The organism is Pseudomonas pergaminensis, from assembly GCF_024112395.2.
Classification (GTDB): domain Bacteria; phylum Pseudomonadota; class Gammaproteobacteria; order Pseudomonadales; family Pseudomonadaceae; genus Aquipseudomonas; species Aquipseudomonas pergaminensis.
The window spans coordinates 3950488-4005625 of the sequence record NZ_CP078013.2 but is presented as its reverse complement, the minus strand read 5'-3'; the positions used below and the strand labels follow the sequence as shown (position 1 = coordinate 4005625).

Annotated in this window: 58 protein-coding genes and 1 tRNA gene (1 of these 59 cut by a window edge); 25 read left to right on the top strand and 34 right to left on the bottom strand. The window is 60.9% G+C overall.

Features of this window, described 5'->3' with window-relative positions:
- The 12 genes from KUA23_RS18095 to KUA23_RS18040 form a co-directional block, all read right to left on the bottom strand.
- On the bottom strand, positions 1-574 hold the 5' portion of the coding sequence (locus KUA23_RS18095) for a NuoB/complex I 20 kDa subunit family protein (protein WP_012724951.1). 101 nt of this gene lie to the left of the window's left edge; 574 of the gene's 675 nt are visible here — the first part of the coding sequence; the start codon lies at positions 572-574; the stop codon falls past the left edge of the window.
- Between the two features lie 10 nt (positions 575-584).
- Positions 585-998, bottom strand: a complete 414-nt coding sequence (locus KUA23_RS18090) for an NADH-quinone oxidoreductase subunit A (protein WP_003219575.1) — start codon at positions 996-998, stop codon at positions 585-587.
- A gap of 284 nt (positions 999-1282) precedes the next feature.
- Entirely contained in the window at positions 1283-1510 is a 228-nt protein-coding gene (locus KUA23_RS18085; protein WP_252992559.1) for a hypothetical protein, read from the bottom strand.
- Between the two features lie 131 nt (positions 1511-1641).
- Positions 1642-2967: an isocitrate lyase gene (gene aceA / locus KUA23_RS18080; RefSeq protein WP_025858968.1), complete on the bottom strand. Its 1326-nt coding sequence runs from the start codon at positions 2965-2967 to the stop codon at positions 1642-1644.
- Between the two features lie 491 nt (positions 2968-3458).
- Entirely contained in the window at positions 3459-4196 is a 738-nt protein-coding gene (locus KUA23_RS18075; protein ID WP_252992558.1) for a secretin N-terminal domain-containing protein, read from the bottom strand.
- 228 nt (positions 4197-4424) lie between these two features.
- Positions 4425-4847 (bottom strand): GNAT family N-acetyltransferase, encoded by a 423-nt coding sequence (locus KUA23_RS18070; RefSeq protein ID WP_078049035.1) that lies wholly within the window; start codon positions 4845-4847, stop codon positions 4425-4427.
- Complete coding sequence (locus KUA23_RS18065; protein WP_099491829.1) at positions 4840-6006, bottom strand: ribosomal protein uL16 3-hydroxylase; 1167 nt, start codon at positions 6004-6006, stop codon at positions 4840-4842. The genes KUA23_RS18070 and KUA23_RS18065 overlap by 8 nt, the downstream gene beginning before the upstream one ends.
- Positions 6007-6090: 84 nt before the next feature.
- Positions 6091-7461 (bottom strand): adenylosuccinate lyase, encoded by a 1371-nt coding sequence (gene purB / locus KUA23_RS18060; protein ID WP_252992557.1) that lies wholly within the window; start codon positions 7459-7461, stop codon positions 6091-6093.
- A 125-nt stretch (positions 7462-7586) separates the two neighbouring features.
- On the bottom strand, positions 7587-8210 hold the full coding sequence (gene hflD / locus KUA23_RS18055; protein ID WP_028616800.1) for a high frequency lysogenization protein HflD: 624 nt from the start codon (positions 8208-8210) through the stop codon (positions 7587-7589).
- On the bottom strand, positions 8207-9331 hold the full coding sequence (mnmA, locus tag KUA23_RS18050; RefSeq protein WP_252992556.1) for a tRNA 2-thiouridine(34) synthase MnmA: 1125 nt from the start codon (positions 9329-9331) through the stop codon (positions 8207-8209). The genes hflD and mnmA overlap by 4 nt, the downstream gene beginning before the upstream one ends.
- Positions 9332-9390: 59 nt before the next feature.
- Positions 9391-9837, bottom strand: a complete 447-nt coding sequence (locus KUA23_RS18045) for an NUDIX hydrolase (RefSeq protein WP_078049032.1) — start codon at positions 9835-9837, stop codon at positions 9391-9393.
- 222 nt (positions 9838-10059) lie between these two features.
- Positions 10060-12285 (bottom strand): NADP-dependent isocitrate dehydrogenase, encoded by a 2226-nt coding sequence (locus KUA23_RS18040; RefSeq protein ID WP_078049031.1) that lies wholly within the window; start codon positions 12283-12285, stop codon positions 10060-10062.
- A gap of 493 nt (positions 12286-12778) precedes the next feature.
- On the opposite strand from KUA23_RS18040, the gene icd reads away from it, so the two are divergent.
- Entirely contained in the window at positions 12779-14035 is a 1257-nt protein-coding gene (gene icd, locus KUA23_RS18035) for an NADP-dependent isocitrate dehydrogenase (RefSeq protein WP_028616796.1), read from the top strand.
- Positions 14036-14111: 76 nt separating this feature from the next.
- Here the strand turns inward: icd and cspD are convergent, their stop codons facing one another.
- Positions 14112-14378 carry a cold shock domain-containing protein CspD gene (gene cspD / locus KUA23_RS18030; RefSeq protein ID WP_122683844.1) on the bottom strand — a complete coding sequence of 89 codons (267 nt, stop codon included), beginning with the start codon at positions 14376-14378 and terminating at the stop codon, positions 14112-14114.
- A 219-nt stretch (positions 14379-14597) separates the two neighbouring features.
- Here cspD and clpS point away from each other — a divergent pair, with 219 nt between their 5' ends.
- Entirely contained in the window at positions 14598-14966 is a 369-nt protein-coding gene (gene clpS / locus KUA23_RS18025) for an ATP-dependent Clp protease adapter ClpS (protein WP_005789091.1), read from the top strand.
- Positions 14967-14995: 29 nt separating this feature from the next.
- Positions 14996-17266, top strand: coding sequence for an ATP-dependent Clp protease ATP-binding subunit ClpA (gene clpA, locus KUA23_RS18020; RefSeq protein ID WP_252992555.1), 2271 nt, complete (start codon positions 14996-14998; stop codon positions 17264-17266).
- Between the two features lie 197 nt (positions 17267-17463).
- Here the strand turns inward: clpA and infA are convergent, their stop codons facing one another.
- The 3 genes from infA to aat form a co-directional block, all read right to left on the bottom strand.
- Entirely contained in the window at positions 17464-17682 is a 219-nt protein-coding gene (gene infA / locus KUA23_RS18015; RefSeq protein WP_002553999.1) for a translation initiation factor IF-1, read from the bottom strand.
- Positions 17683-17782: 100 nt separating this feature from the next.
- A complete protein-coding gene (locus KUA23_RS18010) occupies positions 17783-18490 on the bottom strand; it encodes an arginyltransferase (protein WP_078049028.1) in 708 nt (235 codons plus the stop codon).
- 55 nt (positions 18491-18545) lie between these two features.
- Complete coding sequence (aat, locus tag KUA23_RS18005; RefSeq protein WP_252992554.1) at positions 18546-19226, bottom strand: leucyl/phenylalanyl-tRNA--protein transferase; 681 nt, start codon at positions 19224-19226, stop codon at positions 18546-18548.
- 497 nt (positions 19227-19723) lie between these two features.
- Here aat and KUA23_RS18000 point away from each other — a divergent pair, with 497 nt between their 5' ends.
- Genes KUA23_RS18000 through cysG form a run of 6 tightly spaced genes read left to right on the top strand, consistent with a single transcriptional unit; the run spans position 19724 to position 27222 of the window.
- Entirely contained in the window at positions 19724-22132 is a 2409-nt protein-coding gene (locus KUA23_RS18000; protein ID WP_099491825.1) for a DNA translocase FtsK, read from the top strand.
- Between the two features lie 54 nt (positions 22133-22186).
- Positions 22187-22810, top strand: a complete 624-nt coding sequence (gene lolA, locus KUA23_RS17995) for an outer membrane lipoprotein periplasmic chaperone LolA (protein ID WP_016975527.1) — start codon at positions 22187-22189, stop codon at positions 22808-22810.
- A gap of 23 nt (positions 22811-22833) precedes the next feature.
- Positions 22834-24156, top strand: a complete 1323-nt coding sequence (locus KUA23_RS17990; protein WP_099491824.1) for a replication-associated recombination protein A — start codon at positions 22834-22836, stop codon at positions 24154-24156.
- Positions 24156-24530, top strand: coding sequence for a fluoride efflux transporter CrcB (crcB, locus tag KUA23_RS17985; protein ID WP_078049024.1), 375 nt, complete (start codon positions 24156-24158; stop codon positions 24528-24530). The genes KUA23_RS17990 and crcB overlap by 1 nt, the downstream gene beginning before the upstream one ends.
- A gap of 16 nt (positions 24531-24546) precedes the next feature.
- Positions 24547-25827, top strand: coding sequence for a serine--tRNA ligase (gene serS, locus KUA23_RS17980; RefSeq protein ID WP_252992553.1), 1281 nt, complete (start codon positions 24547-24549; stop codon positions 25825-25827).
- On the top strand, positions 25828-27222 hold the full coding sequence (cysG, locus tag KUA23_RS17975; protein ID WP_252992552.1) for a siroheme synthase CysG: 1395 nt from the start codon (positions 25828-25830) through the stop codon (positions 27220-27222).
- Positions 27223-27306: 84 nt separating this feature from the next.
- On the opposite strand, the gene KUA23_RS17970 is transcribed toward cysG, so the two are convergent.
- The 6 genes from KUA23_RS17970 to tusD all read right to left on the bottom strand — a co-directional run bounded on the left by KUA23_RS17970 (position 27307) and on the right by tusD (position 30743).
- On the bottom strand, positions 27307-28302 hold the full coding sequence (locus tag KUA23_RS17970; RefSeq protein ID WP_252992551.1) for a glutathione S-transferase family protein: 996 nt from the start codon (positions 28300-28302) through the stop codon (positions 27307-27309).
- A gap of 88 nt (positions 28303-28390) precedes the next feature.
- Positions 28391-29374, bottom strand: coding sequence for a glycosyl transferase family protein (locus tag KUA23_RS17965; protein ID WP_428847463.1), 984 nt, complete (start codon positions 29372-29374; stop codon positions 28391-28393).
- Between the two features lie 14 nt (positions 29375-29388).
- Positions 29389-29724 (bottom strand): TusE/DsrC/DsvC family sulfur relay protein, encoded by a 336-nt coding sequence (locus KUA23_RS17960; protein ID WP_078049019.1) that lies wholly within the window; start codon positions 29722-29724, stop codon positions 29389-29391.
- The gene (gene tusB / locus KUA23_RS17955; protein ID WP_078049018.1) at positions 29721-29999 is read right to left on the bottom strand and encodes a sulfurtransferase complex subunit TusB; all 279 of its coding nucleotides are present in this window, start codon (positions 29997-29999) and stop codon (positions 29721-29723) included. Before tusB ends, KUA23_RS17960 begins: the two co-directional genes overlap by 4 nt.
- Positions 29999-30349 carry a sulfurtransferase complex subunit TusC gene (tusC, locus tag KUA23_RS17950; RefSeq protein WP_078049017.1) on the bottom strand — a complete coding sequence of 117 codons (351 nt, stop codon included), beginning with the start codon at positions 30347-30349 and terminating at the stop codon, positions 29999-30001. Before tusC ends, tusB begins: the two co-directional genes overlap by 1 nt.
- Position 30350: 1 nt before the next feature.
- The gene (tusD, locus tag KUA23_RS17945) at positions 30351-30743 is read right to left on the bottom strand and encodes a sulfurtransferase complex subunit TusD (RefSeq protein ID WP_252992550.1); all 393 of its coding nucleotides are present in this window, start codon (positions 30741-30743) and stop codon (positions 30351-30353) included.
- 157 nt (positions 30744-30900) lie between these two features.
- On the opposite strand from tusD, the gene KUA23_RS17940 reads away from it, so the two are divergent.
- Positions 30901-32082, top strand: coding sequence for a CaiB/BaiF CoA transferase family protein (locus tag KUA23_RS17940; protein ID WP_100490403.1), 1182 nt, complete (start codon positions 30901-30903; stop codon positions 32080-32082).
- A gap of 116 nt (positions 32083-32198) precedes the next feature.
- Here the strand turns inward: KUA23_RS17940 and KUA23_RS17935 are convergent, their stop codons facing one another.
- Together KUA23_RS17935 and KUA23_RS17930 are read right to left on the bottom strand one after the other, a co-directional pair.
- A complete protein-coding gene (locus tag KUA23_RS17935) occupies positions 32199-32693 on the bottom strand; it encodes a SprT family zinc-dependent metalloprotease (RefSeq protein WP_034106983.1) in 495 nt (164 codons plus the stop codon).
- Between the two features lie 128 nt (positions 32694-32821).
- Positions 32822-33424: a Yip1 family protein gene (locus tag KUA23_RS17930; RefSeq protein WP_078049014.1), complete on the bottom strand. Its 603-nt coding sequence runs from the start codon at positions 33422-33424 to the stop codon at positions 32822-32824.
- Positions 33425-33685: 261 nt separating this feature from the next.
- Here KUA23_RS17930 and ttcA point away from each other — a divergent pair, with 261 nt between their 5' ends.
- Complete coding sequence (gene ttcA / locus KUA23_RS17925; RefSeq protein WP_014718888.1) at positions 33686-34510, top strand: tRNA 2-thiocytidine(32) synthetase TtcA; 825 nt, start codon at positions 33686-33688, stop codon at positions 34508-34510.
- 67 nt (positions 34511-34577) lie between these two features.
- Positions 34578-35249 carry a DNA-3-methyladenine glycosylase I gene (locus KUA23_RS17920; RefSeq protein WP_078049013.1) on the top strand — a complete coding sequence of 224 codons (672 nt, stop codon included), beginning with the start codon at positions 34578-34580 and terminating at the stop codon, positions 35247-35249.
- Positions 35250-35338: 89 nt separating this feature from the next.
- Here KUA23_RS17920 and KUA23_RS17915 read toward each other — a convergent pair whose 3' ends face one another.
- From KUA23_RS17915 to arsC, 3 genes are read right to left on the bottom strand one after another with little or no spacing between them, the layout of a single operon-like run.
- Positions 35339-35755, bottom strand: coding sequence for a DUF2069 domain-containing protein (locus KUA23_RS17915; RefSeq protein WP_252992549.1), 417 nt, complete (start codon positions 35753-35755; stop codon positions 35339-35341).
- Positions 35739-36353: an NAD(P)H:quinone oxidoreductase gene (wrbA, locus tag KUA23_RS17910; RefSeq protein ID WP_252992548.1), complete on the bottom strand. Its 615-nt coding sequence runs from the start codon at positions 36351-36353 to the stop codon at positions 35739-35741. The genes KUA23_RS17915 and wrbA overlap by 17 nt, the downstream gene beginning before the upstream one ends.
- Entirely contained in the window at positions 36350-36703 is a 354-nt protein-coding gene (gene arsC, locus KUA23_RS17905) for an arsenate reductase (glutaredoxin) (protein WP_252992547.1), read from the bottom strand. The genes wrbA and arsC overlap by 4 nt, the downstream gene beginning before the upstream one ends.
- Before the next feature lie 115 nt (positions 36704-36818).
- On the opposite strand from arsC, the gene KUA23_RS17900 reads away from it, so the two are divergent.
- Positions 36819-37280, top strand: a complete 462-nt coding sequence (locus KUA23_RS17900; protein ID WP_078049009.1) for a TlpA disulfide reductase family protein — start codon at positions 36819-36821, stop codon at positions 37278-37280.
- Between the two features lie 131 nt (positions 37281-37411).
- On the opposite strand, the gene KUA23_RS17895 is transcribed toward KUA23_RS17900, so the two are convergent.
- The 4 genes from KUA23_RS17895 to KUA23_RS17880 form a co-directional block, all read right to left on the bottom strand.
- Positions 37412-37816: an META domain-containing protein gene (locus KUA23_RS17895; RefSeq protein ID WP_078049008.1), complete on the bottom strand. Its 405-nt coding sequence runs from the start codon at positions 37814-37816 to the stop codon at positions 37412-37414.
- Positions 37813-38253, bottom strand: a complete 441-nt coding sequence (locus KUA23_RS17890; protein WP_252992546.1) for a hypothetical protein — start codon at positions 38251-38253, stop codon at positions 37813-37815. The genes KUA23_RS17895 and KUA23_RS17890 overlap by 4 nt, the downstream gene beginning before the upstream one ends.
- A 71-nt stretch (positions 38254-38324) precedes the next feature.
- Positions 38325-39314, bottom strand: a complete 990-nt coding sequence (locus KUA23_RS17885; RefSeq protein WP_252992545.1) for a 2-hydroxyacid dehydrogenase — start codon at positions 39312-39314, stop codon at positions 38325-38327.
- 107 nt (positions 39315-39421) lie between these two features.
- Positions 39422-42175, bottom strand: coding sequence for a response regulator (locus KUA23_RS17880; protein ID WP_252992544.1), 2754 nt, complete (start codon positions 42173-42175; stop codon positions 39422-39424).
- A 205-nt stretch (positions 42176-42380) separates the two neighbouring features.
- Between KUA23_RS17880 and KUA23_RS17875 the strand changes: the two genes are divergently transcribed.
- Together KUA23_RS17875 and KUA23_RS17870 are read left to right on the top strand one after the other, a co-directional pair.
- Positions 42381-43109: a response regulator transcription factor gene (locus KUA23_RS17875; protein ID WP_346356345.1), complete on the top strand. Its 729-nt coding sequence runs from the start codon at positions 42381-42383 to the stop codon at positions 43107-43109.
- Positions 43096-44466 (top strand): sensor histidine kinase, encoded by a 1371-nt coding sequence (locus KUA23_RS17870; RefSeq protein ID WP_252992543.1) that lies wholly within the window; start codon positions 43096-43098, stop codon positions 44464-44466. Before KUA23_RS17875 ends, KUA23_RS17870 begins: the two co-directional genes overlap by 14 nt.
- Here the strand turns inward: KUA23_RS17870 and KUA23_RS17865 are convergent.
- Entirely contained in the window at positions 44463-44978 is a 516-nt protein-coding gene (locus KUA23_RS17865; RefSeq protein WP_012724913.1) for a DUF2062 domain-containing protein, read from the bottom strand. The genes KUA23_RS17870 and KUA23_RS17865 overlap by 4 nt on opposite strands.
- A 135-nt stretch (positions 44979-45113) precedes the next feature.
- Here KUA23_RS17865 and KUA23_RS17860 point away from each other — a divergent pair, with 135 nt between their 5' ends.
- From KUA23_RS17860 to murB, 8 genes are all read left to right on the top strand, one after another.
- Positions 45114-47339: a DNA internalization-related competence protein ComEC/Rec2 gene (locus KUA23_RS17860; protein ID WP_252992542.1), complete on the top strand. Its 2226-nt coding sequence runs from the start codon at positions 45114-45116 to the stop codon at positions 47337-47339.
- An 83-nt stretch (positions 47340-47422) separates the two neighbouring features.
- Entirely contained in the window at positions 47423-48058 is a 636-nt protein-coding gene (locus tag KUA23_RS17855) for a MotA/TolQ/ExbB proton channel family protein (RefSeq protein ID WP_012724911.1), read from the top strand.
- The gene (locus KUA23_RS17850) at positions 48055-48483 is read left to right on the top strand and encodes an ExbD/TolR family protein (protein ID WP_078049001.1); all 429 of its coding nucleotides are present in this window, start codon (positions 48055-48057) and stop codon (positions 48481-48483) included. The genes KUA23_RS17855 and KUA23_RS17850 overlap by 4 nt, the downstream gene beginning before the upstream one ends.
- Positions 48483-49493, top strand: coding sequence for a tetraacyldisaccharide 4'-kinase (lpxK, locus tag KUA23_RS17845; protein WP_252992541.1), 1011 nt, complete (start codon positions 48483-48485; stop codon positions 49491-49493). The genes KUA23_RS17850 and lpxK overlap by 1 nt, the downstream gene beginning before the upstream one ends.
- A 24-nt stretch (positions 49494-49517) precedes the next feature.
- Positions 49518-49703, top strand: a complete 186-nt coding sequence (locus KUA23_RS17840; protein ID WP_003174668.1) for a Trm112 family protein — start codon at positions 49518-49520, stop codon at positions 49701-49703.
- Positions 49700-50464 (top strand): 3-deoxy-manno-octulosonate cytidylyltransferase, encoded by a 765-nt coding sequence (kdsB, locus tag KUA23_RS17835; protein WP_099491806.1) that lies wholly within the window; start codon positions 49700-49702, stop codon positions 50462-50464. The genes KUA23_RS17840 and kdsB overlap by 4 nt, the downstream gene beginning before the upstream one ends.
- Positions 50464-50928 (top strand): low molecular weight protein-tyrosine-phosphatase, encoded by a 465-nt coding sequence (locus tag KUA23_RS17830; protein ID WP_025858159.1) that lies wholly within the window; start codon positions 50464-50466, stop codon positions 50926-50928. The genes kdsB and KUA23_RS17830 overlap by 1 nt, the downstream gene beginning before the upstream one ends.
- Positions 50925-51944, top strand: a complete 1020-nt coding sequence (murB, locus tag KUA23_RS17825) for a UDP-N-acetylmuramate dehydrogenase (protein ID WP_078048998.1) — start codon at positions 50925-50927, stop codon at positions 51942-51944. Before KUA23_RS17830 ends, murB begins: the two co-directional genes overlap by 4 nt.
- A gap of 76 nt (positions 51945-52020) precedes the next feature.
- On the opposite strand, the gene KUA23_RS17820 is transcribed toward murB, so the two are convergent.
- Positions 52021-52692 (bottom strand): Bax inhibitor-1/YccA family protein, encoded by a 672-nt coding sequence (locus KUA23_RS17820; RefSeq protein ID WP_078048997.1) that lies wholly within the window; start codon positions 52690-52692, stop codon positions 52021-52023.
- A 152-nt stretch (positions 52693-52844) separates the two neighbouring features.
- Here KUA23_RS17820 and KUA23_RS17815 point away from each other — a divergent pair.
- Together KUA23_RS17815 and KUA23_RS17810 are read left to right on the top strand one after the other, a co-directional pair.
- Positions 52845-52935 (top strand) — tRNA-Ser (locus KUA23_RS17815).
- 391 nt (positions 52936-53326) lie between these two features.
- The gene (locus tag KUA23_RS17810) at positions 53327-53824 is read left to right on the top strand and encodes a hypothetical protein (protein ID WP_487250806.1); all 498 of its coding nucleotides are present in this window, start codon (positions 53327-53329) and stop codon (positions 53822-53824) included.
- Positions 53825-54012: 188 nt separating this feature from the next.
- On the opposite strand, the gene KUA23_RS17805 is transcribed toward KUA23_RS17810, so the two are convergent.
- Positions 54013-54879 (bottom strand): GGDEF domain-containing protein, encoded by an 867-nt coding sequence (locus KUA23_RS17805; protein WP_252992540.1) that lies wholly within the window; start codon positions 54877-54879, stop codon positions 54013-54015.
- Positions 54880-55138 lie beyond the last annotated feature (259 nt).

Sequence of the window (55138 nt, the reverse complement as noted above, 5' to 3'; positions counted from 1 at the left end):
CGACGACCCAGGAAAGCGGGCGACGCTCCTTGCCAATCGATTCTTGCAACAGCATCAAGCCTTGCAGGAATGCTTCAGGGCGGGGCGGGCAGCCAGGCACGTAGACGTCCACGGGCAGGAACTTGTCCACCCCTTGAACGACGGAGTAGATGTCGTACATGCCACCGGAGTTGGCGCACGAACCCATGGAGATAACCCACTTTGGCTCGAGCATTTGCTCGTAGAGACGCTGAATGATCGGCGCCATCTTGATAAAGCAGGTTCCGGCGATAACCATGAAATCCGCCTGGCGCGGCGATGCCCGGATAACCTCGGCGCCAAAGCGCGCGATGTCGTGGGGCGCCGTGAAGGCGGTGGTCATTTCCACGTAGCAGCACGAAAGACCGAAGTTGTACGGCCACAGGGAGTTCTTACGTCCCCAGTTGACCGCGCCACTCAGCACGTCTTCCAGCTTGCCCATGTAGATGTTTTTGTGGACTTGATCTTCTAACGGATCGGAAACGGTTTCCCGTTCGCCGATAGGGTACTGATCGTTAGGAGCATCCGGGTCGATCCTGGTGAGATTGTATTGCATCGCCAAAGCCTCATTGTTTCAGCTTCGCTTGCCGCTTACGACGAGCTTCCGGAGCCCAGTCAAGGGCGCCCACTCGGAATAGGTAGACAAGGCCTGCCAACAGAATTGCTATGAAAACGAGGGCTTCGACGAATCCGGTCCAGCCGCTTTCGCGGACGGACACAGACCAGGCAAAGAGAAAGAGGGCTTCGATATCGAAGATCACGAACAGCATCGCGACCAGATAGAATTTGGCTGAGAGCCGCAAGCGGGCGCCACCTGTAGGCAGCATGCCGGACTCGAACGGTTCATTTTTGCTGCGGCCCCAGGCTTTTGACCCGAGGAGGCTGGAAACACCGAGCATGAAGGCGCAAAGGCCGACAACACCGAGGAGGAAAATGGCAAAGCCCCAGTTGTGGGCCATGAGTCCTGTCGCTTCGGTCATGCTGGAAATCCTTAACAGAGAGCAAAGGTCTCTGAGCTCGAAAAAGTAACGATGCAGTGACGATATGTCGCACTGCAATCAATCGCGGTGATTTTATGGCTAAACACCTGGCAAGTAAAATTCCGATAGCGAAATTATTCGATGGAATAAGGACATAGTGCACCTTCTTGGGGCTGCAGCCCTTGCAGTGTGGGCATTAGCGCGCTTTTGAACAATTAAGTTTTGTTTCACAGGTAACGAAGTTTTTATGCGCCAAATGATAATGACTATTGTTTGTGCGGGGTTTAAGCGAATGGTTCTCGTGTGGCGGGGGAAGTTGCCGTTACTTGCTTGAATGCCGCTAGTTGCTGCAACAGATCTTTTAACCGATTTGAATCAGGCAAATACCGCTCTGGATCAATGTTTTGCGCAAAACCTTCAGGATTGACACGGTCGATGTGGGAGCTGGCTTGCCTGCGATAGCGGTGGGTCAGTGGCAGATTTTCAATCTGTTCCACCGCTATCGCAGGCAAGCCAGCTCCCACAGGTGATAGGTGGGGTTTTCAAGCAGGCAAAAAAACGCCCCGAACCAGTCGGGGCGTGATTGTTGTGCGGCACTGAGGTTAGGTCTTCCTTGGGGCCGCAGTGGCCGTGTACGCGGTGTTTAGTGGAACTGCTCTTCTTCGGTCGAACCGGTCAGCGCGGTCACGGACGAGGTGCCGCCCTGGATCACGGTGGTCATGTCGTCGAAGTAGCCGGTGCCCACTTCCTGCTGGTGAGCCACGAAGGTGTAGCCCTTGGCGGCGTCAGCGAACTCTTGCTCTTGCAGCTTCACGTAGGCGGTCATGTCGTTGCGGGCGTAGTCGTGCGCCAGGTTGAACATGCTGTGCCACATGTTGTGAATGCCGGCCAGGGTGATGAACTGGTGCTTGTAGCCCATGGCGGACAGTTCGCGCTGGAACTTGGCGATGGTCGCGTCATCCAGGTTCTTCTTCCAGTTAAAGGAAGGCGAGCAGTTGTAGGACAGCAGTTGGTCCGGGTATTCCTTCTTGATCGCTTCGGCGAAGCGACGGGCTTCGTCCAGGTCTGGCTTGGCGGTTTCGCACCAGATCAAGTCGGCGTATGGCGCGTAGGCCAGGCCGCGAGCGATGGCCTGGTCGAGACCGGCGCGCACTTTATAGAAGCCTTCCTGGGTACGTTCGCCGGTTACGAACGGCTGGTCGTACGGATCGCAGTCCGAGGTCAGCAGGTCGGCGGCGTTGGCGTCGGTACGGGCCAGGATGATGGTCGGCGTGCCGGCAACGTCAGCAGCCAGGCGGGCGGCGGTCAGCTTCTGTACGGCTTCCTGGGTCGGAACCAGTACCTTGCCGCCCATGTGGCCGCATTTCTTCACGGACGCCAGTTGGTCCTCGAAGTGCACGCCAGCAGCGCCCGCTTCGATCATGCTCTTCATCAATTCGTAGGCGTTGAGGACACCGCCGAAACCGGCTTCTGCGTCGGCCACGATAGGCGCGAAGTAGTCGATGTAGCCTTCATCACCCGGGCCTTTACCGGCTTTCCACTGGATCTGGTCGGCACGGCGGAACGAGTTGTTGATGCGCTTGACCACGGTCGGAACCGAATCCACCGGGTACAGCGATTGGTCGGGGTACATGGATTCAGCGGAGTTGTTGTCCGCCGCCACTTGCCAGCCGGACAGGTAGATCGCCTGGATACCGGCTTTCACCTGCTGGACTGCCTGGCCGCCAGTGAGGGCGCCCATGCAGTTGACGAAATCTTTGTCGGGACGGAAGGAAGGCTTGGCACCTTGGGTCACCAGGTTCCACAGCTTCTCGGCGCCGAGTTTTGCAAAGGTGTGCTCAGGTTGGACCGAGCCACGCAGGCGGACGACGTCAGCAGCGGAATAAGCGCGGGTCACGCCTTTCCAGCGTGGGTTTTCAGCCCAGTCTTTCTCAAGGGCTGCAATTTGCTGTTCGCGTGTCAGTGCCATGGAAGTAAACCTCGTCGCGTGTTCTTGTGGTGGAAAAATCCATTTGCCAGCCCTGCATTCAAATGCGTGGGCAGGGCTGCTCGCTGACCAGAAGCTTAGGCGGTCATGTCGGGTCTGGCGGGGAATGCGACGGGATGAACGAGTGGCGGGAGGGTGGAGTAGGTACAGGCGGACCGAGAACAGTCTCCGGGCGTCGTGGGCCCTCGGGTGCTCAACAGCGTGTAGCCGGGTTACCTGGTTAGCTTCCGTCCCTCGGGACAACTTCGTTCCAGTCGCAACCTCGTCAAACACGCCTTGTGGGCGGTACAGACACGAATCGGCTCGGGTGGGTAGCTTGGAGCGGCGATCCGAAGGCCCTTGCCAGGGCCCCTGATTAGCGGGAGCGAGGCCATCATGCCCATGCTTTTTTGGATCGTCAAATGTTTTGTAGTGCTTTTTTTCGAGCACTACATCTTTAGTCTAATACGACTCATCAGTCAGTTTTTGGTGCTTCAGTTCAGGGTGTCGACCTTGACCCGCACAGTCAGGTCATCGCGGCCCTGAGTAGAGTAGCTGCGGGTTGTAGCGGATTTGTCGGCCTGGGTCTCGCGATTGATGCCGGCCAGGGTGATCCATTCGCCCAAGCGTCCGCTGACAGTTGTGTCGGTGCTTTGCACATTCACTACATCGGGACGTTCCTGGCTCATGCGGTCACGGTTGGTACTGATCGCCAGGTGTACGGTCTCACCGGTGACGCTCGCCGTCACGTAGAAGCCTTGGGTTACGTTGCGATACTGGGTCTGGTTTTGCAGGCGGCCGTAGCTGTCCTGTTGGGTAGTGGTCAGCGGTACGCTCTGGCCGACCTGGATCAGCGCGGGCAAACCTTCGCTGGCCTGGATCTGCTGGATACCGCCGTCTCGGCTAGTGGTGCCATAGCTGATGATGCGGGTCTGGCTGTCGCCGCTGTTCTGCTGGTTGTTTTCGTTGGTGTCGACGGTGATCAGCAGGCGTTTGGCGGGAGTGTCCAACTGGGAGAGCAGGGCGCGCAGGTCCTGGATCTTGCCAGGGGCGGCATTCACGATCAGCTGGTTGCCGTAGGCGCTGACGGTACCGTCCTTGCCGATGAAATTCTGCGCCACGGGGAGCAGGTCGGCGCTGGTGCGGTTGCTCAGGTTGACGACTTCGGTGTCGGCCATGGCCGAGACGCTGGCGGTCAGGAGGAGGGCGGTGAGCAGGGTGCGTAGGGACATGTCCGTTATCTCTGCGAGTCAAAGGCTGGATAGTGCCAGTTTGTCGGCCTGGCAGGTCGCAAATTGAATCGTAGACGGCAAAATGCCCTGGCAGTGCAGGGCATTTATGGTGCTGCTGATATCGCTTTCGCAGGCAAGCCAGTTCCCACATTTGACCGCATTCCAGGGAGTGTACTCGGTCAAGTGTGGGAGCTGGCTTGCCTGCGATGCAGGCGACGCGGTGTCGGATCAGTCCCCGCGCACCATATCCACATGCGGAATCCCGACTTCAAGGAATTCGTCACTGACGATCTTGAAGCCCAGCCGCTCATAGAACGGTGCAGCATAAACCTGCGCACTCAGGAACTGCCGGGTCTGGCCACGTTTCTCGGCCACGCCGATCACCGCTTCCATCAGCTTGTCGCCGACCTTCAGCCCGCGCCAGTCCTTGAGGACCGACACGCGTCCGATCTCGCCGCTGGGCAGCAGGCGCGCAGTGCCAATCGGAAAATCGCCTTCGAATGCAAGGAAATGCACCGCGCCGGCGTCATCCGCGTCCCATTCCAACTCCGGTGGAACCGATTGTTCAGCGATAAAGACCGCTTCACGAATGCGCCGAATCTCGGCGATATCCTTTTGCCAGTCCGCGACACTTACGTGAATCCTATTCATCGGCAAATCCCAGGCTTCCTTGCTTGACCAGTTCGCACAGCAAGTCGCGGCCGTCTTCGTCAGCCAGCCAGTCGCCGAGGTTTTCGCTGTGCAGCGCATCGGCCGAGCACACTAGCTTCAGCAGTTCACGCAGCTTGCCGGGCAGGTAACGGCTCTGGCCGCTGGCGAACAGCAGTACGTCGTCGTCGACTTCGGACCAGGCCAGGCGCGCGCTTGGGTTGCGCACCAGGATCGCGCCGTCTTGCAGGCTGCTGAGGAAGTCTTCTTCGCCCAGCTCTTCGCCGGCCACCAGTTCCGGGTAGCGCGGCTCGGTCATGAACTGGCCGAACCAGGTCAGCAGCATGCGCTCGTCGCTCATGTGTTCGGCCAACAGGCTCTTTAGGCGGTCCAGCGCATCGCCCTGGATCTGGTGCGGGTCGCTGACCGGCTGGGCGTCGGCGTCGGTGTAGCGCTCTTCGTCCGTCAGGTACTGGCTGAGGAAGTCGGTGAAGTGGGTCAGCACTTCGGCGGCGCTTGGGGCGCGGAAACCGACGGAGTAGGTCATGCAGTCATCTTCGGCAATGCCGAAGTGCGCCAGCCGCGGTGGCAGGTAGAGCATGTCGCCCGGTTCCAGCACCCATTCGGCGCTTTCTTCGAATTCGGCGAGGATGCGCAGGTCGGCGTGTTGCAGCAGCGGGCTCTCCGAGCTGCACATCTGGCCGATCTTCCAGTTGCGCTTGCCCTGGGCCTGCAGCAGGAACACGTCGTAGTTATCGAAGTGCGGGCCGACGCTACCACCCGGCGCGGCAAAGCTGATCATTACGTCGTCGATGCGCCAGCTTGGCAGGAAGCGGAACTGCTCCAGCAACTCGGCGACTTCTGGCACGAACTGGTCGACCGCTTGCACCAGCAGGGTCCACTCGCGCTCGGGCAGGGTGCTGAACGCATCTTCGGCGAACGGGCCGCGACGCAGTTCCCACGGACGCTCGCCGTGTTCGATCACCAGGCGCGACTCGACTTCTTCTTCCAGCGCCAGGCCGGCCAGTTCGTCGGCGTCGATCGGGCTTTCGAAATCAGGGATGGCCTGGCGGATCAGCAGCGGCTTTTTCTGCCAGTAGTCGCGCAGGAATTCCCGTGCCGTGATGCCGCCCAGAAGTTGAAGAGGGATATCAGGATTCATGTGTAACCTATTGAAAAAAAGCACTTTTCAGACTGGAATAAAAACGCCCGGCGCGGCCGGGCGTCTCAAAGGGTCGAGCGATGATCAGATGCGCTTGGCTTGCTCTACAGCGTTGCCGATGTAGTTGGCCGGGGTGAGCAGTTTCAGCTCGGCCTTGGCCGCGGCTGGCATGTCCAGGCCGTCGATGAAAGTCTGCAGTGCTTCAGGGCTGATGCCCTTGCCGCGCGTCAACTCTTTCAGCTTCTCGTACGGGTTTTCGATGTTGTAGCGACGCATCACGGTCTGGATCGGCTCGGCCAAGACTTCCCAGCACGCGTCCAGGTCAGCGGCGATCTTCTGCTCGTTGAGCTCAAGCTTGCTGATGCCTTTGAGGCTGGCTTCGTACGCGATCACGCTATGGGCAAAGCCCACGCCGAGGTTGCGCAGTACGGTGGAGTCGGTCAGGTCGCGCTGCCAGCGGGAGATCGGCAACTTGCTGGCCAGGTGCTGGAACAGGGCGTTGGCGATGCCGAGGTTGCCTTCGGAGTTTTCGAAGTCGATCGGGTTGACCTTGTGCGGCATGGTCGACGAACCGATTTCACCGGCAATGGTGCGCTGCTTGAAGTAGCCCAGGGAGATGTAGCCCCAGATATCGCGATCGAAGTCGATCAGGATGGTGTTGAAGCGCGCAATGGCGTCGAACAGCTCGGCGATGTAGTCGTGCGGTTCGATCTGCGTGGTGTACGGGTTGAAGCCCAGGCCCAGCTCGTCTTCGATGAAGGCGCGGGCGTTGGCTTCCCAGTCGATCTCAGGGTAGGCCGACAGGTGGGCGTTGTAGTTGCCCACGGCGCCGTTGATCTTGCCCAGCAGCGGTACGGCGGCGACTTGAGCGATCTGGCGCTCCAGGCGGTACACCACGTTGGCCAGTTCTTTGCCCAGGGTCGTCGGCGAAGCCGGTTGGCCGTGGGTGCGCGACAGCATCGGCACGTCGGCAAAACGGATAGCCAGTTCGCGGATGGCGTTGGCGGTCTGGCGCATCAGCGGCAGCATCACATCATCACGGCCTTCGCGCAGCATCAGGGCGTGGGACAGGTTGTTGATGTCCTCGCTGGTGCAGGCAAAGTGGATGAATTCGCTGACCTGGGCCAGTTCCGGCAGCTTGGCCGCTTGCTCTTTGAGCAGGTATTCGATGGCTTTGACGTCGTGGTTGGTGGTGCGCTCGATCTCTTTCACACGCTCGGCGTGCTCCAGGGAGAAGTTTTCCGCCAGGGTGTTGAGCACAGCCTTGGCTTCGGCGGAAAAAGCCGGCACTTCGCTGATGGCGGGGTGAGCGGCCAGGCGCTGGAGCCAACGCACTTCAACCAGTACACGAGCACGGATCAGGCCGTATTCGCTGAAAATAGGGCGCAGGGCCTGGGTTTTGCCGGCGTAGCGGCCGTCTACAGGGGAAACCGCAGTGAGCGAAGAGAGCTGCATGGGGTGTTCTCGGACAGTCGGGCAACGAAATGGGGCGCGTATCATACATGAAAAAATCCGCCGGTCCGTTGCCAACTGACCGGCGTATTACGCGTAACGGCTTGAAAAAGGCCTGCTGGTGCGACTTATTCGTTGCGCATCAACGGGTAAAGCTCTTTGAGCAATTTGCGACGGCTGATCACCAATTGCCAACGATGACCGCCCAACTGGCGCCACAACCGCGCCGAACGAATACCGGCCAGGAGCAGGGCGCGGATTTTCGAGGCGTTGTTCGGTTGCTGTAGGTTGCGCATGTCGCCGTGGACCTGGATCCGCTGGCGCAAGGTGCTCAAGGTGTCCTGGTACAACGCGCCACAGGCTGCGATCACGTTTTCGTGGGCCGGGCCGAAGTGTTCCACTTGGGACTGGATCTGCGGCAGACGCTTGCCGATGACCTCCAGCATGTCGTCACGCTTGGCCAGTTGACGCTCCAGGCCGAGCATCGACAGGGCGTAGCGCAGCGGCTCGCGCTGCAGGGTGCTGGGGTCGCGTTCCAGTGCGCCGATCAGCGCGCGGTAGCCTTCACGCAGCGCGAGGTCGTCGCCCCCGTAGACCTCCAGGGTGTCCTTGGGGTCGCGGATCAGCAGGCTGCCGAGCATGCAGGTCAGGCCCGCCTCGGTGACCTGGCCGGTCTTGGCGATCTTGTCCACCAGCACCGCGGCGAGGAATACCCCGCCGAGTGCCGTCAATTGCTCCTGGGTCGGGCTCATGCCGGGTTGCTCCAGGCTTCGGCCACTTCAATGACGCCGCCGCCCAGGCAGATTTCGCCGTCGTAGAACACCACGGACTGGCCAGGGGTGACCGCGCGTTGCGGGTCATCGAAGGTGGCGCGGTAGCCGGTGGCGGTTTTTTCCAGGGTGCAGGGCTGGTCGCTCTGGCGATAGCGCACTTTGGCGGTCAGGCGACGCGGCGTGCTCAGGTCGATCGGGTTGACCCAATAGATCTCGGAGGCGAGTAGGGCGCCGGAGAACAGCAGCGGATGTTCGTTGCCCTGGCCGACGATCAGCACGTTGTGCTCCAGGTCCTTGACCAGCACGTACCAGGGCTCTTCGCCGGCGTCTTTCAAGCCGCCGATGCCCAGGCCCTGGCGCTGGCCGATGGTGTGGTACATCAGGCCATGGTGGCGGCCGATGACTTCACCTTCAGTGGTCTTTATCTCGCCCGGTTGTGCCGGCAGGTATTGTTTGAGGAAGTCGCTGAAGCGGCGCTCGCCGATAAAGCAGATCCCGGTGGAATCCTTCTTCTTGGCGGTGGCCAGGCCGTGTTGCTCGGCGATCCTGCGCACTTCGGGTTTTTCCAGCTCGCCCACTGGGAACAGGGTCTTGGCGATCTGTTCACCGCCGACGGCGTGCAGGAAGTAGCTCTGGTCCTTGTTCGGGTCCAGGCCCTTGAGCAGCTCGGTGCGGCCATCGATATCGCGGCGGCGCACGTAGTGGCCAGTGGCGATCAGGTCGGCGCCGAGCATCATGGCGTAGTCGAGGAACGCCTTGAACTTGATCTCGCGGTTGCACAGGATATCCGGGTTCGGCGTGCGGCCGGCCTTGTATTCGGCCAGGAAGTGCTCGAACACGTTGTCCCAGTACTCGGCGGCGAAGTTGGCGGTGTGCAGCTTGATGCCAATCTTGTCGCACACGGCCTGGGCGTCTGCCAGGTCGTCCATCGCGGTGCAATATTCCGTTCCATCGTCTTCTTCCCAGTTCTTCATGAACAGGCCTTCCACCTCATAACCCTGCTCCATGAGCAGAACGGCGGAAACGGAAGAATCCACGCCGCCGGACATGCCGACGATGACGCGCTTCTTTTGTGTGTCAGAAGGGGCTGGATCACGCATAGGGTTTCAACGGGTGTCTTGAAAAAGGACGCGATTCTATCAGGCTCAGGCCTTCAAGGCTAAAGAGAAGGGCGGATCAATTCGAGACTGTGGCAGTGGCCGGCCAGATAATCATCGATACAGCGGATGATCAGCTCGCTGCGCCAGTCGTCGCGCAGGTCCATCAGTTCGTCGCGGGTCAGCCAGCGGGCACGCAGGATCCCTTCGTCGAGTTGATAGTCAGGGTGGTGTTTCAGGGCTTTGGCGATGAAGCACACACGCTGGTAGGTCACGCCATTGCTGGGGGCGGTGTACAGGTAGATGCCGACGATGCCACTGGCTTCGACGTCCCAGCCGGTTTCTTCGAGGGTTTCGCGAACCGCGGCTTGGATGAGGGTTTCATCCGGGTCGAGGTGGCCGGCAGGCTGATTGAGCACGGCGCGACCGCCTTTGAGCTCTTCGACCATCAGGAAGCGGCCGTTGTCTTCGACGATGGTGGCGACAGTGATGTGGGGTTGCCAGGTCATGGAAAGCCTCAATGAAGAATGCGGCGCGGTCTTTGGGCAGGATTGCAGTCAATGTGGGAGCGGGCTTGCTCGCGAATGCAGGGTGTCAGTCGCTGCAGGTGTAGGCTGACCCACCGCATTCGCGAGCAAGCCCGCTCCCACATTTTGATTCAGTTTTTTCAGTTAAAGAGTAAAAACAGAAACCCCGGCACAGGGCCGGGGCTTTTTTGCAGCCTTACAACCTTACTTCAACTTGGCAATCGCCGCATTGAGGGTGTTGCTTGGGCGCATGGCCTTGCTGGTCAGCTCTGGGTTCGGCGCGTAGTAGCCGCCGATGTCCACTGGCTTGCCCTGTACGGCGTTGAGTTCGGCAACGATGGTTGCTTCGTTCTCGGTCAGGGTCTTGGCCAATTCGCCAAATTGCGCTTGCAGTGCAGTGTCTTCGGTCTGGGCGGCCAGGGCTTGAGCCCAGTACAGCGCCAGGTAGAAGTGGCTGCCGCGGTTGTCGATGTTGCCGACTTTGCGCGATGGCGACTTGTTGTTGTCGAGGAACTGGCCGGTGGCCTGGTCCAGGGTCTTGGACAGTACCAGGGCTTTCGGGTTGTTGTACGTCACACCCAAATGCTCAAGGGACGCAGCCAGGGCCAGGAATTCGCCCAGGGAATCCCAGCGCAGGAAGTTTTCTTCAACCAGTTGCTGCACGTGCTTTGGAGCCGAGCCGCCGGCGCCGGTTTCGAACAGGCCACCGCCGTTCATCAGCGGCACGATCGACAGCATCTTGGCGCTGGTGCCCAGTTCCATGATCGGGAACAGGTCGGTCAGGTAGTCACGCAGCACGTTACCGGTCACCGAGATGGTGTCCAGGCCCTTGCGGGTGCGCTCCAGGGTGAACTTCATCGCGTCGACCGGCGACATGATGCGGATGTCCAGGCCTTCGGTGTTGTGGTCTTTCAGGTAAGCCTGGACCTTCTCGACCACGACGCCGTCGTGGGCACGTTTAGGGTCCAGCCAGAAAATGGCCGGGGTGTTGCTGGCGCGGGCACGGTTGACGGCCAGTTTGACCCAGTCCTGGATCGGCGCGTCTTTGGTCTGGCACATGCGGAAGATGTCGCCGGCTTCGACTTTCTGTTCCATCAGCAGGTTGCCCTTGCTGTCGGTGACGCGGACTACGCCGTCAGCCTTGATCTGGAAGGTCTTGTCGTGGGAGCCGTACTCTTCGGCTTTCTTCGCCATCAGGCCAACGTTTGGCACGCTGCCCATGGTGGTTGGGTCGAAGGCGCCATTGGCCTTGCAGTCTTCGATGACTGCCTGGTAGATGGTGGCGTAGCAGCGATCCGGGATCACGGCCTTGGTGTCGTGCAGCTGGCCGTCGGTGCCCCACATCTTGCCGGAGTCACGGATCATGGCTGGCATCGAGGCGTCGACGATTACGTCGCTCGGCACGTGCAGGTTGGTGATGCCTTTGTCGGAGTTGACCATCGCCAGGGAAGGGCGAGCGGCGTAGACCGCCTGGATGTCCGCTTCGATCTGCGCTTGCTGCTCGGCCGGCAGGGCCTTGATGCGAGCGTACAGGTCGCCGATGCCGTTGTTCAGGTTGAAGCCGATCTGTTCCAGCACGGTGGCGTGCTTGGTCAGGGCGTCTTTGTAGAACTCGGCAACGATCTGGCCGAACATGATCGGGTCGGAGACCTTCATCATGGTGGCTTTCAGGTGAACCGACAGCAGCACGCCTTGTTGCTTGGCGTCTTCGATTTCAGCGGCGATGAATGCGCGCAGGGCTTTCTTGCTCAGTACGGCGGTGTCGATGATTTCGCCGGCCTGTACCGAGGTCTTTTCCTTCAGGACAGTGGCGGTGCCATCCTGCGCAATCAGCTCGATTTTGACAGCATCAGCGGCTTCGATCTGCACGGCTTTTTCGCTGCCGTAGAAGTCGCCGTTGCTCATGTGGGCGATGTGCGACTTGGAGTCGGCAGCCCAGGCGCCCATCTTGTGCGGGTGCTTGCGTGCGTAGTTCTTGACCGACAGCGGTGCGCGGCGGTCGGAGTTGCCTTCGCGCAGTACCGGGTTTACGGCGCTGCCCTTGACCTTGTCGTAACGTGCACGGGTTTCTTTTTCCGCGTCGGTGGTTACGGTTTCCGGGTAGTCCGGCAGGGCATAGCCCTGGGCCTGCAGTTCCTTGATCGCGGCTTGCAGTTGCGGGGTCGAGGCACTGATGTTAGGCAGTTTGATGATGTTGGCTTCAGGCGTAACGGCCAGGTCGCCCAGTTCGGCGAGGTGGTCCGGGATAGCCTTGGTGCCCAGTTGCTCGGGGAAGCTTGCGAGGATGCGCGCGGCGAGGGAGATGTCGCGGGTTTCCACGGCAATATCAGCGGAAGCGGTGAAGGCCTCTACGATAGGCAGCAATGAATAGGTGGCGAGGGCTGGGGCTTCGTCGGTGAAGGTGTAGATGATCTTCGAGCGGGTGGGCATATTCGGATTAACTCTCTTCTTTGCTGAAAGCGTGCGCAGAAACTCGAGATGCGCCGGGTGGAGCGCGTTCGTTCAAAGTCATCCATGAGCGAAATGTCGAGGTTTCTTCGCGGTGATGTTGGGTTGCATCAGTCGAGCGTCAAGCGGGTGGACTATTGTTTAGTCCGGCTTTTCTGGCGGAGGGCACTGTTATAGAGCGGTCGGCCGTCGTGACTCTTTGGTCAGCGGCGGCATTATACATAGGTCGCTATGCTTACGCCGAGCCTTCATACAAAAGGTGTGTCGTCCATTGGTCTAAAGGTCGCAGGGCCCAGGTTGCGACCAAAGTCGCACGATGTGCTCAAGGTTGGCGATTTTGCCTTTGCTTTCAGGCTTGTAGGCGACAAATTATGCTGTTTTCGAGGCAAATGAGCATGGCGTGAGGTTTCAGTCGCCATTTATCTGGAGTAGGCTCGAACGCAGCCAGATGTTCAATCCATAGATGGAGTTCAGCATGGGATACAAGAAGATTCAGGTTCCGGCAGTCGGCGACAAAATCACCGTCAATGCAGACCATTCTCTCAATGTTCCTGACCAACCGATCATCCCTTACATCGAAGGTGACGGTATCGGCGTCGACATCAGCCCTGTGATGATCAAGGTGGTCGACGCAGCTGTTGAAAAGGCCTACGGCGGCAAGCGCAAAATCTCGTGGATGGAGGTTTATGCCGGCGAGAAAGCGACTCAAGTCTACGACCAGGACACCTGGCTGCCCCAGGAAACCCTGGACGCGGTCAAGGATTACGTGGTGTCCATCAAGGGCCCGCTGACCACGCCGGTCGGTGGCGGCATCCGTTCGTTGAACGTGGCCCTGCGTCAACAACTCGACCTCTATGTATGCCTGCGCCCGGTGCGCTGGTTCGAAGGCGTGCCCAGCCCGGTCAAGAAGCCTGGCGACGTGGACATGACCATTTTCCGTGAAAACTCAGAAGACATTTATGCTGGTATCGAATGGAAGGCCGGTTCGCCCGAAGCGATCAAGGTAATCAAGTTCCTTAAAGAGGAAATGGGCGTCACCAAGATTCGTTTCGACCAGGATTGCGGGATTGGCGTGAAGCCGGTCTCCAAGGAAGGGACCAAGCGCCTGGCGCGTAAAGCCCTGCAATATGTAGTGGATAACGACCGCGACTCACTGACCATCGTGCACAAAGGCAACATCATGAAGTTCACCGAAGGTGCCTTCAAGGAATGGGCCTACGAAGTGGCGGCCGAAGAATTTGGTGCCACACTGCTCGACGGCGGCCCGTGGATGCAGTTCAAGAACCCTAAGACCGGCAAGAATGTGGTGGTCAAGGACGCCATTGCCGACGCCATGCTCCAGCAGATTCTGTTGCGTCCGGCTGAGTATGATGTGATCGCGACGCTTAACCTGAACGGCGACTACCTGTCTGACGCCCTGGCGGCGGAAGTGGGCGGCATCGGTATTGCGCCGGGTGCCAACCTGTCGGACACCGTGGCGATGTTCGAAGCGACCCACGGTACTGCGCCTAAATATGCGGGCAAGGATCAGGTCAACCCGGGTTCGCTGATTCTGTCAGCCGAGATGATGTTGCGTCACATGGGTTGGACCGAGGCGGCGGATTTGATCATCAAGGGCACCAATGGCGCGATTTCTGCCAAGACTGTGACCTATGACTTCGAGCGTCTGATGGACGGTGCCACCCTGGTGTCTTCGTCTGGCTTCGGTGATGCGCTGATCTCGCACATGTAAGCGACGGGGGTAAAAAAACCGGCCATACCGTCAATGGAATGGTCGGTTTTTTATTGGGCGCCTGCTCGGTGGCCGATTAGGCTAATTGCTCTTTTGATTTTTGAGCGACGCCCTCTTTGGCTGTGCCGATGGTGACTGGCGCACTGATTTCGACTGCGTGCTTGCCTTTGGGCCCCTGAATAATGTCAAAGGAGACCGGCTGCCCCGCCTTCAGCGTTTTATAACCTTCCATTTTGATCGCTGAGTAATGCGCAAAAAGGTCTTCATCCTTGCCGTCTTCAATAATGAAGCCGTACCCTTTGGCATTGTTGAACCACTTGACCTTACCGCTTGCCATGCCCATATCCCTCTGCACCAGACTCCATCACTGGAGTATCATCCAGTTTATCCGTCCTAACCCGAATAAATAAGGTTGACTGCGCGGACCTTTTTTACCCACTGTGGGTTCTATTGGTTGTAACACCGTTTCGCCGATAGTCAAGGCGACCGATCAGTCAGGAGTTGAAATTCTGACAGGTCGCCCCCACCACTGTATTTGAACCACTGACGAACCTTTCTTTCCATGCATGCAAACAGCCAGATTCGACTAACATTCAATCAGGATCGACCGGATCAGGAACATGATGACGACGGTTCTGCAGGCATTGCTGTTCAGGAGGCCAAGCCTGCTCTCCAGGCGCCGCCGATGTACAAGGTGGTTTTGTTCAATGATGACTACACACCGATGGATTTCGTGGTCGAAGTGCTCGAGGTGTTTTTTAACCTGAACCGCGAGTTGGCGACCAAGGTAATGCTGGCCGTTCACACAGAAGGACGGGCAGTATGTGGAGTGTTTACCCGCGACATCGCCGAGACAAAGGCCATGCAGGTCAACCAGTACGCCAGGGAAAGCCAGCATCCGCTACTCTGTGAAATCGAGAAGGACGGTTAACGCCGACCACTTGGGTATGAGGTGAAGCTATGTTAAACCGCGAGCTCGAAGTCACCCTCAATCTTGCCTTCAAGGAGGCCCGTTCGAAGCGTCATGAATTCATGACCGTCGAACACCTGCTGCTGGCACTTTTGGATAACGAAGCTGCCGCCACCGTTCTACGTGCGTGCGGCGCCAACCTCGACAAACTCAAGCACGACCTGCAGGAGTTTATCGACTCCACCACGCCACTGATCCCCGTGCACGACGAGGACCGTGAGACCCAGCCAACCCTGGGCTTCCAGCGGGTATTGCAGCGTGCTGTTTTCCACGTTCAGAGCTCCGGTAAGCGTGAGGTCACGGGCGCCAATGTGCTTGTGGCGATTTTCAGCGAACAGGAAAGCCAGGCAGTGTTCCTGCTTAAACAGCAGAGCGTTGCCCGTATCGATGTCGTCAACTACATCGCCCATGGTATCTCCAAGGTGCCTGGGCACGGCGATCATTCCGAGGGTGAGCAGGATATGCAGGACGACGAGGGCGGTGAGTCTTCTTCTTCGGGCAATCCACTGGATGCCTATGCCAGCAACCTCAATGAACTGGCGCGCCAAGGGCGGATCGATCCGCTGGTGGGGCGAGAGCTTGAAGTTGAGCGTGTAGCGCAGATCCTTGCACGCCGTCGCAAGAACAACCCGTTGCTGGTGGGTGAGGCGGGCGTGGGCAAGACCGCGATCGCCGAGGGCCTGGCCAAGCGTATCGTCGATAACCAGGTCCCGGACCTGCTGGCCAACAGCGTCGTCTACTCCCTGGACCTGGGCGCCTTGCTCGCCGGGACCAAGTACCGTGGCGATTTCGAGAAGCGCTTCAAGGCGTTGCTTGGCGAACTGAAAAAACGCCCGCAGGCGATCCTCTTCATCGACGAAATCCACACCATCATTGGTGCCGGTGCGGCATCCGGTGGGGTGATGGACGCCTCCAACCTGCTCAAGCCGCTGCTGTCGTCGGGTGATATCCGCTGCATCGGTTCCACAACGTTCCAGGAATTCCGTGGCATCTTCGAGAAAGATCGTGCCTTGGCGCGGCGCTTCCAGAAGGTCGATGTGTCCGAGCCTTCGGTTGAAGACACCATCGGCATCCTGCGCGGGCTCAAGGGGCGTTTCGAAGCGCACCACGGCATCGAGTACACCGATGAGGCCTTGCGTTCAGCCGCCGAGCTGGCGTCACGCTACATCAACGATCGCCACATGCCTGACAAAGCCATCGACGTGATCGACGAGGCAGGCGCCTATCAGCGCCTGCAGCCGGTCGAGAAGCGGGTCAGACGCATCGACGTGCCTCAGGTCGAGGACATCGTGGCGAAGATTGCGCGGATTCCGCCAAAACACGTCACCAGTTCCGACAAGGAGCTGCTGCGTAACCTGGAGCGCGACCTCAAGCTCACCGTGTTCGGCCAGGATGCTGCCATCGATTCGCTGTCCACTGCGATCAAGCTGTCGCGTGCGGGCCTCAAGTCGCCGGACAAGCCTGTTGGTTCGTTCCTGTTCGCCGGCCCGACCGGCGTCGGCAAGACCGAAGCGGCGCGGCAGTTGGCCAAGGCCATGGGTATTGAGCTGGTGCGGTTCGACATGTCCGAGTACATGGAGCGCCACACCGTGTCGCGCCTGATCGGTGCGCCTCCGGGCTATGTCGGTTTCGACCAGGGCGGCCTGTTGACCGAGGCGATCACCAAGCAGCCGCATTGCGTATTGCTGCTCGATGAAATCGAGAAGGCCCACCCTGAAGTCTTTAACCTGCTGCTGCAGGTGATGGACCACGGCACCCTGACCGACAACAACGGGCGCAAGGCGGACTTCCGCAACGTGATCGTGATCATGACCACCAACGCCGGTGCCGAAACGGCCGCGCGGGCTTCTATCGGCTTCGCGCATCAGGATCACTCGTCTGATGCCATGGAAGTGATCAAGAAGAGCTTCACGCCGGAGTTCCGTAACCGCCTGGATACCATTATCCAGTTTGGTCGCCTCAGCCATGAGGTCATCAAAAGCGTGGTGGACAAGTTCCTTACCGAGCTTCAGGCGCAGTTGGAAGACAAGCGCGTGCAGCTGGACGTAACGGACGCGGCGCGCAACTGGCTGGCAGAGGGTGGCTACGACGCAGCGATGGGCGCTCGCCCAATGGCACGTCTGATCCAGGACAAGATCAAGCGGCCGTTGGCCGAAGAGATCCTGTTCGGCGAACTCTCCGACCATGGTGGCGTGGTGCACATCGACCTGAAGGACGGCGAGCTGACCTTCGAGTTCGAAACCACGGCTGAAATGGCCTGATAGCTGACCGCAACAAAGCAAAAGGCGCCGAAAGGCGCCTTTTTGCTGCGTGGATAAATGGGTGGGTCGCTATCTGTCGACCGGTGAAGATCAACTGTAGGAGCAGGCAAGCCAGCTCCCACAGGGTCAAGTGGCGACTGTTAAATGGCGCACACACAAAAACGCCCGGCATAACCGGGCGTTTTGTATTGACTTGCTTAGCGAGCGCGGTAAGTGATGCGCCCTTTGCTCAAGTCATAGGGCGTCAGCTCGACGCGCACTTTGTCACCGGTAAGAATACGAATGTAGTTCTTGCGCATCTTGCCGGAGATATGCGCGGTTACGACGTGCCCATTTTCCAACTCCACACGAAACATGGTGTTGGGCAGGGTGTCGACGACAGTGCCTTCCATTTCGAAGCTGTCTTCTTTCGACATGCAGTAAAGCCCTCGGTATCCAGTGAATGGCCCGGTGCAACTGCGCCAGGCAAAAGCGGCGTGCATTGTGCCCGAAAAAGGGTGTTCAAGCCAAGGGGTTCTAGTTAAGCGTGACCCATCTTTGATTAATCAGCAGTTCGATGGGCCGATATTGGGTCTTGTAATTCATCTTTTTGCAGTTCTTGATCCAGTATCCGAGGTACACCGCCTCCAGTTCCAGGCGCAGTGCTTCGCCAATCTGCCAGAGGATCGCGAAGCGTCCCAGGCTGCGACGTTCTTCGGTGGGCTCATAGAAGGTGTACACCGCCGACAGCCCGTTAGGCAGCAGGTCGGTCACGGCGACGGCCACCAATCGACCGTCTGCACGAAACTCGTAGAAGCGCGAGAAGGGCAGGTCGCGCACCAGGAACGTGGAAAACTGGTCGCGACTGGGCGGGAACATATCGCCGTCGGCGTGCCGCTCCTCGATATAGCGCTGGTAGAGGTCGAAGTATTCTTCGGTGAAGCGTGGCTTGGCCGGCGTCACCGTCAGGTCGGCGTTGCGCTTGAGGATGCGCTTCTGGTTGCGGTCCGGCAGAAACTGCGCCACGGGGATGCGTGCCGGTACGCAGGCATTGCAGTTCTGGCAGTGAGGCCGGTACAAGTGATCGCCGCTGCGCCGAAAGCCCATCTCCGACAGGTCGGCATACACATGCACGTCCATCGGCTGGCTGGGGTCGAGGAACAGCGTGGTGGCCTGCTCGTCGGGCAGATAGCTGCAAGAGTGGGGTTGAGTGGCATAAAACTTCAAACGCGCCAACTCGGTCATGATCAACCCTCGGGTAAGCTTTGAAATAAGTGTAAGCCAGGAGCGCGGAAGTCGCCTAGGAAACCCACGGTCCAGCGTTGGGCTGGTCCAGATGGTCGCGCAGGAAACCTGCGAAGTCGCTGCGGGATATGGCGCGGGCACCCAGGCTGTGCAGGTGATCGTTGGGCATCTGGCAGTCGATCAGTACAAAACCCCAGGCCTGCAATTGACGGGTCAATGTGGCGAAGCCGAATTTCGAGGCGTTGTCGGCGCGGCTGAACATGGATTCGCCAAAAAACAGCTGGCCCATCGCCAGGCCATACAGGCCACCTACCAGTTCGCCGTCGTCCCAGACCTCTACCGAGTGCGCATAACCGCGCTGGTGCAGCTCCAGATAGGCGCCCTGGATGCTATCGGTAATCCAGGTGCCATCGGCATAGGCACGCGGTGCTGCGCAGGCCTGGATGACGGCGGCAAAGTCCCTGTCGAAGGTCACGCTGTAGCGCTGCTGGCGCAACAGTTTGGCCAGGCTGCGCGATACATGCAGTTCGTCGGGGAATATCACGGTGCGCGGGTCGGGCGACCACCAGAGGATCGGCTGACCCTCCGAGAACCAGGGAAAGCAGCCATGGCGGTAGGCCTGGATCAGCCGCTCGGCCGAAAGATCGCCACCGGCGGCCAGCAAGCCATTGGGTTCGCGCATGGCCTTGGCCAATGGAGGGAATGTGAGTGAATCGCGTTGTAACCAGGTCAGCATGGCATCCAGGCTTACGGAAGGGGAGGGGAGTGGCAGGTATGACACCTGCGTGCGCAGTGCTGATTATTGTCGACATGGCGCCATGGGGCCAGCCCGAATCGGCCGTTGGAGTGGATTAGCGTGAGCAGGTGTTTCTGCAACTCTGTGCATCAGGCGTGGTCGTAATCGGGGCTAGGCCATGCAGGCCTTTTGCCAAGCTTGCCTGGATGAGTAAAAACAGCTCATAAGCCTTTGTCAGCAAAGACAATGCATGCTCAAATTGAACATCTTGTGACACACCACTGGCGATGCTGCTTGAAGAACGCCAAGTGGCGTGGCATCAGGGGCACAAACCCGTACAATGCGGCCATTGTGGCGTTATCGCCATTTCATCCAGCAATCGCCCAGTGTTAAAAGTAGATTCAACGACGCTCGTTCATTTTTCAGCTGCTCGGATTGGGCAGTATTTGCAGTCATTCAACAGATGGACGCGCTAAAGGCGCAGGAAAAGACCCGTTTTGAAGAAATCCGCCGCAACACCTAAAGCAGCAGTCGTGCCGGCCTGGCGCCAGCACCTGCATTATCGTCTCAAGGAAGGCGCGCTGATCGCGATCGGCGCCCTGTGCCTGTTCCTGATGATGGCCTTGCTGACCTATGGCAAGGACGATCCGGGCTGGAGCCACAACAGCAAGATCGAAGACGTGCAGAACTTCGGCGGGCCTGCCGGTTCCTACAGCGCCGATATCCTGTTCATGGTGCTGGGTTACTTCGCCTATATCTTCCCGTTGCTGCTGGCGATCAAAACCTGGCAGATCTTCCGCCAGCGCCACGAGCCGTGGCAGTGGAGCGGCTGGCTGTTTTCATGGCGCCTGATCGGCCTGGTGTTCCTGGTGCTGTCCGGCGCGGCCCTGGCCCATATCCATTTCCATGCGCCGACTGGCTTGCCAGCGGGCGCGGGCGGGGCGCTGGGCGAAAGCCTCGGCGACCTGGCGCGCAAGACCCTGAATATCCAGGGCAGCACCTTGATGTTCATCGCGCTGTTCCTGTTCGGCCTCACCGTGTTCACCGACCTGTCCTGGTTCAAGGTGATGGACGTGACCGGCAAGATCACCCTCGACCTGTTGGAACTGTTCCAGGGCGCCGCCAACCGCTGGTGGGCTGCCCGTGTCGACCGCAAGCGCATGGTCGCCCAGTTGCGTGAAGTCGATACCCGTGTCAACGAAGTAGTGGCCCCGAGCACACCGGACCGGCGCGAGCAGGCCAAGGTCAAGGAGCGCCTGATCGAGCGCGAGCAGGCGCTGAGCAAGCACATGTCGGACCGCGAGAAGCAGGTGCCGCCTGTCATTGCCCCCGCGCCGCCCAAGCCAGCCGAACCGAGCCATCGCGTTCAGAAAGAGAAACAGGCGCCGCTGTTCGTCGACAGCGCCGTCGAAGGCACCTTGCCGCCGATCTCGATCCTCGACCCGGCCGAAAAGAAACAACTCAACTATTCGCCTGAATCCCTGGCGGCCGTCGGCCACCTGCTGGAAATCAAGCTCAAGGAATTCGGCGTCGAAGTCTCGGTGGATTCCATCCACCCCGGCCCGGTGATCACCCGTTACGAAATCCAGCCGGCTGCCGGCGTGAAGGTCAGCCGTATCGCCAACCTGGCGAAGGATTTGGCCCGTTCCCTGGCCGTGACCAGTGTGCGTGTCGTGGAAGTGATTCCCGGCAAGACCACCGTGGGCATCGAGATTCCCAACGAAGACCGCCAGATCGTGCGCTTCTCCGAAGTGCTGTCGACCCCTGAGTACGACAACTTCAAGTCGCCGGTCACCCTGGCCCTGGGTCACGACATCGGCGGCAAGCCGGTGATCACCGACCTGGCGAAGATGCCCCACTTGCTGGTGGCCGGTACCACCGGTTCCGGTAAGTCGGTGGGTGTGAACGCGATGATCCTGTCGATCCTGTTCAAGTCCGGCCCGGAAGACGCCAAGCTGATCATGATCGACCCGAAGATGCTCGAACTGTCGATCTACGAGGGCATTCCGCACCTGCTGTGCCCGGTGGTCACCGACATGAAGGACGCCGCCAACGCCCTGCGCTGGAGCGTCGCCGAAATGGAGCGCCGCTACAAGCTGATGGCGAAGATGGGCGTGCGTAACCTGTCGGGCTTCAACGCCAAGGTCAAGGAAGCCCAGGACGCCGGCACACCGCTGACCGACCCGTTGTACAAGCGCGAAAGCATTCACGACGAAGCGCCGCTGCTGAGCAAGCTGCCGACCATCGTGGTGGTGGTCGACGAATTCGCCGACATGATGATGATCGTCGGCAAGAAGGTCGAAGAACTGATCGCCCGTATCGCCCAGAAGGCTCGTGCCGCCGGTATTCACTTGATCCTCGCCACCCAGCGTCCGTCGGTGGACGTGATCACCGGCCTGATCAAGGCCAACATCCCGACCCGCATGGCGTTCCAGGTGTCGAGCAAGATCGACTCGCGGACCATCATCGACCAGGGCGGCGCCGAACAGCTGCTGGGCCACGGCGACATGCTCTATATGCCGCCGGGCACCAGCCTGCCGATCCGGGTTCACGGCGCCTTTGTTTCCGACGATGAAGTCCACCGTGTGGTGGAAGCCTGGAAGCTGCGCGGCGCGCCGGAATACAACGACGACATTCTGGCCGGTGTGGAAGAAGCCGGCAGTGGCTTCGACGGCGGCAGCAGCGGTGGCGACGATGATGCCGAAACCGACGCGCTGTACGACGAGGCCGTGGCTTTTGTACTGGAAAGCCGTCGCGCCTCCATCTCGGCGGTGCAGCGCAAGCTGAAGATCGGCTACAACCGCGCCGCCCGCATGATCGAAGCCATGGAAATGGCCGGCGTCGTCACCGCAATGAACACCAACGGCTCGCGCGAAGTCATTGCCCCCGGGCAGATGCGCGACTGATCCCGCGCCGCGTGGCAGCACGCGGCACGCCCTGACCACTCAATGAGGACTCCCATGCGTCTTATCCGCATGCTGTTGTTGCCGGCACTGGCCCTGACCGCTGTTTCGGCCCATGCTGACCCGGCCTCCGTCGCCAGCTTGAAGAACCTGCTGGACAAATCCCAGACCCTGACCGCGCGCTTCTCCCAGCTGACCCTGGATGCCGGTGGCACCCAGTTGCAGGAAACTGCCGGCGAAATGGCCGTGCAGCGCCCTGGGCTGTTCTACTGGCACACCGAAGGCAAGGCTGAGCAGACCATTGTTTCCGACGGCCAGAAGGTCACCCTGTGGGACCCGGACCTGGAACAGGCCACCATCAAGAAGCTCGACCCGCGCCTGAACCAGACCCCGGCCCTGCTGCTGTCGGGTGATGTGTCGAAAATCAACGACAGCTTCGACATCACCTCCAAGCAGACCAGCAACGTGATCGAGTTCACCCTCAAGCCCAAATCCAAGGACACGCTGTTCGACACGCTGTCCCTGTCGTTTGGCAACGGCGTGATCAACAACATGCGCCTGGTCGACAGCGTCGGCCAGCGCACCGATATCCTGTTCTCCGGGGTCAAGGCCAACCAGCCGGTACCGGCGTCCAAGTTCAAGTTCGACATCCCCAAGGGTGCCGACGTGATCCAGGAATAATCTAGAGGTTTCAAACGCTGCCCATGGATCTGTTTCGAAGTGACCCGATTGCCCAGCCATTGGCCGCGCGCTTGCGTTCGACCAACCTGGATGAGTACGTCGGTCAGGAACACCTGCTCGCTCGCGGCAAGCCGTTGCGCGAAGCCCTGGAGCAGGGTGCGCTGCACTCGATGATTTTCTGGGGGCCGCCGGGGGTGGGCAAGACCACCCTGGCGCGCCTGCTGGCGAAGGTCTCGGATGCGCACTTCGAAACGGTCTCGGCGGTACTCGCCGGGGTCAAGGAGATCCGCCAGGCGGTGGAAGTCGCCAAGCAACAGGCCGGGCAGTACGGCAAGCGCACCATCCTGTTCGTCGATGAAGTGCACCGCTTCAACAAGTCCCAGCAGGATGCGTTCCTGCCTTATGTCGAAGACGGCACGCTGATCTTTATCGGCGCCACCACCGAAAACCCATCGTTCGAACTGAACAACGCCTTGCTGTCGCGGGCGCGGGTCTATGTGCTGAAAAGCCTGGACGAGGCCGCCATGCAGAAGCTGCTGCAGCGGGCCCTGAATGAAGACAAGGGCCTGGGCAAGCGGCAACTCAGCGTGAGCGAAGAGGGCTTCAAGATCCTGCTGACCGCCGCCGACGGTGACGGTCGTCGCTTTCTCAACCTGCTGGAGAACGCTTCCGACCTGGCCGAAGACGGCGGTGAGATTGGCGTCGACCTCTTGCAAAGCCTCCTCGGCGATACGCGCCGACGCTTTGACAAGGGGGGCGAAGCCTTCTACGACCAGATATCGGCGCTGCATAAATCCGTGCGCGGTTCCAACCCGGACGGCGCGCTGTACTGGTTTGCGCGGATGATCGACGGCGGTTGCGACCCGCTCTACCTCGCCCGCCGCGTGGTGCGCATGGCCAGCGAAGACATCGGCAACGCCGACCCGCGTGCACTGAGCCTGTGCCTGGCCGCGTGGGACGTGCAGGAGCGCCTCGGCAGCCCGGAAGGCGAGTTGGCCGTGGCCCAGGCCATCACCTACCTGGCCTGCGCGCCCAAGAGCAATGCGGTGTACGTGGGCTTCAAGTCCGCCCTGCGCGCCGCCGCCGAATACGGCTCTCTCGAAGTGCCGATGCACTTGCGCAACGCGCCGACCAAGTTGATGAAACAGTTGGGCTACGGTGATGAATACCGCTACGCCCACGATGAACCGGATGCCTATGCGGCCGGTGAAGACTATTTTCCCGATGACCTTGAGCCACTCCCGCTCTATCAGCCGGTGCCCCGTGGCCTGGAGCTGAAGATCGGCGAAAAGCTCAATCACCTCGCCCAACTCGATCGACTCAGCCCCAAACAGCGGAGAAAGTAGTGCTCAAGACGATTCTTGCCGTGTCCGCAGCCGGCATCGCTGGTACATTATTGCGTTTCGCCGCTGGCACCTGGGTCAGCGCCAACTGGCCGAAGCATTTTTATGCGGCGACCCTGGCGGTCAACCTGGTTGGCTGCCTGATCATCGGGCTGTTATATGGCTGGTTCCTGTTGCGCCCGGAAGTACCGATTGAGATTCGTGCCGGCTTGATTGTCGGCTTTGTAGGCGGTCTGACGACCTTTTCATCCTTTTCACTGGATACGCTGCGCCTGCTGGAAAGCGGGCAGGCCCTGGTCGCCTTCGGGTACCTGGGCATCAGCGTGTTCGGCGGGCTGCTCGCCACCTGGGCTGGCCTGTCCTTGACCAAACTTTGATAAACGAGAGACCGACATGCTCGATTCCAAACTGTTACGTAGCAACCTTCAGGACGTAGCGGACCGCCTGGCATCCCGTGGCTTTGCCTTGGATGTTGCGCGCATCGAAGCGCTGGAAGAACAGCGCAAGACCGTCCAGACCCGCACCGAAGCACTGCAGGCTGAGCGGAATGCGCGTTCCAAATCCATCGGTCAGGCCAAGCAGCGCGGCGAAGACATCGCGCCGCTGATGGCGGATGTCGAGCGCATGGGCACCGAGCTGTCCGACGGCAAGGTCGAGCTGGACAAGATCCAGACCGAGCTGGATTCGATCCTGCTCGGCATTCCCAACATCCCGCACGAGTCCGTGCCGATTGGCGCAGACGAAGACGGCAACGTCGAAGTGCGCCGTTGGGGTACGCCAACCACCTTTGATTTCGAGATCAAGGACCACGTTGCCCTGGGCGAATTGACCGGCGGCCTGGATTTCGAAACCGCCGCCAAGATGTCCGGCGCGCGCTTTGCCTTGCTGCGCGGTCCGATCGCGCGCATGCACCGTGCCCTGGCGCAGTTCATGATCAACCTGCACACCGGCGAGCACGGTTACGAAGAAGCCTACACCCCTTACCTGGTGCAGGCACCGGCGCTGATGGGCACCAGCCAGTTGCCAAAATTCGAAGAAGAACTGTTCAAGATCAGCCGCGACGGCGAAGCCGACCTGTACCTGATCCCGACCGCCGAAGTGTCGCTGACCAACATCGTCGCCGGCGAGATCCTCGATGCCAAGCAACTGCCGATCAAGTTCGTGGCCCACAGCCCATGCTTCCGCAGTGAAGCCGGTGCGTCGGGTCGCGATACCCGCGGCATGATCCGCCAGCACCAGTTCGACAAGGTCGAGATGGTGCAAGTGGTCGAGCCGTCGACGTCGATGGAAGCCCTGGAAGGCCTGACCGCCAACGCCGAGCGCGTCCTGCAATTGCTGGAGCTGCCGTACCGCGTGCTGGCGCTGTGCACCGGCGACATGGGCTTCAGCGCCGTGAAGACCTACGACCTCGAAGTGTGGGTGCCGAGCCAGGACAAGTACCGCGAGATTTCGTCGTGCTCCAACTGCGGTGACTTCCAGGCCCGTCGCATGCAGGCGCGTTTCCGCAACCCGGAAACCGGCAAGCCGGAACTGGTCCACACCCTCAACGGTTCCGGTCTGGCGGTAGGCCGTACCCTGGTGGCCGTGCTGGAAAACTACCAGCAGGCTGACGGCTCGATCCGTGTGCCGGAAGTACTCAAGCCTTACATGGCGGGCGTTGAGGTCATCCGCTAAATGGAATTTCTGCCGCTGTTTCATAACCTGCGCGGCAGTCGTGTGTTGGTCGTCGGTGGCGGGGAGATTGCCTTGCGCAAATCCCGGCTGCTGGCCGATGCCGGTGCGTTGCTGCGGGTGGTTGCTCCCCAGATCGAAGACCAGCTCAAAGAGCTGGTACTGGACAGTGGCGGGGAACTGATTTTGCGCGGTTATCAGGAGGCCGACCTCGACGGTTGCACCCTGATCATCGCGGCCACCGACGACGAGCCGTTGAACGCGCAAGTGTCCAGCGATGCCAAGCGCCGTTGTGTGCCGGTCAATGTGGTGGATGCGCCGGCCTTGTGCAGCGTGATCTTCCCGGCGATTGTCGACCGTTCACCCTTGGTGATCGCGGTGTCCAGCGGCGGCGATGCGCCGGTGCTGGCGCGCCTGATCCGCGCCAAGCTGGAAACCTGGATTCCGTCCACTTATGGCCAGTTGGCCGGGTTGGCGGCGCGGTTTCGAGCTCAGGTCAAAGGTTTGTACCCGGATGTGCAGCAGCGCCGCGCATTCTGGGAAGAGGTCTTCCAAGGCCCGATTGCCGACCGCCAATTGGCTGGACAGGGCGATGAAGCTGAGCGCCTGTTGATCGAAAAGGTCAACGGCGCACCGCCGAATGCACCGGGCGAAGTCTACTTGGTGGGTGCAGGCCCGGGCGACCCCGACCTGCTGACCTTCCGCGCCCTGCGCCTGATGCAGCAAGCCGATGTGGTGCTGTATGACCGCCTCGTAGCTCCTGCGATTCTCGAGCTGTGCCGCCGTGATGCCGAGCGTGTCTACGTTGGCAAACGCCGCGCCGATCACGCCGTGCCGCAAGACCAGATCAACCAGCAATTGGTGGACCTGGCCAAACAAGGCAAGCGCGTGCTGCGTCTCAAGGGTGGCGATCCGTTCATCTTTGGCCGTGGTGGCGAAGAGATCGAAGAACTGGCGGCCCACGGCATTCCGTTCCAGGTGGTGCCAGGGATCACGGCGGCCAGCGGTTGCGCGGCGTATGCCGGGATTCCGCTGACTCACCGTGACTATGCGCAGTCCGTACGTTTTATTACCGGGCATTTAAAGGACGGGACCTCGGACCTGCCTTGGGATGACCTGGTGGGCCCCTCGCAGACCCTGGTGTTCTACATGGGCTTGATTGGCTTGCCGATCATCTGCGAACAACTGATCAAGCATGGCCGTGCATCGGATACCCCTGCAGCGTTGATCCAGCAGGGCACCACGTCCAACCAGCGCGTGTTTACCGGCACGCTTGCGGATCTGCCACGCATGGTGGCGGAGCATGAAGTGCATGCGCCGACGCTGGTGATCGTGGGTGAGGTGGTGGTGTTGCGCGAGAAGCTGAAGTGGTTTGAAGGCGCGCAGTCCCAGGTCTGAGAACGCTATGGTGGCCGGTAAGGCTGCTGTGGAGAGCAGGCTTTCTGTGGTGAGCGGGGCAAGCCCGCTCACCACAGTGACTGATCAGCTCCAGACACTTTTGCCGTTCAGTTGTGCCCGATCATGCTGTCCATCAAATCGCTGCAACGGCCCCTTTGGCACAATCCCCGTCGGGTTGATCGTGCGGTGGCTGGCATAGTAATGCCCTTTGATGTGCGCGAAATCCACCGTCTCGGCCACGCCCGGCCACTGGTACATCTCCCTCAACCAATTCGACAGGTTCGGATAATCCGCAATCCTGCGCAGGTTGCATTTGAAGTGGCTGTAATACACCGCATCAAAGCGAATCAGTGTGGTGAACAGCCGCACATCCGCCTCGGTCAGGTATTCGCCGGCTAGGTAACGGTGGTCGCTTAGGTGCAGTTCCAGATGATCCAGCTCCGCAAACACATCATCGAACGCACGTTCATACGCCTGCTGCGAGGTGGCAAAGCCTGCGCGATACACGCCGTTGTTCACGGCGGGGTAAATGCGCTCGTTCAACGCGTCGATGGTCGCGCGCAGCGGCTCGGGGTAGAAATCCAGGGTGTTGCCGGTCAGTTCGTTGAAGGCACTGTTGAACATGCGGATGATCTCCGCCGATTCATTGCTGACGATGCGCTTGAGCTTCTTGTCCCACAGTACCGGCACGGTGACGCGCCCGGTGTAGTCGGCCGTGTCAGCGGTGTAGCGCTGGTGCATGAAGTCGAAATCATCCAGCTTGTCGCCGGTGGAGCCGTGAGCCTTGTCGAAGGTCCAGCCGTTTTCCAGCATCAGCCAACTGACCACGGACACATCGATCAGGCTTTCCAGGCCCTTGAGCTTGCGCAGGATCAGCGTGCGATGGGCCCACGGGCAGGCCAGGGAGACGTAGAGGTGGTAGCGACCGGCCTCGGCCTTGAAGCCGCCTTCGCCACTCGGGCCCGGCGCGCCATCGGCGGTTACCCAGTGGCGGCGTTGCGCCTGTTCGCGCTGGAACGCGCCGTCTGCGCTACTTTCGTACCACTGGTCTTTCCAGTGTCCTTCGATCAGCAAACCCATGACTGGCTCCTTGGCTAATAAGCGTTGGAGCCCAGTCTAAAGGGATGAGTTCGAACTAAAAGCGCAAAGACCGGGCGTTAATGATCGATTAAATCGATTTGTCTCGTGCCGCCCAGTACTGCTGGGCCAACTCAAAGGCCTGTTCCCGTGGGTGGCCCAGGCCGCGCAAGGCCAGGGCCATGGTGGCGACCAGCGCCAATTGCGGGTAGCTGTCCTCGACGTCACCGCGCCACACGGCCTTCAGGTGCTCAGGTTCGAGCGTGGCCGGCTTGACGTGACGCTGGGCGGAGAGGGCGGGCCACTCTTCGTCCCAGCTTTCGCCGCCCGTGGTGCCGTACAGATGGCTGGCCGAGTCGGGGTTGATCTCGATCTCGCCGCCGTCGCCCTTCACCACGATCACGTTGTCGCCGAGCAAGCCGCTGGCATCGCGGTGCACGCCCTGGTAACCCGGATGGAAAATACTCTGCAGGCCCAGGCGCGCATTCAAGGGATTGAGCAAGCGCGCCAGGGAGTGGATCGGCGAGCGCAGGCCCAGGGTGTTGCGCAGGTCGATCATGCGCTGCAGTTGTGGCGCCCAATCACCCAGCGGGATGAACGCCAGGTTGCCGTGCGCATAGGCGGCCTCGACCTGCTGCCAGTTGCGGCACAGCGGGATCTGCAAACCTTCGAGCAATTGTTCGGTGTAAAGACGCCCAGCCGTGTGGGCACCCCCGCCGTGCATCAGGATACGCACGCCATTCTGCGCCAGGCACTTTGCCGCCAGCAGGTACCACGGCAGGTGGCGCTTCTTGCCGGCATAGGTCGGCCAGTCGACATCCACGTTCAGCGCTGGGGCGTCCAGGCGTTCACGTACGGCTTCGGTGAAACCGGCGAGTTCTTCCGGGCTTTCTTCCTTGTGGCGCAACAGCATCAGGAAGGCGCCGAGCTGGGTGTCTTCGACTTTTTCGTCGAGCAACATGCCCATGGCTTCGCGGGCCTCTTCACGGGTGAGGTTGCGCGCACCGCGCTTGCCTTTGCCCAGGATGCGCACGAACTGCGCGAAGGGGTGCTCGGCAGGGGTTTCAAGGGTCAGTGGGGCAAAGTCGGTCATAAGCAATTCGTCGGCCTGGGCAGGCCCGCCAGCTTGGCGGCGAGTTTGGCGGGAGTGCCGTTGAACAATTTGTTGAGGTGCAGGCTGTTGCCCTTTTCCGGGCCCAGTTTCAAGGCGGTGTACTTGATCAACGGGCGCGTGGCGGGGGACAGCTGGAATTCGGCATAGAACTGGCGCAGCAGCGTGAGGATTTCCCAATGGTCCGCGGTCAACGCCAGGGGTTCGGCGGCGGCCAGGGCGTTGGCGACTTCCTCGGACCACGCGTCCAGGTCAACGAGGTAACCGTCCTTGTCCAGTTCCAGGGTGCGTGCGCCTACGGTCAGGGTGTTCATAGCCAGCTGTTGACCTTGTCGTAATCGAGCGACAACTGCACGAAGCCTGGGTAATCGACGCTATCGGCCCAGTCCGGCAGAGGCAGGTTGCGCGCCTGCATGTCTTCGGCCAGCACAAAGACTTTCACGCCTTGGGTGTGCAGGGCCGGGTTATGCAGCCCGTAGGCGCCATCGCCGCAGAGCAGGATGGCGTCCTCGGCGCCACAGATGCGCAGGCAACTGTCGAGGCGGCTATCGGTAAACGGGGAATGGGAAACCACATGGAGAGTCGACATCAGAGGGTAATCACCTGGTCGTAACGGTCAATCAGCGTTGATATCGCTGCGCTGTCGAGCGGCTCGGCATTAGCGGGCGTGGTGAGGCCGCGCGCGGCCAGGCTATGGCTGCAGGCGAACACCTCATCAATGCCAAACAGGCCCAGTGCCTGGAGGTTGGCGCCGAGGTCTTTTTGCTGCACGGCTTTGGCGTCCTGGTGCGGCGCCAGTTGGAACACGCCGTCATCCAGGAACAGCAGGCCGATCGGCAGATCGAAGGCACCGCCGGCCAACACGATGTCCAGCGCTTCGCGGGCGCTTGGTCCGGACCACGGCGCCTGGCGGCTGATCACCAATAAGGATTTGGACATGTCACGGCCCTCCAAAACAGATCAGGCGGTCGGCGGCCTGGGCGGCGTCGTGCAGTTGCCCCAGGCCGGACAATTCCCACGGCGTATCGAGATTGACCGCGCTGCGTTGATAGCGCGTGGCTTCCTCCTGGTTGAGCACGCCACGGCGCAAGGCGGCGGCGATGCACACCACGCTGTCGAGCTGGTGGTCGCTGACAAACTCGCGCCATTGGCGGGCGATGTCCTGCTCATCCTGAGGTGCGACGATGGAATTGGAGGCGCTGTAGACACCGTCCTGATAGAAAAACAGCCGCACAATCTCATGGCCACCGGCCAGCGCCGCCTGGGCGAACAGCAGGGCGCGGCGCGAGGAGGGCGCGTGAGCGGCGGAAAACAGTGCAATCGCAAACTTCATGGAACACTCTGCAAGCAAACGTGGGTCAATGATAAAGCCGCCGCCACGAAAAAGCCCGCCGTGATCAAAACGGTCACTGTATGTGACCGTTCCGGCGATTGCCGGTCGGCGCAAGGCTGCCTAGTCTGTGGGCATTCACAACGGAAATGGAGTGCACATGTCAGGTCCCTTGGCGTCCCTCAAAGTGCTGGATTTTTCCACCCTGCTGCCTGGCCCGTTCGCCTCGTTGATGCTGGCGGACATGGGCGCCGAGGTGCTGCGCATCGAATCGCCCACGCGCATGGACCTGTTGCGGGTGTTGCCGCCCCATGACCAAGGTACGTCGGCCAGCCACGCCTACCTTAACCGCAACAAGCGCAGCCTGGCGTTGGACCTCAAGCAGGCCGAGGCCCTGGAGATCGTGCGGGCGCTGGTGAAAGACTACGACATTGTGCTCGAACAGTTCCGGCCGGGGGTGATGGAGCGGCTGGGGCTGGGGTATGAGGCATTGAAGGCGATCAACCCCCGGCTGATCTATGTGTCGATCACTGGGTACGGCCAGACCGGGCCCTATAAGGACCGCGCCGGGCACGACATCAATTACCTGGCGCTGGCCGGGGTGGCCAGTTACACCGGGCGCCAGGACAGCGGGCCGTTGCCCCTCGGCGTGCAGTTGGCGGACGTGGGTGGGGGCTCGCTGCATGCGGTGGTAGGGCTGCTCGCGGCAGTCATTGCGCGGCAGCAGAGCGGGGTCGGCCAATACTTGGACGTGAGCATGACCGACTGCTCGTTCAGCCTGAACGCCATGGCCGGCGCGGGTTACCTGGCGTGCGGGGTGGAGCCGGAGTGGGAAGGGCACGTGCTCAATGGCGGCAGTTTCTACGACTATTACCGCTCGCGGGATGGACGCTGGATGTCGGTGGGCAGCCTGGAGCCGGCGTTCATGCAGCAACTCTGCACCGCCTTGGGCCGCCCGGAGTTGGCGGCGCAAGGCTTGTCGCCCAAGGCTGAGCAGCAAAAAGCCCTGAAGCAAGCGCTGCAGGTCGAGTTCGAGAAACGCAGCTTTGATGAGCTGTGTGCGTTGTTTGCCGGGGTCGATGCCTGTGTGGAGCCGGTGTTGAGCCTCAGTGAAGCCGTGGAGCATCCGCAGTTGAAGGCACGTGAACTGGTCAGCCAGGTGCCGAGGGGCGATGGTTCGACCCAGGCGCAACTGGCTTGCCCGTTGAAGTTCTCCGACGGGTTGCCGGCGCCCAGGCATATAGGTGTAGCGGTGGGGGCGCACACGGATGAGGTGTTGGCGGAGTTGGGCTTTGGTGCTCAGCGCATAGCCGATTTGCGCCAGGCCAAGACAGTTGGATAGTGACTGCGCGGCTAGATAGTGACTGGGCGGCCGCCGCCATCGCAGGCAAGCCAGCTCCCACCTGTTGACCGCGCCGCCTATCAAAGGTGGGCGCTGGCTTGCCTGCGAAGAGGCCCTCACTCCACCCGGGTTTCGCCGGTAAACACCAAGGTCTGGCGGCACCGCCTGCACAAATACCTTCGGCCTTGAGCCACCATGCCATGGCGCTGGGGCGAGAACGGAAAGTCACTGTCCGCGCACGGGCAGCGGTAGATATAGCGGGTCACCTGGCGGCGCTTCACTTCATAGGTATGGCAACGGTCCGGCGGCAGTTCGTAGACCCCGCGCATGATCAATTGCCATTCCTCGCCATGGGGCTGGATGCGCTCGCCGAACAATTGGTGGGCGATCAAATGCGCCACTTCATGGGCCACGGTCTGCTTGAGGAAGTGTTGGCTGTTTTCACGGTACAACTGTGGGTTGAAACGCAGCAGGTTCTCGTGCAAATGCGCGACACCGGCCTTTTGGCCCCGCAGCTTGAGACTCACCTGGGGGCGTTTGAAGCTTCGTTTGAAAAAGGATTCTGCTTGTAGGAAACAATCTTCGACGCGGGTATTGAGTTGCTCGGGCATGCTGTACATATCTCCAGAGACGCCCAGTATGCCGCAAAGCTGGGTGTTTCCGAATCTGTCAGGCGCCGAATGGTCATGCATAACGCACAAAGCCACCTTGCGGTGGCCTTGCCCACGATTTTATCCGCTCAGTTGGTGTAGATCGGGCCCACGCCCAGGCCCCAGACGATCACGGTAAACGCCATGATCGCCACCAGTACCACCAGGCCCACGGCCAGGACCGAGCTGGAAAACAGGAAGCCCTCATCCGGATCGATGCCCATGAAGGTCGGCAGCCCCACATACAGCAGGTACACCGTGTAACAGATGGCGGCCGTGCCCACGACCATGCCCAGCCACATATGTGGGTACAGTGCGGCCAGCCCGCCGATGAACAGCGGTGTGGCGGTGTAGGTGGCAAACGCAACGCAGCGCGCCATGCTGGGGTTGGCATCGTAGGTGCGGGCCATCCAATGAATGAACGCACCCATCACTGCCACGCCGCCGAGCATGGCGGCGTAGGACATGATGGTCATCCACAAAGCGCTTTCCTGGGTCAGCATCACCGGCGCGCGATTGCCAATGACCCAGCCGACCTGGGTGGTGCCGATAAAGGCGGAAACGGCGGGGATCGCCGCGAGAATCAAGGTATGGGTGAGGTACATGTGGCCGATGCTTTCTTCTTTATCGCCACGGATTTCCCGCCATTCCTGGTCGGGATGGGTAAAAAGCCCCACGACGTGATGGATCATGCCAGTCACTCCTGTCGTTATTACCATCGCCCCCCATCGGAGCGCCCACGGGCCAAATGGCCTCAAAGGTCTGGATAGATATGCGACCTCTAGTCGCAGTATAGGAAGTGATGACCGGAAAAACTGTAAGGCTTTAGAGCGAATTGCGCTGTAAACATTGGCCCTAATCGCGGCGGAGTCTTTTACCGCTAGCCCTTTTGATGGTTTTTTTGCGTAAAATACCCGGCTTTTCGTCACACACCTCTAGCGGATCCAAGCGCCATGGGCACTCTTACGGTCAACCAGAACAAACTGCAAAAACGCCTGCGTCGCCTGGCCGGTGAAGCGGTCGCCGATTTCAATATGATCGAGGACGGCGACAAGGTCATGGTCTGCCTCTCCGGCGGCAAAGACAGCTACACCATGCTCGACGTGTTGCTGCACCTGCAAAAGGTCGCACCGATCAAGTTCGAGATCGTCGCCGTCAACATGGACCAGAAACAACCGGGTTTCCCCGAGCACGTGCTGCCGGCCTACCTCAAAGAGTTGGGTGTCGAGTACCACATCGTCGAAAAAGACACCTATTCGGTGGTCAAGGAACTGATTCCGGAAGGCAAGACCACTTGCTCGCTGTGCTCGCGCCTGCGCCGTGGCACGCTGTACACCTTCGCCGATGAGATTGGCGCGACCAAGATGGCCCTCGGGCATCATCGCGATGACATCGTTGAAACCTTCTTCCTCAATATGTTCTTCAACGGCTCCCTCAAAGCCATGCCGCCCAAGCTGCGTGCCGACGATGGGCGCAACGTGGTGATCCGCCCGCTGGCGTACTGCAACGAGAAGGACATCCAGGCCTACTCCGACTTCAAGCAATTCCCGATCATCCCCTGCAACCTGTGCGGCTCCCAGGAAAACCTGCAGCGCCAGGTGGTCAAGGAAATGCTGGTGGACTGGGAGCGCAAGACCCCGGGCCGTACCGAAAGCATCTTCCGCAGCCTGCAGAATGTGATCCCGTCGCAGCTGGCCGACCGCAACCTGTTCGACTTCACCAGCTTGAAGATTGATGAAACCGCCGCCTCGCGCTTCGTCAATGTTGTGAACCTCTGAGCCGATTCAACGCTCTGACACACGGCGCTCGCGGGCGCCGTTTTCAATTCAATTCCCAGGAGAGGGCATGCGCGATTACAAGTGGCTGCACGAATATTGTCTGAACCGCTTCGGTTCGGCGGCCGAGCTGGAAGCCCATCTGCCTGTACCCAAGACCCCTGCGCAGTTGCGCAAGATCAGCGATGATCGCTACCTGTCGACCCTGGCGCTGCGCGTGTTTCGTGCGGGCTTGAAGCACAGCGTGGTGGATGCCAAGTGGCCGGCATTCGAAAAGGTGTTTTTCGGCTTCGACCCGGAAAAAGTCGTGTTGATGGGCGCTGAGCACCTGGAGCGCTTGATGCAGGACACCAGCATCATCCGTCACCTGGGCAAGCTCAAGAGCGTGCCGCGCAATGCGCAGATGATCCTCGACATCGAGCAGGAGAAGGGCAGCTTCGGCGCGTTTATCGCCGATTGGCCGGTGACTGATATCGTCGGGCTATGGAAGTACCTGAGCAAGCACGGCCATCAACTTGGCGGGCTGTCCGCGCCGCGCTTTTTGCGCATGGTCGGCAAGGACACCTTTGTGCCGAGTTATGACGTGGTGGCCGCGCTGAACGCGCAGAAGATCGTCGACAAGGTGCCGACCAGCCTGCGTGACCTGGCGACGGTGCAGGGGGCGTTCAACCAGTGGCATGCCGAGAGTGGGCGGCCGATGTGCCAGTTGTCGATGATGCTGGCCTACACCGTGAATCATTGAGACCGAGGTGATGCCTTCGCGAGCAAGCCCGCTCCCACATTTGGAGCGCATCTCCCTGTGGGAGCGGGCTTGCTCGCGAAGACTGACTTTCAGGCGACCCGGGCTTCAGCCAGGCGGCGATTTAATTGATGCCGCCACCGCACATACAACAACGCGGTACAAAACACCGCAAAACTCGCCAGCATCTCCGACACCCCGAACCACTGCCGGTTCGGGTCATACGCCGCCAGCGCGCCCTTGATGAAATACAGGTTCACCACAAAGCACATCCACGAATGCCCGCGCGCGCTGCCCAGTAGCATGCCTGGCGCCAGCACCAGCAAGGGCACCAGTTCGATCAGCAGGATCACCCACGGCCGTGCGCCGTGCAGGTCAGCAACGAACAGGTAGTACACGCACAGCAACCCCACCAAGGCGAAAAACGCCAGCAGGCTCAGCGCGCGGGCCATTCTGACCCGTGGCTCCAGCCACGCCTGGGGCGGCAGGACCTTAGGCTTTCTGGCCACGGCCGTTCTCCAGCAGCGTGGCGGTGCTGGCCAGGCGCAGGCCGAGGGCGCGGCACAGGGCGATTTCATGTTGATCGAGCAGGCGCTTGCCGTCAGGCCCGGCATGGTGGCTGGCGCCATAGGGCGTGCCGCCACCCTGGGTGTCGAGCAACGCCTGTTCGCTGTAGGGCAGGCCGGTGATTAGCATGCCGTGGTGCAGCAACGGCAACAGCATCGACATCAGCGTGGTTTCCTGGCCGCCGTGCAGGCTGGCGGTGGAGGTGAAGACCCCGGCTGGCTTGCCGACGAGGGCTCCGGTGAGCCATAGGTTGCTGGTGCCGTCGATGAAATACTTGAGCGGCGCTGCCATGTTGCCGAAACGGGTCGGGCTGCCGAGGGCCAGGCCGGAGCAGTGCTTCAGGTCATCCAGGCTGGCATACAGCGCGCCTTCGTCCGGGATGCTTGGCGCCACGGCTTCGCACTCGGTGGAGATCGCCGGCACGGTGCGCAGTCGCGCTTCCATACCGCCTTGCTCGATGCCCCGGGCGATCTGCCGGGCCATTTCGCTGACCGAGCCGTTGCGGCTGTAATACAGCACCAGCACATACGGCGACGTCACGGCAGTATCTCCAATACGTTTTCCGGCGGACGCCCAATGATGGCTTTGTCGGCGGTTTCCAGGATCGGGCGTTCCATCAGCTTCGGGTGCTCGGCGATAGCGGCAATCAACTGCGCTTCGCTGAGGCTGGCGTCAGCGAGGTTGAGCGCCTTGTATTCATCTTCGCCGGTGCGCAGCAGTTGGCGGGCGCTGATGCCCAGTTTGCCCAGCAGTGACTTCAATTGCGCGGCGTCCAGTGGGGTTTCCAGGTAGCGCACCACGGTGGGCGTGAGGCCGCGGGCTTCGAGCAGTTCCAGCGCACCGCGGGATTTCGAGCAGCGCGGGTTGTGATAAAGCGTCAGATCGGTCATGTGCGGGTCGCATCTTGCGTAAGGTGGCGGGTATTCTACCCGCGCAGCGACCTGTCCTTAAACCGTAAGAGGCCATAGGTCGCAGCCAACGTTCATTTTTGCGAAGGATTACCCCATGACAAGGCGACTGATCGGTGCATTGGCGATCATCACAACCCTGCTGCTCAGCGGCTGCGGTAACGATTACGGCGTTGACCAATATGGCCAGAAAGTGGCTTCCGAACGCTTGGACAAGCAGTGGCTGGTGGTCAATTACTGGGCTGAGTGGTGTGGCCCGTGCCGCACGGAAATCCCCGAGCTCAATGCCTTGGCCGAACAGTTGAAGGCGCAGAACGTCGGTGTGTTCGGGGTCAACTTTGACAATGTGCAAGGTGAAGAACTGAAGGCTGCCAGCGACAAGCTGGGCATCAAGTTCACGGTGCTGGCGCAGAACCCGGAAGAGATCTTCGACATCCCGCGCAGCGAAGCGTTGCCAGTGACCTACATCATTGACGACAAGGGCAAGGTGCGCGAGCAGTTGATGGGTGAGCAAACGGCGGAAGGCGTATTGGCAAAACTCAAGGCCTTGCGCGGCTAAAGCAGCCACTCAAAACAAATGTGGGAGCGGGCTTGCTCGCGAAGGCGGTGTGTCAGTCACCGGATATGCCGGCTGAACGTCCGCCTTCGCGAGCAAGCCCGCCCCCACATTTTGATTGCGAAAGGCTAGGGTTAGCCTTCTTCCAGCCACAGGCGAATCGGCAGGCCATCGGCCGGCCAGAAGCGTGTCTGTTCGATCGGCGAGATGTCCCAGCGCTGCACCCCTTGCAGGGCCTGGAAGAAGCGGTGTTCCTGCTCCATCAAGGCCTCGGCGCAGAGTTTGCGGGTGCTGCCGATCTTGCCGAAGCTGAGCTTGTCGCCCTCGACGGTGTACGGTGCGAACCAGTGGTTGCAACCGCCGTTGCCGTAGGCGCGGCCATCGGCGCCGAGGGTGACGGTCAGGTGCGCGTAATCCATCAGCGGCCGTTCACCGATCCATTCCACCACGTAGCTGTGATCCTGCTTGAGCTTGGCCGAGTCCCCGGCGCAGCCCGTCAAGGCCGCCCCGACGGCGGCGAGCAGAAGCAGGCCTCTCATTGCGCGGCCTTCTGGCATTTAGGGCAGCGGTGCTTGTCGCCCTCGCTGGCCCAGCCCAACTCGGCGATGCGCACATTGGCGGCCGGTTGCAGCGGCTCTTTGCTCAGCTTGGTTTCCACCGCAAACTCGAACTCCAACACCGCATCGCAGCTGTCGCAGTTGACTTTCCAGGTATGAATCTCCAACTCGCCGAATTTCGGCCCCTGGGCCATGGCGACCCACTGGCCCGCCGGGCGGATGGAGTAGCGCGCATCACCTTCAACGGTGAGGCGCATCGACAGGGTTTTACTGCCGCGCAGGGAGACGATCAAAACGTCGCCGTGCTTGATCGAACCACCGTTGCCAGTGACCTGGTAACGGCCCGGCACCAGGGCGCGGCATTCGATCAGGGTGTGTTGCGGGCTCAGCAAACTGAAGCGGAAATCGTGTTCGGCCATGGATCCTCCAAATAGGCGCGGCATCCTATCACGGGTGCTGGCTCATCATGAGCCTGGTATGTGACCACTGATCATCCTTCGACAAGGTTCTGCGCCTGGCCGTCGGCCCAGGCCGCGATGTTGGCCAAGGTGGTGCCGGCGATGGCCGCCAGGGCTTCGCGGGTCAGAAACGCCTGGTGGGCGGTGATGATCACATTGGGGAACGTCAGCAGGCGCGCGAGCACGTCGTCTTGCAGCGGCAGGTCGGAGCGGTCTTCGAAGAACAGCTGTGCTTCTTCCTCATACACATCCAGCCCGAGGTAGCCGAGCTGGCCGTCCTTGAGCGCTTCGATCAGCGCCGGGGTGTCGACCAGCCCCCCGCGACCGGTGTTGATCAGCATCGCGCCAGGCTGCATCTGCGCCAGGGAGCGGGCGTTGATCAAGTGTTTGCTGTCGGCGGTGAGCGGGCAGTGCAGGCTGATGATCTGCGCCTGTGCGAGCAGTTCAGGCAGGCTCACATAGCGCGCGCCCAGGGCCTGGACCTGCGGGTTGGGGAAGGGGTCGTAGGCGAGCAACTGGCAACCGAAGCCGGCCATGATCTTGGCGAAGGTAGCGCCGATCTGGCCGGTGCCGACCACGCCGACCGTCTTGCCCACCAAGTCGAAACCGGTGAGGCCATGCAAGCTGAAATCGCCATCGCGGGTACGGTTATAGGCGCGGTGCAGGCGACGGTTAAGGGCGAGGATCAGTGCGACAGCGTGTTCGGCCACCGCATGGGGCGAATAGGCCGGCACGCGCACGATCGTCAGGCCCAGGTGCTTGGCGGCAAGCAGGTCCACATGGTTGTAGCCCGCCGAGCGCAAGGCAATCAGCCGCGTGCCGCCCTTGGCCAACTGTTCCAGCACCGGGGCGCTGAGGTCGTCGTTGATAAAGGCGCAGACCACCTCGTGATGTTCGGCCAGGGCCACGGTGTCGAGGTTGAGCCGCGCGGGCTGGAACTGCAGCTCCAGGCCTGGCGACAGCGGCTCGCCGAGGAAACTGTCGCGGTCGTAGGTCTGACTACTGAAAAGAATGACACGCATGGAAATGCTCCCTGCAATTACAAATGAAGAATCAGGCTTTTGTGGTGAGCGGGCCTGCCCCGCGCGAGACCAGGTCGTTCACCAGAAAAGCCTTTTCCTGTGCACAGTCAGGCGTTTACTCGCGCTTCACTGGCAAGCCGGGCAATGGCCATGTCCAGTTCGTCCAGCGCGTGCAGGGCCTTGGCGTCGTCCTGCTTGAGCAGGGTTTCGGCGCGGTGGCAGGCCGCCCGCAGTTGTGGCACGCCGCAGTAACGGGTTGCACCGTGCAGGCGGTGCACACGTTCGATCAGCGCATTGTTGTCATTGGCGTCACGGGCGAGGGTAATTGCCAGGCGATCGGCCTCAAGCGATGCCAGTAGCATCGCCAGCATATCCGCCGCCAGGTCAGCCTTGCCGGCGGCCAGGCGCAGCCCTTCTTCGTGATCGAGCACCGGAAATTGCACGCCGGGGCCGAGGCCGTCGGTGGCACGTTCCGGACCTTGATTGCGCAGGGCCAGGCCGGTCCATTTCAGCACCACCTGGGCCAGTTGCCGCTCGCTGATGGGTTTGGTCAGGTAGTCATCCATGCCGCTTTGCAGCAACGCGCGTTTTTCATTGGCCATGGCGTGGGCGGTCAGAGCGACCACCGGCAGGGGCGTGCCGCTGCGTTCGCTTTCCCATTGGCGGATTGCCTCGGTGCTCTGGCGGCCGTCCATGCCAGGCATCTGCACGTCCATCAATACCAGGTCGAAGGTGTCCTGTTTCACCGCGTCGATGGCCGCATATCCGCTTTCCACCGCGCGCACCCGTGCGCCCATGTCTTCCAGCAGGGTCTGGACCAGCAACAGGTTCGCCGGGTTGTCGTCCACGCACAGCACGCGTGGCGCACGGCTGGACAACGGCTCGCCCGGTTCGCTGCGCGCCGGGCGCGGGCTGATCAGGTCGGACAGCGCACGGCGCAGTTTGCGCGTGCACGCCGGCTTGGCCTGCAACTGGCTGTTGGGGTTGGGCACCGATTGGTTGAACAGCATCTGCTCGGTGGTGGGGCACAGCACCAGCACCTTGCAGCCCAGGTGTTCGAGGTCCCACAGGTGTTGGTTGAGGCGCTCGGGCGGGATGTCATTGGCGGTCACGCCGAGCACCGCAAGGTCAATGGCCTGCTCAGTCTGATGGGCGCTGGTGATGCCGTTGGTCAGGCTTTCCAGGCTATTGAACGGCGTGACTTCCAGGCCGCAGTCTTCCAGTTGATGTTGCAGGGCCTGGCGTGCCAGTTCGTGGTTTTCCAGCACCGCCACGCGATGGCCCAGCAGCGGCGCGGACGGCAGGTCTTCGACATCGTCACGGGTCTTGGGCAGGTTCAGGCTGATCCAGAATTCCGAGCCTTCGCCTGGTGTGCTGTCGACGCCGATTTCACCGCCCATCTGCTCGATCAGGCGCTTGGAAATCACCAGCCCCAACCCGGTACCGCCAGGTTGGCGCGACAGTGAGTTGTCGGCCTGGCTGAAGGCCTGGAACAGCGCGCGCACGTCCTGGCTGGACAGGCCGATGCCGGTGTCCTGCACGCTGATGCGCAATTGCACGCTGTCTTCCTGCTCGTCCTCGATCATCGCGCGGGCCACGATGGTGCCTTCGCGGGTGAACTTGATCGCGTTGCTGATCAGGTTGGTAAGGATCTGCTTGAGGCGCAGCGGGTCGCCCACCAGCGCCAGGGGCGTGTCGCGGTAGACCAGGCTCACCAGTTCGAGCTGCTTGGCATGGGCAGCGGGGGCGAGGATCGTCAGGGTGTCTTGCAGCAAGTCGCGCAGGTTGAACGGGATACTGTCGAGGACCAGTTTGCCGGCCTCGATTTTCGAGAAGTCGAGGATCTCGTTGATGATGCCCAGCAGGTTGTCGGCGGACTTCTCGATGGTGCCCAAATAGTCGAGCTGGCGCGGGGTCAGCTCGCTCTTTTGGAGCAGGTGGGTGAAGCCCAGGATACCGTTGAGCGGCGTGCGGATCTCGTGGCTCATGTTGGCCAGGAACTCCGACTTGATGCGGCTGGCCTCCAGGGCTTCCTTGCGCGCCAGGTCCAGCTCGATGTTCTGGATCTCGATGGTTTCCAGGTTCTGGCGCACGTCTTCCGTGGCCTGGTCGATGCTGTGCTGCAATTCTTCCTGGGCGTTCTGCAGGGTTTCGGCCATGCGGTTGATGCCCGAGGCGAGCTGATCCAGTTCCTGGCTACCCAGCAGTGGCAAGCGGGTTTCCAGGTTGCCGTCCTTGAGCTGGGCCACAGCTTGCTTGATCTGGCCGATCGGCGAATTGATCGTACGGCTGATGCGCAGGGCCAGGGCCGCGGTGCAGATCAGGCCGATGGCAATCAGCAGCAGGCTGGCGAACAGGCTGCGGTAGCCCCGCAGCAACATGCCGTTGTGGGACAGCTCCACCTCGACCCAACCCAGCAGGCGATCGGCTTCGTCCGGGATCAGGTCGCCGGCGAGGTTGCGATGGCGTCCAAACACCGGCAGCAAGTAGCGGGTGGCGTCATTGCCGGTACGCTGCAGCAGGTGCGAGCTGTTGCCGATGGGCGGCTGGTTGAGCATGGTCGGGCCGGCATGGGCGAGGGGCGCGCGGTCCGGGCTGAGGAAGGACACGGCGCGCACGTCCGGCTGTTCCAGCGACTGGGTGGCTATGCGCTCCAGCAGGTCGGTATTGCGCGCACTCAAGGCAGGCGCCACCAGGGGCGCCAGTTGTTCGGCGATCATTTCGCCGCGTTGCAGCAATTGCGACTGCAGTTCCGAGAGCTGCATCCAGGTGAAATAGCCCCCCAACAGCGAGGCCATCAGGCTGGTCGGTAATAAGGTCAGCAACAGTACGCGGCCTTTTATCCCCATTCTTGTCAGCACGCCACTCTCCTGCTACCACATTGATATCTACGGAATTGCGCGGGCATCCGGCCCGGCCACCTGCGCAGTGTAGCCATTTGCGCGCGGAGTAATCTTGCAAATTAATGACATACGGCAATCATCAAGCCATTTGGCGCCCGGTGGCGATTGCCTGGGGCGGGGTAATCTTGAATAATCAGCGATTGAGAATGACTTGCAGATACTAATGAATCCCGCAGCAATCGGCCTACCCAGTATCCTGACCATCGAAGATGACCCCGTGCTGGGCGCCTATGTCCATGAGCACCTGGGCCGCTGTGGTTTCCATGTCACTTGGTGCCAGAACGGCCAGCAAGGCCTGCAGATGGCGCGCGACCAGGTGTTCGATGTGGTGTTGATGGATATTTTGCTGCCGGGGATGGACGGCCTGTCGATCCTCACCCATTTGCGCCAGAGCCATTCGATCCCGGTGATCCTGATGTCCGCGCTGGGCGCCGAAGCCGATCGCGTCAGTGGTTTTCGCCTGGGCGCCGATGACTACCTGCCCAAGCCGTTCAGCATGGTCGAGTTGCGTGTGCGCATTGAGGCGATCCTGCGTCGGGTGGCCCTCGACCGCCGCCCGCTGCCGACCCTGGCAGCGGTGCGCGACGACGCCCGCACCCTGCGCTTTGACGATGAACTGTGCGATGTCTTCTACCTGGAACACTGGGCCGGCTTGACCCGCACCGAATACCGCCTGCTCGAAACCCTGCACCGCAACAGCGAGGAAGTCCTCAGCAAGGCCTTCCTTTACCAGCACGTGCTGCAACGCGGTTATGCCCCCCACGACCGCAGCCTCGACATGCATATCAGCCAGATCCGCCGCAAGCTCAAGGCCATCGGCTACACCGAGCGCGAAGTGCGCACGGTGTGGGGCAAGGGCTATGTGCTGAGCGGTCTCGATGACAGCCTTTGAACGCCCCTTGAAACGGCTGCCGGGCAAGCACTCGTTGTTCTGGAAACTGGCCTGCCTGCTGATCGCCTTCTGTTTGCTGATGATCTGGCTCAGTTGGTCATGGGGCCGGTACATGGAGCAGAAGAACGCCTATTTGTCCGACGAGGCGCGGATCACCTTGAGTGGGTACGCGGTCGGTGCTGAGCAGGCGTGGAATCGCGGCGGCCATGCTGGCGTGGACGCCTGGTTGCAGGCGATGGGCAAGCGTGAAAGCACCTGGATAGGCTTGATCGGCAATGACCTGCAGTCGCTGAGCAGCTACCCGCTGACCGATAGGGAAAGCCAGCGCCTGACCTTTCTGCGGGGCCTGGACTGGCCGGTGAGTCGGCATGTCAAAGGCCTGCCGTGGCTGAAAATCCCGTTTCCCGTCGACCCCAACGCGGGTTCGCTGGTGATTGAGTTGCCGCAGCGCTTCATGCCGGGGCGTTACCAACTGTTCTGGCGGGTGGTGACCAATGGCGTGATCCCTGGCCTGTTTACCCTGTTGCTCTGCGTGGGGTTGTATCGATTGCTGATCATGCCCCTCAATCAACTGCGCGAGCAGGCCAATGCCTGGCGTGCCGATCAGTTGAATACACGGCTGTCCGACGATGCCACCAGCCGCCAGGATGAACTGGGCGAGCTGGGCCGCGCATTCGATCACATGTCCGAGCGTCTACAGGGCACCGTGGTATTGCAGCAGCAGTTGCTGCGGGACATGTCCCATGAACTGCGCACGCCCTTGAGCCGCTTACGGGTGGCCTGTGACAGCGAGCAAGACCTGGCGCAACTGCGCGAGCGGCTCAGCCGTGAGATCGACGCCATGCAGCGCCTGGTGGAAGACAGCCTGCAACTGGCCTGGCTGGACACTGAGCGGGCGCCGCTGCCCCGGGAAGATATCCAGGTTCAGGCGCTGTGGGACATGCTGCGCGAAAACGCCTGTTTCGAGAGCGACTGGCCGCCGTCGCGCCTACCATGCCTGTTGGGCGCGGAGTGTTGGGTGCGCGGCAATCTGAATGCGTTGGCCCAGGCGCTGGAAAACATTTTGCGTAATGCCATCCGCCATTCGCCGGTGGGCGGCATGGTCAGCCTGGATGGGCGTCGTGAGGGGGATTTCTGGCACCTGTGGCTGGAGGACCAGGGCGGCGGAATAGATGAAGGCGACCTGGAACGGATCTTTGCGCCTTTTACCCGCCTGGACGGTTCACGCCCCGGCGATGGTGGCTTCGGCCTGGGCTTGAGCATCGCGCGCAATGCCGTGCAGCGCCAGGACGGTAGCCTGTGGGCGGAAAATACCGGGCAAGGGCTGCGGGTGCATGTGCGCTTGCGGGCCTGCTAAGCGCGACGCTGTTTGCGTTTTTTCCATTGGTGGGCCACCCACCAGCGCCAATAACCCATGGTCAGGCAATAGGCGAGGGCGCCCAGCACCAGCCCCAGCACCACTGAACCCAGCAGGAACGGCTGCCACAATGTGCTCAATTGGCCGCTGATCCATTCCCAGGTCAAATCGTCGGGCAGGCTGCGGGGCGGCACATTCATCAGCCAGGCGCCGGTCATGTAAGTGCAGATAAACACCACCGGCATGGTAATCGGGTTGGTCAGCCACACCAGACTGACCGCGATCGGCATATTGCCGCGCACTGTGATCGCCAGCACCGCCGCCAGCAGCATCTGCAAGGGAATCGGAATAAAAGCCGCGAACAAACCCACGGCCATCGCGCGTGCGACCGAGTGCCGGTTGAGGTGCCAGAGGTTCGGGTCATGCAGCAACGTGCCGAGAAACTGTAATGACTTGTGTTCCCGGATACTGCTGGGGTCGGGCATGTACCGTTTGAATAGGCGCCGGGGCATAAGGGGTCCAGATCAATTCGAGGGGCAAGTATGCCCGCATTCTATAAACAGAAAATTCAGACTTTGTGACAAAACATCATAGGCCGTGCTCGGCGCTCGGCTAAGACTGAGTGGATCACTTGAAAAGGATGATTCATGAGGACAGGGATGTTCGCGTTTGCGCTGGGGCTGCTGGCGCTGCGTTTTTTACCCGCGTTGCCCGCTACCGGCTGGCTGATCGCCTTGCTGGTGCTGGCATTGATGCTGTTGCCGTTTCGCACTTACCCCTTGGCGTTTTTCTTGGTGGGGCTGAGCTGGGCCTGCATCAGCGCACAGTGGGCGCTGGATGATCGCCTACGGCCAGCATTGGACGGCCAGACACGCTGGGTGGAAGGGTGGGTGACCGGGTTGCCGCAACAGACGGGCGAGGGCGTGCGTTTCGTGCTGACCGACAGTCGGTCGCGTAATGCCCGCTTGCCCACACGCATTCGCGTCTCCTGGCGTGGCGGGCCGTCGGTGCGCAGTGGCGAGCGCTGGCGCTTGGCGGTCACCCTCAAGCGACCAGCCGGGCTATTGAATTTCCACGGCTTTGATCAGGAGGCCTGGCTGCTGGCCCAGCGTATCGGTGCCACCGGCACGGTAAAGGACGGCGAGCGCTTGGCACCCGCACGCAATGCCTGGCGCGACAGTGTGCGCCAGCGCCTGATGGCGGTGGATGCCCAGGGCCGGGAGGCGGGCCTGATTGCGCTGGTACTGGGTGATGGCTCTGGATTGGCCGCCGCCGATTGGCAGGTCTTGCAGGACACGGGCACTGTGCACCTGCTGGTCATCTCCGGCCAACACATCGGTTTGCTGGCGGGCTTGATCTACGCATTGATCGCCGGGTTGGCGCGCTACGGCTGCTGGCCCCGCAGCTGGCCTTGGTTGCCTTGGGCGTGTGGCCTGGCGTTCGGCGCCGCGCTGGGGTATGGCTTGCTGGCAGGCTTTGGCGTGCCGGTGCAGCGCGCCTGCGTGATGGTGGGGTTGGTGTTGTTGTGGCGGTTGCGATTCCGGCATCTCGGACTGTGGTGGCCTTTGCTGCTGGCACTCAATGGGGTGCTGGTCCTGGAGCCGTTGGCGAGCCTGCAACCCGGTTTCTGGCTGTCGTTTGCGGCGGTGGCGGTGTTGATCCTGGCGTTCGGTGGGCGGCTGGGCCCCTGGCGCGTGTGGCAGGCGTGGACCCGGCCGCAATGGCTGATTGCTATTGGGTTGTTCCCGGTGCTGCTGGTGTTGGGGCTGCCCATCAGCCTGAGTGCACCGTTCGCCAACCTAGTGGCGGTGCCGTGGATCAGCCTGGTGGTACTGCCGCTGGCGTTGCTCGGGACGGCGTTGCTGCCGCTGCCGTTTGTGGGTGAAGGCTTGCTGTGGCTGGCGGGCGGCGCACTGGATGGGTTATTCAAGGGCTTGGGCTGGTTGGCCGGGCAGGTGCCGGCGTGGATTCCGGCCGATGTGCCGTTGGGCTATTGGCTGGTGAGTCTGCTCGGCGCCGTGCTGCTCCTGCTGCCCAAGGGCGTGCCGTTTCGTGTGCTGGGCTGGCCGATGCTGTTGCTGGCGGTGTTTCCACCACGTGAATGGGTGCCCCATGGGCAGGTCGACGTGGTGCAGTTGGACGTCGGGCAGGGGCAGTCGCTGATCTTGCGCACCCGGCACCATACCTTGCTGTATGACGCTGGCCCGCGCTCCGGAACCTTTGACCTCGGCGCGCGGGTGGTGCTGCCATCGCTGCGAAAACTGGGGGTAGGGGCGTTGGACCTGATGCTGCTCAGCCATGCCGACGCAGATCATGCCGGCGGTGCGGCGGCGATTGCCAAGGGCCTGCCGATCAAGCGCGTGGTGGGTGGAGAAACCGACGGGCTGCCGGCCTTTCTCGGCACTCAGCCGTGTATCAGTGGCGAGCGCTGGACCTGGGACGGTGTGACCTTCGAACTCTGGCAGTGGCCTGATGCTATTGCCGGCAACCCGAAGTCCTGTGTGTTGCGGGTGCAGGCCAATGGCGAGCGTCTGTTGCTGACCGGCGACATCGACCGCGCCGCCGAACAGGCCATGCTCGCCTCACCCCTGGCGGTGCCGACCGATTGGTTGCAAGCGCCGCACCATGGCAGTCGCAGCTCTTCGTCCTGGGCGTTTCTGGAGCGCCTCGCGCCGCGTTCCGTGCTTATTTCGCGGGGGCGTAGCAATGCGTTCGGCCATCCCCATCCTCAGGTGATGGCGCGTTACCAGCGGCTGGGTAGCCAGGTGTATGACAGCGCCGAGCAGGGGGCGGTGCGCCTGCAATTGGGCGCTTTCGCGCCACCGGTTGTTGCGCGTAGTCAACGCAGGTTCTGGCGCGAGCGGCTACCTTAGGCGCGGATGGCTGCGGTCGATGGGGTCTGTGGCCTGCGAACCTATATGGTAAAGTGGCGCACTTTTTCGAGGGGACATTCACTGTGTGGGAATTGGTCAAATCCGGCGGCTGGATGATGTTGCCGATCATCATGAGTTCTATCGCCGCACTCGGCATCGTCGCCGAACGCCTGTGGACCCTGCGTGCCAGTCGCGTTACCCCCGAGCATCTGCTGGGGCAGGTCTGGAGCTGGATCAAGAACAAGCAGTTGGACAAGGACAAACTCAAGGAACTGCGCGCCAACTCCCCGTTGGGTGAAATCCTTGCTGCGGGCCTGGCCAACTCCAAGCATGGTCGCGAGATCATGAAAGAGTGCATTGAAGAGGCTGCCGCCCGCGTCATCCATGAACTGGAGCGCTACATCAATGCCCTCGGCACCATCGCCGCCATGGCGCCATTGCTTGGCTTGCTGGGTACCGTGCTGGGCATGATCGATATTTTCAGCTCGTTCATGGGCTCCGGCATGACCACCAACGCGGCCGTGCTGGCCGGGGGTATTTCCAAGGCGCTGATCACCACGGCGGCGGGCTTGATGGTGGGTATCCCTTCGGTGTTCTTTCACCGTTTCCTGCAACGTCGCATTGATGAGCTGGTGGTCGGTATGGAACAGGAAGCCATCAAGCTGGTGGAAGTGGTGCAAGGCGACCGTGACGTCGACCTGGTTGGGGGCAAAGCGTGAAATTTCGCCGCAAGCAACGGGAAAATGTCGATATCAACCTCGCGTCGCTGATCGACGTGGTGTTTATCCTGCTGCTGTTTTTTGTCGTCACCACCACCTTCACCCGGCAAACCGAGCTGCGCGTCGACCTGCCGGAAGCCGTGAGCGGTTCGCCGGCCGAAGACCAGGAAGTCAAGCAACTGGACATCGCCATCAGCGCCGAAGGGGTGTTTTCGGTGAATAACCAGTTGCTCGAGAAAAACGACCTCGCCAGCCTGATGGATGCCTTGCAGAAAGAGTCCGGCGGCGACACCAAGCTGCCGCTCTCCATCAGTGCCGATGGCAAGACCCAACACCAGGCTGTGATTACCGCGATGGATGCCGCCGGTAAGCTCGGCTTCAGCCATCTGCGCATGACCACCGTCGAGGCGGCGAGCCAACCCTGATGGCCATGTCCGATCGTTTGCTCAAGGCCTGGTACGAGGGCCATCCGGCACTCACGCTGTTGCGGCCGTTGGAGTCCCTGTATCGCCGGGTGGTGCAGCGCAAGCGCGCACGCTTCCTGGCAGGTGAGGGCGGCATTTACCAATCACCGGTGCCGGTGGTAGTCGTCGGGAATATCACCGTCGGCGGCACCGGCAAGACGCCGTTGATTCTCTGGCTGATCGAACACTGCCGGCGCAGCGGCCTGCGCGTGGGGGTGGTCAGTCGTGGCTATGGCGCCAAGCCCCCGCAGTTGCCGTGGCGGGTCGAAGCCAGCCACAGCGCCGACGTCGCAGGTGACGAGCCTTTATTGATCGTGCAGCGCTGCGGTGTACCGCTGATGATCGACCCCGATCGCAGCCGTGCAGTCAAGGCGTTGCTGGCCAGTGACACCCTGGACCTGATTCTCTCCGACGACGGTCTGCAACATTACCGTCTGGCCCGTGACCTCGAACTGGTGCTGATCGACGCGGCCCGTGGCCTGGGCAACCGCCGTTGCCTGCCTACGGGGCCGTTGCGTGAACCGGTGGAGCGCCTGCAAAGTGTCGATGCGCTGCTGTATAACGGCGCCACCAGCGACCGCGAGGACGGCTTTGCCTTCCGTTTGCAGCCCACCGCACTGGTCAATCTGCAGACTGGCGAGCGCCAGCCGGTGAACCACTTTGCGCCGGGCCAGCAGGTGCATGCGGTTGCCGGCATCGGTAACCCGCAACGTTTCTTCAATACCCTTGAAACGCTACACTGGCAGCCGATACCCCATGCGTTTGCCGACCACGCGCCCTACAGCGCCGAGGTCTTGAATTTTACGCCGTCATTGCCGCTGGTCATGACCGAGAAGGACGCGGTGAAGTGCCGCGCTTTTGCCCAGCCTGACTGGTGGTACCTTACGGTGGATGCGCTGCCGTCGCCGGCGTTCGTCGCCTGGTTCGACACGCAGTTGATGCGCCTGCTGCCTGCCCGTCTCTTGCCTTAAACCGCTTTTTTCCAGGAAACACTCATGGACACCAAACTGCTCGATATCCTCGCTTGCCCGATCTGCAAAGGCCCGCTCAAGCTCAGCGCCGACAAGACCGAGCTGATCAGCAAAGGCGCAGGCCTGGCCTACCCGATCCGTGATGGCATCCCGGTGATGCTCGAAAGCGAAGCCCGCACCCTGACCACTGATGAGCGCCTGGATAAATGACCACAGCCTTTACCGTAGTCATCCCCTCCCGCTATGCATCGACCCGCCTGCCGGGCAAGCCGCTGCAGCTGATCGGCGACAAGCCAATGATCCAGCGGGTGTGGGAACAGGCCTGCAAAAGCAGCGCCGAGCGCGTGGTGGTGGCCACCGATGACCCGCGCATCATCGAAGCCTGCAAAGGCTTCGGCGCTGAGGCCGTGCTGACGCGCGAAGACCACAATTCCGGTACCGACCGATTGGCCGAAGTCGCCACCCAGCTGGGCTTGGCGCCCGACGCCATCGTGGTCAACGTGCAAGGTGACGAGCCGCTGATCCCGCCGAGCGTGATCGACCAAGTCGCCGCCAACCTGGCCGCCCATGGCGAAGCGCGCATGGCCACCCTGGCCGAGCCGATCGAAGACATCGAGACCCTGTTCAACCCGAACGTGGTGAAGGTGGTCAGTGACATCAATGGCCTGGCACTGACATTTAGCCGCTCGACCTTGCCATGGGCCCGCGACGCCTTTGCCAAGCAACCTGACGTGTTGCCAGAAGGCGTGCCTTACCGTCGCCATATCGGCATCTACGCCTACCGCGCGGGCTTCCTGCACGACTTCGTCAGCTGGGGCCCGTGCTGGCTGGAAAATACCGAATCATTGGAGCAACTGCGGGCGCTGTGGCATGGCGTGCGCATCCACGTGGGCGATGCGCTGGAAGCGCCGCCGGCGGGTGTCGATACCCTGGAAGACCTTGAGCGCGTCCGTCGCCTGCTGGGGGCCTGATGGAGGTCTTGTTTGTCTGCCTGGGCAATATCTGCCGCTCGCCTACCGCCGAAGGCGTACTGCGCCATAAGTTGCGCGAAGCCGGGCTGGCGGGCCAGGTCGACGTAGCGTCCGCCGGTACAGGTGAATGGCATATCGGCAACCCGCCAGACCAACGCAGCCAACGCGCGGCGCTGGTGCGTGGTTACGATCTGTCGGCCCAGCGTGCCCAGCAGGTGTCCCGTGCTGATTTTGCCCGCTATGACTTGATCCTGGCCATGGACCACAGCAACCTGCGCAACCTCAAGGCTATGCAGCCAAGCCAGGGCAAGGCAGAGCTGGACCTGTTCCTGCGCCGTTACGACGCTGAAGTGGACGAAGTGCCAGACCCGTATTACGAAGGTGAACAAGGCTTCGAACGGGTCCTGGACCTGATCGAGCGTGCCTGTGATTTATTGGTGATCGAATTGAAGGGGCGGTTATGACCTTGCAAGTGCTTGCGCAGGTATCGCTCAAGCCATTCAACAGCTTTGGCATTGATGTACGTGCCCAGCTGTTCGCCGAGGCCCATAGCGACGACGACGTCCGTGAGGCCCTGGCCTATTCGAGCGCCCACGCGGTGCCGTTGTTGGTGATTGGCGGTGGCAGCAACTTGCTACTGACCCAGGACATCCCGGCGCTGGTGCTGCGCATGGCTACCCGAGGTATCCGCGTGCTGCACGATGACGGCACGCAGGTGGTGGTCGAAGCTGAGGCGGGCGAAGCCTGGCACCCCTTCGTGCTGTGGACACTGGAGCAGGGCTTCTGCGGCCTGGAAAACCTCAGCCTCATCCCCGGCACCGTTGGCGCAGCCCCGATGCAGAACATCGGCGCCTACGGGGTGGAAATCAAGGACGTATTTGCCGGCCTCACTGCGCTGGACCGCCACACTGGCAAACTGCGTGACTTCACTCTGGAAGAATGCAACTTCGCCTACCGCGACAGCCTGTTCAAGCACGAGACCGGACGCTGGCTGATTTTGCGGGTGCGTTTTGCCCTGAGCCGCGCCAGCCACCTCAAGCTCGACTACGGTCCGGTGCAACAGCGCTTGGCGGGGCAGGGGATCACCGACGCGACGCCAAGCGACGTCAGCCGTGCCATCTGCAGCATACGCCGGGAAAAACTGCCTGACCCGGCAGAACTGGGCAATGCTGGGAGCTTCTTCAAGAACCCACTGGTGTCCCAAGTACTGGCGGCTGAATTGCAAGCGCTGTACCCAGACCTGGTGGCCTACCCGCAAGCCGATGGGCAGATGAAGCTTGCGGCCGGCTGGCTGATCGACAAGGCCGGCTGGAAGGGCTTCCGTGACGGGGATGCCGGCGTGCACAAGCTGCAGGCGCTGGTGTTGGTCAACTATGGCGGTGCCACGGGGCACGACATTGCCAATCTGGCCCGGCGTATCCAGCAAGACATTGCACAGCGCTTCAAGGTTGATCTGGAAATGGAACCCAACCAGTACTGACCGGTTGCTCTCGGAGCGTTAGAAACAAAAATGCCCCGTATCTTTCGATACGGGGCATTTTTTATTGCACCAGCGATCAGTCGTCGCGGCTCATGATGCCGAAGATCTGCAGCAGGCTGACGAACAAGTTGTAGATCGACACATACAGGCTGACGGTCGCCATGATGTAGTTACGCTCACCACCGTGGATGATCGCGCTGGTCTGGAACAGGATGCACACCGAGGAGAACAGCACAAAACCTGCGCTGATCGCCAGTTGCAGCCCGCTGATCTGGAAGAACATGCCTGCAACCACGGCTGCCAGCAGCACGAAGAAGCCGGCGGTGATGAAGCCACCCAGGAAGCTCATGTCCTTGCGGGTGATCAACACGTAGGCCGACAGACCACCAAACACCAGGGCCGTCATGGCAAACGCCGAGCTGACCACTTCCGCACCACCGGCCATGCCGAGGTAACGGTTGAGGATCGGGCCGAGGATAAAGCCCATGAAACCGGTCAAGGCAAACGCCGACACCAGGCCCCAGGCCGAGTCACGCAGCTTGTTGGTGAGGAAGAACAGGCCATAGAAGCCAATCAGCACGACAAAGATATTCGGGTAGCCGACGCGCATCTGTTGGGCCACAAACGCCATCACGCCGCTGAATGCGAGGGTAAGGGCGAGCAAGCCATAGGTATTGCGCAACACGCGGCTGACTTCAAGCTGCTCAGCCTGCGCGTTACCATTCACTGCGTAATTCTGTTCGCGCATGGCGACACTCCTTCGGTTTTGAAACGTTCAGTCGCAAAGATCATAACAGACGCTCTGTAACAAGCGATGCCGAGTGTTTGACAGTGTGTTTCATTCGGGTATTATGGCGCCCGCTGAGACGGGATAGGCTACTATAATCCTGTGACGCACAAGGGAAATTGGCAGAGTGGTTGAATGCACCGGTCTTGAAAACCGGCGGACGTTAAGAGCGTCTCCAGGGTTCGAATCCCTGGTTTCCCGCCAAGATTCAAACGAAAGCCTCGCGAAAGCGGGGCTTTTGTGTTTCTGGGGTTTGGGTGGGGTTCGACGGCTTTCCATTGGGCGTCCATAACGCTTGAGGTGTTCCAGAACTTTCCTATCTTGATGCCTTGTCCCGGCGCAAGCGCAACACAATCAGGGCGCATGCGCAGCGCGATCCCACGGTCATTACCTCATCAATTTTGTGACTTTTCTGACGAGCTTTTTCTCGTCATCTCCTTGTTTTTTTACTATTATCGTCCATCTGCGAACTCAAGGAAGAGAGGCTGAGCGCCTTGAGACTGGTAGAAAATTCACACTTGATCATTGACGGTGTCATGACTTTTACCCAGAACCTAACGACTCAGCCAACCATAAAGACCTCTTGGTGAAACCGATGGATAAAATGTGTGGCGTCGTTGTAGTGGTAGGCCTTGCTCTCTCGGGATGCGTTACTAAAACTCCAGAAAAACCTAAAGTGGCTCCCCCTCCTGCCGTCGTCCAGCAAGCACCCTCTGAAGTCGCACCTTCGACACCCGCAAAATCGCCTGAGGGCTATGAGGCCGTCCCTGCTAACGCCAGTGCTGACGTCCCAATCGCTACCTATCCCAAAGCCGCTCCGGCGGAATCAGAAACAGGCCTGAACCAGAATCGCGCTGAGCAATGCCGTAAAGAGCTGGATGTCTTGCGGCTCTACAACAAAGCGTCTTACGCCAAATACGAAGCGGAATACCAGACCATTGCTGTCAAGACTGCCAAATACATGGAAGTCAAAGACTCGTTGGGTCCCGATCTGAACTACATGGTAATGCCCGCCTATCAATTCCAAATTCGTGAGTTCTGCTTCCGCGTCAAGACTCGTCTGTCGGAGCTGGTGCTTCGCCAAGCCAAATAATGATTTCACGCCAGGGTGCGTCTTTTGCCCGTTGAGGAAGCTCTGAAAAAGACTTCCCTCTCTGGCGGAACACTTGCCCTGGAAGGGCTCGAATCCCTTGCGTCCCGCTACACCAATAAAGAAATCCCGCGAGTTGAACACTCTGCGGGATTTTTTCTGCCCGCGATTTGAGTGAGCCCCCGCTTTTCCTATCCCTCACTCACGACCCGCAAGCGTTTCACCCGATACATCTCGCCATCCGCATGACTCAACAGCGTATCTGCATCCTCCCCATCCCCCGGGTAAAACGCCACACCAACACTGCAGGACGGCATCTTCACCCCGCCAAATTCAGCGCCCAGCGGCTCGGCCATGGCCGCGAGTATCTGCGCCACCTTGCCGGCAACCGCGTCCGGCGACTGGATATCGGTGATCAGCACCGTGAATTCGTCACCGCCCATCCGGGCCACCAGGTCGGTGTCGCGCACGCAGCGCTCCAGTCGTCGTGCAATCACACACAGCACGCGATCACCCATGGCATGGCCGTGCACGTCGTTGATGCCCTTGAAGTCATTGATGTCCAGGAACAGTAACGCGAGGGTGTGGTTGTGACTGCGTGCGGCTTGCAGGGCCTGGTCCAACCGATCGTTGAACAGTGATCGGTTGGTGAGGGCGGTCAGCGGGTCATGATGGGCGAGGAAGCGCAGCTCCTCCTCGGCCTGGGTGAGCGCAGTGACGTCCCGCGCGACGCCGATTCGTGCCCCCACCTCTTCGGACCAGAAGGCCGCCCATAGGATGTGCACGACGCTGCCATCCTTGCGGATGTAGCGATTGCGAAAGTCGACGTGGGGTTGGCCATTCATGACCCGGACAATGGAGGCTCGGGTGCGCGCCAGGTCTTGCGGGTGCATGTATTGGGTGATCTGCGTGCCCGTCAGCTCTTCGGCACGGTAGCCGAGCAGTGCCTCACAGGCATCGCTAACGAAGACAATCACGTTATCGCTGTCGACGACGAAGACCGTATCCAGCATCAGGTGGATCAGTTTGGGATAAAGGGCTTGCAAGTCGACGGGCATGGGGCATCAGGCGTCCGGTTCGTATGGGTCGATCATAGCCCGATCATGAGGAGCGGCGGCGAGGGCGCGGCCTATTTTTTATGGCGTGCTCGCCAGCCGGGCCTTGGTTGTGCAAGGCCGCTGACGAAACGTATGATCGCAACGAGCGACCTGCCTGGTCGCCAAGCCTCACCCCCAAAAAGGACATGAGCATGCAAAAGCACTTCGGTAATTCAGGCCTGTTCAAGGCTGCTTCGTATCTCTGCAACGAAACCCTCGG

Excerpts from the sequence above, each read along its gene's own strand:
- KUA23_RS18090 (WP_003219575.1), bottom strand. The coding sequence starts at position 998 with ATGACCGAAGCGACAGGACTCATGGCCCACAACTGGGGCTTTGCCATT.
- aceA (WP_025858968.1), bottom strand. The coding sequence starts at position 2,967 with ATGGCACTGACACGCGAACAGCAAATTGCAGCCCTTGAGAAAGACTGG.
- KUA23_RS18075 (WP_252992558.1), bottom strand. The coding sequence starts at position 4,196 with ATGTCCCTACGCACCCTGCTCACCGCCCTCCTCCTGACCGCCAGCGTC.
- KUA23_RS18070 (WP_078049035.1), bottom strand. The coding sequence starts at position 4,847 with ATGAATAGGATTCACGTAAGTGTCGCGGACTGGCAAAAGGATATCGCC.
- KUA23_RS18065 (WP_099491829.1), bottom strand. The coding sequence starts at position 6,006 with ATGAATCCTGATATCCCTCTTCAACTTCTGGGCGGCATCACGGCACGG.
- purB (WP_252992557.1), bottom strand. The coding sequence starts at position 7,461 with ATGCAGCTCTCTTCGCTCACTGCGGTTTCCCCTGTAGACGGCCGCTAC.
- hflD (WP_028616800.1), bottom strand. The coding sequence starts at position 8,210 with ATGAGCCCGACCCAGGAGCAATTGACGGCACTCGGCGGGGTATTCCTC.
- mnmA (WP_252992556.1), bottom strand. The coding sequence starts at position 9,331 with ATGCGTGATCCAGCCCCTTCTGACACACAAAAGAAGCGCGTCATCGTC.
- KUA23_RS18045 (WP_078049032.1), bottom strand. The coding sequence starts at position 9,837 with ATGACCTGGCAACCCCACATCACTGTCGCCACCATCGTCGAAGACAAC.
- KUA23_RS18040 (WP_078049031.1), bottom strand. The coding sequence starts at position 12,285 with ATGCCCACCCGCTCGAAGATCATCTACACCTTCACCGACGAAGCCCCA.
- icd (WP_028616796.1), top strand. The coding sequence starts at position 12,779 with ATGGGATACAAGAAGATTCAGGTTCCGGCAGTCGGCGACAAAATCACC.
- cspD (WP_122683844.1), bottom strand. The coding sequence starts at position 14,378 with ATGGGCATGGCAAGCGGTAAGGTCAAGTGGTTCAACAATGCCAAAGGG.
- clpS (WP_005789091.1), top strand. The coding sequence starts at position 14,598 with ATGCATGCAAACAGCCAGATTCGACTAACATTCAATCAGGATCGACCG.
- clpA (WP_252992555.1), top strand. The coding sequence starts at position 14,996 with ATGTTAAACCGCGAGCTCGAAGTCACCCTCAATCTTGCCTTCAAGGAG.
- infA (WP_002553999.1), bottom strand. The coding sequence starts at position 17,682 with ATGTCGAAAGAAGACAGCTTCGAAATGGAAGGCACTGTCGTCGACACC.
- KUA23_RS18010 (WP_078049028.1), bottom strand. The coding sequence starts at position 18,490 with ATGACCGAGTTGGCGCGTTTGAAGTTTTATGCCACTCAACCCCACTCT.
- aat (WP_252992554.1), bottom strand. The coding sequence starts at position 19,226 with ATGCTGACCTGGTTACAACGCGATTCACTCACATTCCCTCCATTGGCC.
- lolA (WP_016975527.1), top strand. The coding sequence starts at position 22,187 with ATGCGTCTTATCCGCATGCTGTTGTTGCCGGCACTGGCCCTGACCGCT.
- KUA23_RS17990 (WP_099491824.1), top strand. The coding sequence starts at position 22,834 with ATGGATCTGTTTCGAAGTGACCCGATTGCCCAGCCATTGGCCGCGCGC.
- serS (WP_252992553.1), top strand. The coding sequence starts at position 24,547 with ATGCTCGATTCCAAACTGTTACGTAGCAACCTTCAGGACGTAGCGGAC.
- cysG (WP_252992552.1), top strand. The coding sequence starts at position 25,828 with ATGGAATTTCTGCCGCTGTTTCATAACCTGCGCGGCAGTCGTGTGTTG.
- KUA23_RS17970 (WP_252992551.1), bottom strand. The coding sequence starts at position 28,302 with ATGGGTTTGCTGATCGAAGGACACTGGAAAGACCAGTGGTACGAAAGT.
- KUA23_RS17960 (WP_078049019.1), bottom strand. The coding sequence starts at position 29,724 with ATGAACACCCTGACCGTAGGCGCACGCACCCTGGAACTGGACAAGGAC.
- tusB (WP_078049018.1), bottom strand. The coding sequence starts at position 29,999 with ATGTCGACTCTCCATGTGGTTTCCCATTCCCCGTTTACCGATAGCCGC.
- tusC (WP_078049017.1), bottom strand. The coding sequence starts at position 30,349 with ATGTCCAAATCCTTATTGGTGATCAGCCGCCAGGCGCCGTGGTCCGGA.
- tusD (WP_252992550.1), bottom strand. The coding sequence starts at position 30,743 with ATGAAGTTTGCGATTGCACTGTTTTCCGCCGCTCACGCGCCCTCCTCG.
- KUA23_RS17940 (WP_100490403.1), top strand. The coding sequence starts at position 30,901 with ATGTCAGGTCCCTTGGCGTCCCTCAAAGTGCTGGATTTTTCCACCCTG.
- KUA23_RS17935 (WP_034106983.1), bottom strand. The coding sequence starts at position 32,693 with ATGCCCGAGCAACTCAATACCCGCGTCGAAGATTGTTTCCTACAAGCA.
- KUA23_RS17930 (WP_078049014.1), bottom strand. The coding sequence starts at position 33,424 with ATGATCCATCACGTCGTGGGGCTTTTTACCCATCCCGACCAGGAATGG.
- ttcA (WP_014718888.1), top strand. The coding sequence starts at position 33,686 with ATGGGCACTCTTACGGTCAACCAGAACAAACTGCAAAAACGCCTGCGT.
- KUA23_RS17920 (WP_078049013.1), top strand. The coding sequence starts at position 34,578 with ATGCGCGATTACAAGTGGCTGCACGAATATTGTCTGAACCGCTTCGGT.
- arsC (WP_252992547.1), bottom strand. The coding sequence starts at position 36,703 with ATGACCGATCTGACGCTTTATCACAACCCGCGCTGCTCGAAATCCCGC.
- KUA23_RS17900 (WP_078049009.1), top strand. The coding sequence starts at position 36,819 with ATGACAAGGCGACTGATCGGTGCATTGGCGATCATCACAACCCTGCTG.
- KUA23_RS17895 (WP_078049008.1), bottom strand. The coding sequence starts at position 37,816 with ATGAGAGGCCTGCTTCTGCTCGCCGCCGTCGGGGCGGCCTTGACGGGC.
- KUA23_RS17890 (WP_252992546.1), bottom strand. The coding sequence starts at position 38,253 with ATGGCCGAACACGATTTCCGCTTCAGTTTGCTGAGCCCGCAACACACC.
- KUA23_RS17885 (WP_252992545.1), bottom strand. The coding sequence starts at position 39,314 with ATGCGTGTCATTCTTTTCAGTAGTCAGACCTACGACCGCGACAGTTTC.
- KUA23_RS17875 (WP_346356345.1), top strand. The coding sequence starts at position 42,381 with ATGAATCCCGCAGCAATCGGCCTACCCAGTATCCTGACCATCGAAGAT.
- KUA23_RS17870 (WP_252992543.1), top strand. The coding sequence starts at position 43,096 with ATGACAGCCTTTGAACGCCCCTTGAAACGGCTGCCGGGCAAGCACTCG.
- KUA23_RS17865 (WP_012724913.1), bottom strand. The coding sequence starts at position 44,978 with ATGCCCCGGCGCCTATTCAAACGGTACATGCCCGACCCCAGCAGTATC.
- KUA23_RS17860 (WP_252992542.1), top strand. The coding sequence starts at position 45,114 with ATGAGGACAGGGATGTTCGCGTTTGCGCTGGGGCTGCTGGCGCTGCGT.
- lpxK (WP_252992541.1), top strand. The coding sequence starts at position 48,483 with ATGGCCATGTCCGATCGTTTGCTCAAGGCCTGGTACGAGGGCCATCCG.
- KUA23_RS17840 (WP_003174668.1), top strand. The coding sequence starts at position 49,518 with ATGGACACCAAACTGCTCGATATCCTCGCTTGCCCGATCTGCAAAGGC.
- kdsB (WP_099491806.1), top strand. The coding sequence starts at position 49,700 with ATGACCACAGCCTTTACCGTAGTCATCCCCTCCCGCTATGCATCGACC.
- KUA23_RS17830 (WP_025858159.1), top strand. The coding sequence starts at position 50,464 with ATGGAGGTCTTGTTTGTCTGCCTGGGCAATATCTGCCGCTCGCCTACC.
- murB (WP_078048998.1), top strand. The coding sequence starts at position 50,925 with ATGACCTTGCAAGTGCTTGCGCAGGTATCGCTCAAGCCATTCAACAGC.
- KUA23_RS17820 (WP_078048997.1), bottom strand. The coding sequence starts at position 52,692 with ATGCGCGAACAGAATTACGCAGTGAATGGTAACGCGCAGGCTGAGCAG.
- KUA23_RS17810 (WP_487250806.1), top strand. The coding sequence starts at position 53,327 with ATGGATAAAATGTGTGGCGTCGTTGTAGTGGTAGGCCTTGCTCTCTCG.
- KUA23_RS17805 (WP_252992540.1), bottom strand. The coding sequence starts at position 54,879 with ATGCCCGTCGACTTGCAAGCCCTTTATCCCAAACTGATCCACCTGATG.